The organism is Paenibacillus sp. J22R98 (assembly GCF_059383835.1).
Map to the genome: position 1 here is coordinate 1,095,759 of NZ_JBXENW010000001.1, position 57,671 is coordinate 1,153,429.

Sequence of the window (57,671 nt, forward strand, 5' to 3'; positions counted from 1 at the left end):
GTAATGGAAGGTTAGAATCGCAACATAAATAGAGGTAGCCAGAATGGAAAATGCAATTCCGAAATAACGGATGAGACGAAAGAACGAACCCGTAATCCATGGCAAATAATAGTCTTCTGGAGAAATTATAAAGCTAAAAAAGGAGGAGGGTCCCGTCATGACTAACGGAGAACCGTCGCACACAAGGGCGATTTCTCCGTTTATCAATGAATACATGATTCTGTCCAAGCGTTCGCTGGACATAAATAAAGGGAAGGGGGTGTTCGAATTGTCGGCAATAAGCTGCTCCAGAAGAGAAGTCTCAAACAACACATCAAAATCCAGATCCAAGAGCCTCTGTCTTGCCGTATTGACATGCTGAGGATTGGTGATCCCGTCCAAATAAACGATTACGATTCTCGTACTTGAAAGAGAACCGATGATGTGTTCCTCGAATATGAGTTTCTCGGATCCAAGCCCTCTGCGAAGCAAAGACAAGTTCGTATCTATATTTTCAACAAAACCGACCTTAGGTCCGATGACGCTGTATTCGTTCTCCGTTTCGTTATTTTTACGATGGCCTTGGTATAAATCCGCGATATCTACAATAAGTCCTTCATGGAGAGCCTGATCCAACTGTAGAAAAATGGCACCTCGAGCCACACAATGTAAAATTTCCTGAAGGTTAGAAGAAATTTTGATTTCTTCTATTGGAATCAACGCTTTTAATTTGTGCAAGTCATCGATTTCGCAGGTTGAGACTTGAATATAAGAGAGCACATCGTGGTGAAATTGCTCATGGCTGATTAGCGTTTTATAGTAAGAAAAATAAATGCATGTGTCGTTTATAGGTAAGGTTGTTTGCAGAAAGTCGTCGGATTTTATACTCTCTTTCAAAGCCTTATGTAAATCCGGAAGCACACAGCATTCCACCTATCCAAGAAAATAACTCATATTATTATGATGTTTCGGCAAGTAGGTTATACCCCGAACTGTGATTGATCCGCGACGGCTTTCCGAATCCGGATTCGGCCACGCATGGATTGATAGACATGAACTCTCGCACCTGCTCGTACACTATAATAATGAGCTTGTTCGATGACAAATTGTCGCGGAGGGATAACGATGAGAATAACGTCCGGCGGGTTCGAAGCCGTCTATCATGGCCGCATACTCGCCTACGATATGAATCCGATTGAAATCGTGCTGTCGGAAGAGAACGATCCGCTCACGTTCGTGTTCTGCATTGAACATGAATCGGAACGGAATGACTTCATGACGGATATCCGGTTGGTCCGTTACAACGAAGTCCGAATCGCCTGCGTCAATTTTCCGCGGGGCAAGCCGATCGGCAATGAAGATATGATCCAGCTCGGCGTATTGCACAACCGCAAACTATCGCTTCGTTACGAAGTGACCATTAATTACGATGCGACGTCCTGGGCACTGGCCTTTACGTTCTACTCGGGCGAGGGGGTCGGGCCGACATGAACAAAATCGAAATTCAAGATCCGCGGGTAGCCAGCAAAATCATAGCGGCGAACGCAGAGAATAATAAGCGAAAAGCGGAGCTCGGCTTCCTCGGCAAATTCTTCGGTTCGGGCGAGAATGTGCGTCTGTATATTGTTGGGACGATCACGCTCGGTGTTCTTCTCATCGCGCTGGTATATACGCTAATCCCCAACCAATTTCGTTCGCCCGATTTCGGCTTGAAGGAAATGTGGACGCTCGTGGTGCTTCCGGTCGAATCGACGATTATCGGTTATTTAATTGGATCGAAGTCGAAGGAAACCGGAGGTTAGAGAACATATAAAAAAACTCCGTACACCGTACGGAGTTTTTTTATGTTATTAAGTTTTTGTCCTGTCTTCTGGTCCATTCATCGAGAAAAGAACGTTCAGGAGTTTTCATAGTAATTTCTGTGACCCAATTCCTATCTTCTTCAATAAGACCATGAGCTGCTCTTTCTCTTCGTTGTTCAAAATAGAAAAATTTTGAGAGATCGTATCCACATGTTTCGGGAAAATTTCATCAAATAGAGCCTTACCTTGTTCGGTGAGTACGGCATCATTCGCTCTTCCATCTTGAGGGTTGGGCTGCCGCTCGACAAGCCCTTGCTTGACTAATTTGTTAACGACAAAAGTGATGCTTCCGCTCGGTATGGAAAATTTTTCGCTTATTTTTTGTAGGGGATGAGGACCTTTACTATAGAGCAATTCCATAATCCGAAAGGTTTCAGGACTCAGATTGTGCCTATTAACATCTTTCTCCATATTGTTAAATACAGCTTGGTAAGCTTTTGCAAAAATACGTAACAATCTTAAGTCCACTTCATGTTGTTCCTCTTTGAAATTCATAAATCTAGATCCTCCTTACACAGGCTGAATAATCTTTTGAGATCATGGATATTTGTATGCTAACAATAAGATCTATGGGTGTCAATTTTTGGACGCGATTGACAATCAAACTATTGTAATTATATTATATAAATATCCTAATAATACAATAATTTAGATTTAGGGTTACTTTTAAAGGAGAGGAGTGACTACCACGGGTCTTATAGAACGGCTGTTAAGGAGACGTCCAATTAGTCAGAACGATTCGCAGGGGAACTTAAATGCACCACAACAAATGAATACAAATGGAGGAATTACAATGTTGAAAATAGGAGTTATTCTTGGAAGCACACGCCCGGGACGCAACGGTGAAGCAGTAGCCCGTTGGGTAACTGCGATTGCAAACAAACGCACGGACGCAGCGTTTGAGCTAGTCGATCTTGCAGATTTCAATTTGCCATTGCTTGATGAACCGATCCCGGCATCAATGGGTCAATATAGCAAGCCGCATACATTGGCTTGGTCGCAAACAATCAATTCCTTTGACGGATTCGTATTCGTTACACCGGAGTATAATCATGCAACCTCGGGCGCATTAAAGAATGCCATTGATTTTCTGTTTCATGAATGGAAGGATAAAGCGGCAGGTTTTGTCGGCTATGGCGGTTCCGGCGGCGTACGTGCAATAGAAAACCTTAGACTCATCGTCGGAGAACTCCATATTGCTGATGTACGCGCTCAGGTAGGTCTTTCGCTTATGACGGATTTTGAGAACTTTAGCGTATTCAAGCCTGCTCCTTATCAAGAAACTGCACTTGGCGCAATGCTCGACCAAGTTATCGCATGGAGCGGTGCATTGAAATCATTGCGTTGAAACGATTATGTTGTGGCGAGTTTATAATATCTAAGGAGAATTCCAATGAATACACAAAAATTATTAAATCAGTTAGATGTGATTCGAGCGATAACGATTAAATCAATTGACTCTATTACAGATGAGATTGCGGATGAAATGCCGACAGGCTATAGAAATACCATCCGTTGGCATCTAGGACATATCGCAGCTTTTACCGATCTTTTTCTGAATAATTTTGTCGGTTTGTCCCACCATTTGACCGAAGAGCAGTTAGCCATGTTCAAATCCGGAACAAAACCTTCTGATTGGGAAGTGGAACCGCCAAGTTTGGAGCAGTTGGGATCTTTGCTCAAAGGGCAAATGGAGCATATCAAATCGCAACTCGGAAGCCGGAATTTTGAAGAAAAAACAGACAAGCCATTGAGCTTGTTCGGCACTGAAATGGATTCAATCGGAGAGATATTGAATTTCTGCTTGTATCATGAGGCGCTCCATCAAGGTCATATCAAATGTCGAACTCATTCAAGTTCCCTAAAACAAGCATCAAATTAACTCAACTCGACTACTTAATGTTTCACAAAGTAACGGCAGCCGGTATAATGGCTGTCGTTTTCTCTTTCTAAGCACGACATAGGGGAGGTTTGCTTTATTAATCACGCTTAAAAAGGGATTTACTTCCATGTTATCGAATTCATTATTAGCTCGAAAGAAAAATTCATTCTTGAAATGAAGATACGCTCGTACACTATAAAAATGAGCTCGTTTCGAAGACAAAATCAATCAAGATTGCAAATTGGGATCGGACGGTGATGAAGTGTGAAGCAAAACATGCGGATTGCCTTAGGTCAAATGCAAGAGCTGACACATGAAACCATGACTTTTGCCAAGCAATTAGGCGTAACGAGTGTTCAACTCAATACCCCAAATCTACCCGGAGAATATTGTTGGGCGTACGAAGATTTATCTGCGTTAAAGAAAACTTGCGACGACAATGGATTGTTCTTGGAATCCATTGAAAATGTCCCCATTCGCTTCTACGATAAAATTATGCTCGGATTGCCCGGCAGGGACGAGCAAATCGAGAACTATTGCACCATCATCCGTCATTTGGGGCGTGTAGGGATTCCAATACTCGGTCACCACTTCATGCCGAATTTTGTTTGGAGAACATCTTCAGAGCCGGGCCGTGGAGGTGCAATGTGCACGGCTTTCGATCTTGATGTTGCGGCGAGCGGCATTAACCAGGTTAAGTATGCTTCAAACCGTGAAGTGAGAATACCTGACGAAGCGGTCATGTGGGACAACTATGCTTATTTCTTAAATGCGGTGATTCCTGTAGCTGAACAATCAGGTGTGCGGCTTGCGCTCCATCCCGACGATCCGCCGGTTGCAATGCTTGATGGAACGGCTAGAATTTTCTATAAAGTGGAGAACTTCAAGAAAGCAGAGGCTTTAGCCAATAGCGATGCATGGGGATTGAATTTGTGTCTGGGCTGCTGTTCGGAAATGGTCTTCGGAGCTGCTAATGTCATGGAAATGATTCGATATTTCGGGCCGCGACATAAAATTTGTTATGTGCATTTTCGGGATGTTCAAGGCACTATGCCGAAGTTTCAAGAGTGCTTCCTGGGTGAAGGAAACTATCATCCTGCAGAAGTTTTGCGGGAGCTGAAGCAATCGGGATTTACTGGTTTCTTAATGGACGATCACGTGCCAAGCGTCATTAATGATTCGGCATGGGGTCATCGCGCGCGTGCTCATGCCGTTGGGTATATGCAAGGTCTATTGAATGCGCTCGAGCTGCTGGAAATATGAAGAATCAGCATCGTTAATTGATCTAAAGACAAAAGCTGCCACGGGATCTCCGGGCAGCTTTTGTTTATCTACAGTCGTACTAAGACCATTTAAATTTACATTTTACACAAAACCACCGAAATCGAGTTATAATTCGGTGGTTTTTCATTTTATTGGATATTTTTAGCGTTATATTTACAATTCCTTAGGCTTGGTTTAACGCAGTAGAAACATCTACTCCTTAATCTATAGGTATGGGAACGATCCCATGTGGGAACGGTCTCACAGCAGTGAAAGGGAGTGCATCGTGGATAATCCGACCATCAAAGAAATCGCCCGGCGCGCTGGAGTGTCCAAATCTACCGTTTCGAGGATTATTTCCGGAAATGGATATTCCAGTCTGGAAGCGCGCGATAAGGTGCTTGGGCTGATCGAGGAACTGCAATACAAACCAAATGCGGTTGCAAGGGCAATGGTGTCGCAAAGGACGCATAACATCGGGTTGCTCTTGTATAGACGAGATCATCCGATTGCCTCACATCCCTTCTATGGGAAAATCATCGATGCCGTCCTGTTGGAGTCAGCACGGCTGAACTATTCGATATTCGTTACAACGGATCACGATATGTCTTATCGGTCAGCTGACTTCATGATCGAGAAACGAGTGGATGGCCTCATTCTGATCAGTCGGCTGCAGCAGAATGTCATTGATCATATTACAAACTTCGGCATCCCATTTGTCATGGTGAACGGTTCGACGGACGTCGATGGCGTCATTCATATCGTGAACCAGGACGAAGAAGGCGGCAGGATGGTCGCCGAATATTTGACGCAAACCGGGCATGAGCGAGTATTCGTCATCGCTGGTCCGCAAAGCCATCGAAGTCACCATTTACGTTTGAAAGGGTTCATGACTTCAATCAGGCAGGCCGGTATGCAAGATTCCGATTCGGTAATTCAATCCGCGGCGACTTCGACCTTTGGAGAAGGATACGAGATTATGAGCCGTCAATGGAGTCAATTTCGGGAAGGCGATTATACGGCGCTCTTCGCCACAAATGACATGCTCGCAATGGGTGCGATGAAATTTCTGCTGGAGCAGTCGATACGTATTCCCGAGCAAGTCTCGGTAGTTGGATTCGATGACGTGGATTTCGCCGCTATGTTCTCGCCATCCTTGACGACGGTCAAGGTAGATACCGGAGAGATGGGCACGCAGTCCGTTCGGCTTTTAGACCAACTGATCCGACAGGAGCAAAACATTGAGTATCCCAATCAACTGCTCCCTCGGCTAATTATTAGACAGTCAACCAAACCACTATAGATCCAAATCGAAAGGAGCGATAACCCTTCATGGGCTGGTATTTCAAAGCACTTGGAACAAGGAAAATTATTGAATTTATCGTGCTTGTCATCTTCGTCATTTTCTTTCTGGGACCGCTGCTAAACTTGGCCATTCTGGCCTTCACCGGAAAATGGAACTACCCGGACGTAATGCCGCATCAATGGTCCATGAAATGGTGGAGCTTTGTCTTCAAACAGGAAGATATCCCGCAATCCATCGGTTTATCCTTCATGATCGCCTCTATTGTAACAGGACTGTCCATCGTGCTGTGCATTCCGGCAGCTTATGCGTTCGCACGCATTCGTTTCCCGTTCAGTCGTTTCTTCTTATTCTCATTCCTGCTAACCCATGCATTTCCGAAGATGGGGCTGTATGTCTCGATCGCGGTGCTATTCTACAAGCTCGGCCTGATGAATACGCTGCTCGGTGTTGTCTTGATTCATATGATCAACGTGCTTATGTTCATGACGTGGATTCCGACCGCCGCCTTCCGGAATGTACATCAAGCGCAGGAAGAATCGGCGAGAGACGTGGGAGCCGGCCCGATCCGTGTATTTCTAAAAATCACCTTGCCAATGGCATTGCCAGGCATCATCGTCGCCTCAATCTTCACATTCCTTAACTCGCTCGATGAAGCGCAGGGTACGTTCCTGGTTGGTATCCCAAATTACAAAACGATGCCGATCGTCATGTATTCCATTATCAGCGATTATCCGGCATACGCCGGCGCGGTGTTTTCCATCATTCTGACCGCACCGACGATTATTCTGCTCCTTGCAGCCAAACGTTTCGTAAGCGCGGATGTCATGTCCAGCGGGTTTACGTTGAAGTAACGAAGCAATTATTGCAAAACAAAGGAGGCCATCAAGAGTATGATTCAGGCCATTCAAGCTATTCGAGACAAGCAAGAAGTTCAACAAGTTCGAGACAGTCGAAACATACAACTCTCCGTTCAACAGCTGTCGAAACGCTACCGCACCGGCGAAGGGGTTACCTCGATTTCGCTTGATGTGCATAAGGGAGAGCTCGTTACGCTGCTTGGTCCTTCTGGCTGCGGCAAAACAACGGTGCTGCGCAGCATCGGCGGCTTTCTCGAACCGGACTCCGGCGATATTCACATAGAAGGCGTAAGTGTGCTCAAGTCTCCTCCGGAGAAACGTCCGACTTCGATGGTGTTTCAGAGCTACAATCTATGGCCGCATATGACGGTGTTCGATAACCTGGCATTCGGTCTTAAAATACGAAAGATGAAGAAGGCTGACATTCGCAAGGAGGTCAAAGATGTCCTGAAGCTCGTTCGCTTACCGGATGCCGAGAACAAATATCCCGGCCAGCTTTCGGGCGGACAACAGCAGCGCATTGCGCTTGCCAGATCTCTGCTCTTGAAGCCTGCTGTTCTTCTACTCGATGAGCCGTTCTCTGCGCTGGACGCGAAGCTGCGACATGAGATGCGGGAGGAACTGCGGGAGATTCAAGCGGAAACCGGCCTTACGATGGTATTCGTCACGCATGATCAGGAGGAAGCGTTGTCGATTTCGGACCGCATCGTCGTCATGAATCACGGCAAGATCGAGCAGATCGCATCGCCGCAAGAGATATACGACCAGCCAAGCTCGCTGTATGTCGCTCAATTTATCGGCAAAATGAACTTTTTGAAAGGGGTGATTTCGGAAGGCCAAGTCACGGTAGGGAAGTTGAGGTTTCCAAATTCGAAATCGTTGTCCGGCGGGGGATGGCTGGCAATCCGGCCTGAAGATGTCATCATGTCCAGTCAAGAGCAAGAAGGTTTGCCCGGCATCATCAAACAGATTATGGTTCTAGGCCACTATGCCGAAGTATCGATTCAATTACCGGAGCACGGTGTCATCCGGGCGTTTCAGCCGCGGGATGCCGTCAAGGAACTAAATTCCGGCGACCAGATTTATGTCAGCTTCAAGAAAGTCATAACGTATCCGGAAGTTTAAGGCAATCGAATCCAAGCGCGATCCAAAAACCCAATGCCAAGGAGGCAAATAACCATGTTTAGCAAAAAATCCACCCTTACTTTACTGACATTAACAACCGTTACCGCAGGTCTTCTCGCGGGATGTGGAAGCACGAATAATGCTGAGAATGCCAACGCGGGAGCAGCAAACACCAATACGACTAATGCGACGAATGCAGCCGGCAATACGGCCTCGACGAACACATCGGCTGAACCGGTCGAATTCAGCTTCTACTTCACAGGCTCCGAGAACGTTAAGAATTTGTGGGACACGCTTGTGCCTATGTTTGAGAAGGATCATCCGAATATCAAGGTTAAAGAAGTATATATTCCTTCCGGTACCGGCGCGCAGCCGACCTATGATCGCATCCTTGCTGCGAAACAAGCAGGCAAAGGCTCCGGCGACATCGATCTGTACGAGGACGGGCTGAGCAACGTAACCCAAGGACAGAAGGACGATTTGTGGGAAACGCTTGATCCGGCCAAAATTACCAACCTTGCTTCCGTTGATGCCAATACGATGAAGGACGTATCCAACCTGGCTGTGCCGTATCGTTCATCCGCTGTCGTGCTCGCATACAACAGCGAGAAGGTGCCGACGCCTCCGAAAACGCTTGATGAGTTGTTTGCTTGGATTAAGGCCAACCCGGAACACTTCGCTTATAACGACCCGTCCACTGGTGGCGCCGGCAGTTCGTTTGTCACAACGACACTATACGACAAGCTTCCGGAAGATGCGATTCATAACTCAGATCCGAGCATTGAGAAGCAGTGGGACAAAGGCTTCGACACGCTGAAGGATCTCGGCAAATACGTGTACGGCAAAGGCATCTATCCGAAGAAAAACCAAGGCACGCTGGATCTGCTTATCAGCGGCGAAGTGGACATGATCCCGGCTTGGTCGGACATGGCGCTTGAGCAAATCGGCAACGGCCAGCTGCCGGATACGACCAAAATCGCGCAAATCACCCCGGGCTTCAACGGTGGTCCGACGTACCTGATGGTGCCGAAGCTGTCTGAGAAGAAGGATGCGGTCAATGAGTTTCTGAACTTCGTGCTGTCGCCGGAAGCGCAATCGGTAGTCGTAACCAAAATGCACGGTTTCCCCGGCATCCAGCTGTCGAACATGCCGCAGGACATCCAGGATTCCTTCAAAGGCGTGGCTGAAGGCTTCCGTACATTCAACATCGGCGATCTGGGCAGCGAGATCAACAAACGCTGGCAAAGCGATGTAGCGGCGCAATGATGAAGAAACAAGTGAAAATGGGGATACTGGGATTGCTTCTGGTCATCCCCTCTTTTCTTCTGCTGTTCGTCACGGTCGTCATCCCAATCGCGGTATCTTTCAAGGAGAGTCTTACCAATAAAGAGGGCGGCATCGACCTGTCGAATTACAAGTTCTTGTTCACTGACAAGCTGATGCGCTCCAATATTATATTTTCGCTGGAAGTGACGGTTATATCGGTTGTGATCGTGCTTATCGTCAGTTATGCGCTGGCCGCTTACATGCGTTTCAACAAAGGCAAATTAGTCGGGTGGATTCGGAATATGTACATGATCCCGATGTTTATTCCTTCCGTCATCGCGACGTACGGCTTGATTCAGCTGCTCGGCAACCATGGCTGGATATCGCGCTTTGTGCTGCTGCTTGGCGGCAGCGGCGTTCCACGCATTATTTTCGATATGAAAGGCATTATTATTGCTAATCTTTGGTTCAACATACCTTTCACAACCATGCTGCTGGGTTCAGCCTTGGCGGGTATACCGGATTCGGTGATGGAAAGCGCGAAAGATGTAGGAGCTGGCAGACTCCGTCTATTCAGCCGGTTTATCGTGCCACTCACTTACAAAACGCTGCTTGTGGCGGTAACCTTCGTCTTCATGGGCGTTATCGGCTCGTTCACCGCACCGTTCCTCCTTGGACCCAATGCACCGCAAATGCTCGGCGTGTCGATGGAGCAAATTTTCGGCGTGTTTCAGGAGAAGGAGAAGGCTTCTGCGCTCGCGTTCTTCACCTTTCTGCTTTGCTCGTTCATGGGCTACTTCTACATTCGCAGCATGATTAAGGAAGAGGGGGCACGTTCGTGATGAAACGTCTTCTCTTGGAAGCGGAGGGTCAGGTAAGTTCCGTCTGCTCCAAGTCCCATATTGCCTATAGCTTTCATTTGGACCGACAAGGCGGCAAACTCTGGATCGATTTCGCTTACGAGCCTAAGAATCTAGAGAACCGCGAACAAGCTTATTCGTTGATCGAGGCCGGCATCGACAAGTACACGGAACCGGCGCAGCACGGTCGACTGCTGGAGAAGTGGGAATCTTATCTGCCGCTTAAAAACTTGATCACCGTATCCGTCGATGACCCCAAAGGGCATCGCGGCGCCGGTCATCGCCATGATCCGGAGCAGCTCCTGTTCATCGGTGGACTGGAAGCGTCAGCAGGCTTCGTCATCGGCGAGCTGACCAAAGGGCTGTGGCGGGTTACGTTAAGTCTGCATGAGATTGTGACGGACAACTGCCGGTACCGCTTGCGAATTCACCACGAGGAGGCGGTATAGGATGCGCTGGATGGCATGCGAACTCCATACGCATACGGATCACAGTGATGGCAGGCAATCGCTGCTGGAGCTTGCGCAAGGGGCAAGGAGACTGGGCATCGACTGCGTAGCTCTGACCGACCACAATACAATGACCGGCTTGAAGGATAGAGAGCGCGTCGAACAAGAAACTGGCCTCAACATTATTTCAGGCATGGAGTGGACAACGTTCTACGGACATATGGTGACGATCGGACTAACCGAGTTCGTGGACTGGCGTCCGGTAGGGCCAAGCGATATTCACGAGGGAATTGAACAGGTCCATGCGCATGGTGGTATTGCCGGAATGGCGCATCCCTATCGCATCGGAAATCCGATGTGCACAGGTTGTTTCTGGGAGTTTGAGATTCAAGATTGGAATCAGCTCGATTATATCGAGGTATGGTCGGGTACGTTCCCTTCGATTAAGACGGACAATGCCCGCGCGTTTCGTCTATGGACCGAGCGGTTGAACGACGGCTTCCGAATCGCGGCAACTTCAGGTCGGGATTGGCATGTACAGGAGCAGACCGATGCCCCCATCTCCGTAACGTATTTGCGGCTCGATCCAAGCGAAGGCAGCTTAACTCAACAAGCCGTGCGCGCTCTAGCCGCTGGCAGAGCATCCGTAACAATGGGACCGCTTATGACGCTGGAGCTGAACTCGAAGAATAGGGTTTATGGCATCGGCGATTGCGTGTCTGGGCAGGAACTTAGCCATAGCTATGTGGCTGTCGTGGAGATTGATTTTCAAGTTAGAGCAGGCTTATGGGAGTTTCCTGAAGCCGGGTATTTAATTACGTTAATGAGTAATCTCGGCGTGATCGGCGAACAGCTTGCAAGCACGGAGCAGGACCAATATCGCTTCGAGATTCCCGGTAATGATTTGAAATGGGTGCGAGCGGAGCTCAAAGGAACCGTGCGCGGTGCGCGCACGACGGTTGCTTTCACGAATGCGATTTACGCGGAATCCGAATAAACTTATAGTTAGCTTAAGACGGTAGTTAGGAGTGGGAGAAGAATGCTGCGAAGCTTTCCTTTGATTACGGCTCACGCCGGTTGCATGGACACGGAAGCTCATACGCTTCGTTCGGTTCAAATCGGTCTCGAGCTTGGTTCCGACGTAGTGGAAGAGGATATTCGGGTGACCAGGGACGGGATTCCGGTGCTGGCACATGACGATGAATGGATGACCTTTGAACGGTTGAATGTGAATATAGCTAGTATGACTTACGCGGAATTAAACGAATTGCAATTGGAGTCGGAGCACGGCAAAGCCGCAGGACTCCTTAAGCTGGAAGACATGCTTCAGCTCGTGCAGGCATCCGGAAAAACCGTGAATCTGGACTTGAAGGTGGATGCGGCAATTGAGCCTGCTGCGGCGCTGGTCCGCAAATTCGGCTTGTCGCAGCAGGCTTTCTTCTCGGGCTGCGAGGTGCAACGGGCACTGCTGGCCGAGCGACTGCAGCCGGAAATGCGTAAGCTTCTTAACGCCAACATCGAGCTGTTCAAGACCTTGCCTTACCGGGAGGCGATGGTTCAAACCTGTGCGGATGCCCGCGAAGCATCGTGCTTTGGTGTGAATATTTATCATGGCCTTCTGCGGCAAGAGTTTGTGGAATATGCCGAAGGACTGGGACTTCCCGTATATGCTTGGACCGTTGAGGATGAAACGTTAATGCGCCAATACGCGGAATGGGGCGTTCATTCGATCACGACACGCAATGTTGAGGCGCTGGTACGCGTGAAGCAGGGATTCGAAAAAAGTAATATTTAATATGATAAAATACCCGAAAGCCACATTGAGCCGATCAATGTGGCTTTCAGCACATTCAGTTAACTTATCAGGTACTTCCCGATCTGTTCAAATGGAACGGAGAAGATACTCATTGGATTAAATAGGAGCGACTTGCTTAAGAACACAATCGAATACATCACCGCAGCGAGTACCATTAACACCATATAGATTCTGGCCGTCCTCACTTCGTGTTTGCGAATAAGGCTGCGGACTTGACAATAAGACACGGCAGCCGCGAATGCGATGAAAAACAATACGTTCATAATCTGCATTAATCTACGTCACCTGTTTTCTCATTTCGGTATAACGGTAATTTGGCGTAACCTGTACCTACAACAGCTATCTTTGCGTCTATGGTTACATTTACATGTGGGTAAAGGCTTGTCCATGTAGATGAAAGGCGCTTCCACTCCGAAGGGTAAGCAATATGCAGACTACGACCGAACCCGAAGACGTCGGCATTGAATTGCTGCTGGCTCTTCTTCACCGAATTTCCGATGGATTGAATGAGCTCAGAGGAGAGAAGTTTATTCAAGAGCTCAACATTACTTGGCTGACTGAAGTCTAGATTAGTCTCGTTCTCAATGATCTCGCATTCACTTTGAATAGAGACCTGCATGCGTACCGTATTTCCTTCCATTAGCGGATGGAAACTGTGTTTAGACTTCAGAATTTGAACGCTGACGTTGCCTTGACCTTGCGGAACGTAGACCGTAATAAAAGAACTCGACATATTCTTTGTAGCCCAATTCATAGCGCGGGTTTCTTCTTCGTTAAAATAACCAATTAGCTTCATTTTCTTGAAAATGCCTACGCCATATAGCTTGATATGCGGTTCCGGTCCTGACGCAGGTGAGGGGGAAGATTCTTTAGACGCTTGTTTTTGAATAACCTCGAATGCCCCCATAATCGGTTCGATTCCCTCAGACGAGGCGGTTGCATTAAAGTTCAAGATCGTTGTTGCGCTGCCGGACGGCTGCTTATGCAGGTTTTGAAATTGATCCGCCGGGATCGCTTCGAGCGCTACCGGATAATTAAGAAGCGTCATAGCATCCGCTCCTTTGGCCACGAATACCATATTTCTCATCCGCATATCCATTTCACGCCCAAAGCTGTCAAATACCTTTTCCAACCCATGCCGTGCCATGCTTTCGCCAATGATAATAACTCTCCGATGAGAATAATACAGCTTAAGATGGATTTTTTGCTGCAAGCGTTGGCGCGTATCGGCCAGCGTTTTTCCTTTTGCAGCAATAACGAAGAAAGACTTTGGATCACCGCTGCTCCCGCTGGATTGCATCGGCGTCGGGATGGCAATTTGGACGCTTTGCGTTAGAGTCCCGTCCTTATTGAAATCTAACCCGCTTGCAGTAACGATCGCTAGCTCCTTCACTTCTTTCCGATCCCAGCACCCGGTTATCAGAAGCAAACTCAAGAGCATAGATGCGGAGATGGTGTTTCTAAGTCTCATGAATCGTCCTCCACCTGGATTGGATCGAGTCGATGCACAATAGGAGGGTTGGAATTAGATTTGCAGCGATGAAACTTGCAACAGGGAAGGTATAAAAGTAGAACTGCAAGCTGATATCCATGCCCGGGGTATCTTTCAGTATCCAAATCGTTCCGATAAAGACGATCAAAACCACGGGCAGTGTGATCGATCGCTGGTTCTTCACTTGGGAAATCCGACTGACACAGAGACAAGTGACAAACAGAAATGTGGCCAGCTTAAGAAATCCTACGGAGACCCATATCGGAAAAAATACAGGGTCAAGCCTTTCTAACACATCTCCTAAACTGATATAGCGGATTAAAGCTGCGTAAGGGAAGGGGAATTTTGTTACAAGCGGACCTTCAATAAGGGTGCATATAAGAACTGTTTTCAGCATGAAGAGGGTAATGATTAGCGTTGAATACAAGGAAGCCTTGCGGGCTTGTTTTTGTTGATTCATAAAAGGGATTAAGAATGCGATGAGAATGGTTTCCCCCAGCCAGCCACTGGGTACAGAAGCGCCTCGTATGATCGAGAGAAGTCCGTTATCTGCGACAGGTTGAAGATAGATCCCATTCCAATCACGAATGGATATCAACAATATCGAGGTGGCAATAACCACCAAAATCGGAAAGATAATCTCGCCGCATCGGCCGATGACGCCTATGCCGGACCAAGCAGCTATACCGCAGACGACAAACAACATGAGCAAGATTACGACATGCGGAGTAAGCTGATGTGAAATCACGGCGATGAGATCGGCAATCACTTTTGACATCATGGCTGTGTAAATAAAGAGAAAGCACAAGTAATAGGCTTCAACTAATTTACTGAACCATCCTCCTAAAATGCGTCTGCTGTACTCAATAATCGTCATATTGGGGTAACGGGAGGCTAACGCAGTAGAAACATAGATACACCAAATGCTTGTGATTGGAGCAATTAGAATGGACAACCATGCATCTTGCTTGGCAAATTGCGCAGGGAAGGCTGCGATATTAAAAATCTCAGTACCCAGAACCGAAACGCTAATAATAATAATAAATTGCCATTGGGTGAGCTTCTCTGTCTTATTCATCTGTGCCTCCTCATGTTGAACCACGGTCTTCGAATGAACACATCCTTTATACCGTTTATTGAGAGCGGTGCTACTGGATAGAGGTAAGGTACGCCAAAGGAACGTAATGCAGCTAGATGGATGAGGATTGCAATAATGCCGATCATTAAGCCGTAAAAGCCCATAAAACCGGCCAGCAACAGCAGCGGGAAGCGCAGCAGGCGGAAAGCCAATCCGAAATTGTAGCGGGGAACAATGAACGATGCGATTCCGGTCGTTGCCACTACGATGACAACTGGGGCAGAAATAAACCCGGCCTGTACAGCCGCTTGTCCGATAACGATCCCGCCGACGATGGTGACTGCGGAACCAACACCTTTTGGAAGTCGTAATCCAGCTTCGCGTAATGCTTCAAACGTAATTTCCATAATCAGCGTTTCAATGATCGCGGGGAATGGAGACATTTTTTGCGATGAAGCAATGCTCAGAAGAAGGTTGGTTGGTAACACCGGATGATCATAACTGACTAACGAAACATACAAGGAAGGTAAAAGTAAAGAAACGGCCGTAAATAAAACGCGGAGCCAACGAATGGGCGTCGCAATGATCGATCGCTCGTAATAATCTTCACTTGCTTGCAATCCGGTCCAAAATGTCATCGGTACTACCAAAGCGACAGGGGTACCATCAGTTAATATGGCTATTTTGCCTTCAAGAAGACTCCCAATTACCACATCCGGCCTTTCGGTGTTCTGAATTTGCGGAAATGGAGAGTATGCACTATCAGTAATAAGTTCCTCTATATAGCCGGACTCCAAGATTCCGTCGATTTGAATTTGGTGAAGCCGGTGACGAACATCATGGAGTAAATCCTCCTTCGCAATAGCTTTTAAGTAAACGATTACGACATCCGTTTGCGAAAGTTCTCCAATGGATAATGTTTCGATTTTTAAATCGGCGCTCCGAAGTCTTACTCGTAATAATCCTGTATTTGTTTGCAAGCACTCCACGAAGCCCTCTCGAGGTCCGCGGATTACGGGCTCTGATTGGGGATCTTCAATGGCTCTTCTTTCCGACCCTTGAACGGTTACGGCTACACCATAATCCACGCCGTCAAATAGAAAGACGACATCGCCTTTCAAGATGCTATCTACTATGTCGCAAAGGAGAGTTACCTTCTTCGTTATGCTAACTGGGATCAAGTTTGCTTGAATGGCTTGATCGATGCCATCCGACGGTTCCAATTCCCGAGAGAGGCTCGCGAACTGCTTGAGAATCATGCTCTCCAAATGGTTTCGATCGGACAAACCGGCGATATAAAGCGCGAGCATAGTGATCTGCATAGGGCTTGAGGAGGAATGGAACACGACATCTGAACAATCTTGGAAAATGGCTTTTATCATTTGTTCATTTTTCGAGATGCTAGGATCTAACGGAACTTGATAATCTTGATGTTCCGGTTCTGAGGGATTCCCGCCGGATCGATGTTTTAGGAATTTCATTACAAAGTACTCCTTAAGCCAAATTAAAAAGGAAATCAAGTTTTTAATGTGAATAAGTTGTCCGTTATTATCCTTTTTATGCAGAAAAGCGCATATGTGCTCGTCCGCACTATCCTGATGAACAACCACCATTTTACAACAATAATACATCCTTAATTAATAAAAATTTATTGCAAAACAATAAATCATAACTTAAAATCTAATTATACTTTATATAAGGAGACCAATTATGAGCAATGAACCTGTCCTCAGCTTACGTCAAGTAACCAAACGAATCGGCCGTTCCACGATTATTGATAATCTAACGTTTGATGTTCCGCAAGGGGAGATTTTCGGATTTTTAGGCCCAAACGGCGCCGGCAAGACGACCACCATTCGCATGATGGTCGGTTTAATGTCCATTACCGAGGGCGAAATTTTTATCAAAGGTAAAAATATTAAAAGCGAGTTCGAGCAAGCGATTCGTCATGTAGGAGCCATTGTGGAAAACCCGGAAATGTACAAGTATTTGAGCGGCTACCACAATCTCGTTCATTATGCGAGGATGGTGCCGGGCGTGACCAAGGAACGCATCGATGAAGTGGTTAACCTCGTTAAGCTGGACAATCGGATCCGTGACAAGGTTAAGAAGTATTCCCTGGGGATGCGTCAACGTTTAGGCGTAGCGCAAGCATTGCTGCATCGTCCGTCGCTGCTCATTCTGGACGAGCCGACCAATGGGCTCGATCCTGCGGGCATTCGCGAGCTTCGCGATTATTTGCGCCTCTTAACCCGCACGGAAGGCATTACCGTCATTGTCTCCAGCCACTTATTGTCCGAGATGGAGCTGATGTGCGATCGAGTTGCCATCCTTCAACAAGGTAAGCTGGTTGATGTGAAGCCGATTCGGGAGTTTGTTCAGTCGGCAGACCAGGCGCAAACCTACTTCATTGAAGTTAAGCCAGTGGAGCGTGCACTGGATGCAATGAAGTCGTTTGAGTATGTAAAGGAAGTGAGGGTTCTTCCTGAAGGGCTGGAGTTTATGACTGAGAAGGAACGGATTCCCGATATCCTGATGGATCTCATGAGATTGGATGTCAGAGTCTATGGTGTTCAAGCGCAGCGGCAATCCTTGGAGGATCGATTCTTGGAAATAACTGGAGGCGGGAAAATTGGGTAGTCTGTTATTGAACGAAAATATGAAGCTGTACCGTCGGATCCGTACATGGATCATGGTCGGAGTCATGATCGTTATTCTTGGCATTGTGAACTTCTCGGTCTGGTACGACTACAACAATGATTCGCATAGCGGCACTTGGCAGGAGCATGTTGCCGCAGAGAAACAATCCCTTGAGAAAGCGCTGCAGAAGCCGGATCTGAACAAGGAAAGTAAACTCTTCGATGAAGAGATGGTCGTCAAATACGATTATCAGCTTAAGCACGATATCCGACCGGTCGATGGCACGATGTGGGTAGGGATCAACGTGTCGACGAACTTTGTGATCTTGATCACGTTATTTACCGTTATTGTCGCAGGGGACAGCATGGCGGGTGAATTCTCCTCCGGCACGATTAAGCTGCTGCTGATCCGGCCAAACAGCCGTCTGAAAATTCTACTGTCTAAATATGTATCGATGATTCTGTTCGGGATCATGCTCCTCCTCATCATGGCTGTCGTATCTATCCTGATCAACGGAACGCTGTTTGGATTTGGGCACACCGACTTGCCCTTGTTACAGGTAAATGCCGACGGAGATGTTGTGGAACGGAACATGGTCGTAAACCTGTTGCAAACGTACTTGCTTAAAGGCATTTCGACGATTATGTTTGTTACCATTGCCTTTATGATTTCGACAGCGTTTCGCAGCAGTGCGATGGCCATCGGGTTCTCCCTCTTTGCGATGTTTGCGGGTTCGATCGCTACGGAGTTTTTCCGAGCTTATACCTGGAGCAAGTACATTTTGTTTGCGAATATCGATCTGACCCCGTATTTATCCGGGCACCCTTATCAAGAAGGGATGACCCTGACTTTTTCCGCTGTTGTCCTGATCATTTACTTCCTATTGATTAATTTGGTCTCTTGGCTCGTATTTACGAAAAGGGATGTTGCTGCGTGACTAAGAGTATTTGTTGCATGGGCAAAAAAGGCAGCCGAAGGGGCTGCCTTTTTTTATTGATAGAAGATTCCACTTGTGCGGGTAGTTTGCGAAGGTAAATCAAATTTTTTTGATTAATTGTTGATACGCAGAAGAATGTGTGTTAGATTTTACTCGAGTGTTAGATCAAGAAAAGTTGATCTAAGGAGAGGTGATCCCGATAAAAATAACAATCCCAGTCAATGAACGAGCAACTGCGCCGGTACCATTTGAAAAATATGAACGGAAATTTAAAGCATTAGCGGATCAAAAAAGGCTCCAGATCTTATATGAGCTTTGCCAGCGCGGGAATACCTGCGTCTGCGATTTAACCGAAGTGGTGGAAATGACGCAATCCAAGCTATCCTATCATTTGAAAATTCTGCTCGATGCCGACCTCATTACAAAAGAGACAAGAGGCACTTGGAGCTACTACGAGCTGAATCCAAACGAAATAAACGCTCTGCTTTCCGAACAGCTATGCTGTATCTTTAGACCGTCGGATCGTAATTCGGATTGCTGCTAAATTTTTATCGTTTATTAATCAAAACAAATTGATAAAAGAGGAGTGTTAAATCATGAAAATGCACGTAGCCATCAATGTCGGAAATCTAGAGCTATCACTTGAATTTTATAAAAAGCTTTTTAATGCAGAACCGACCAAAGTAAAGGAAAACTACGCCAAGTTTGAGCTTGATAATCCTTCATTGCATTTTTCGTTAAATATTCGTCCATACGAAAACCGTGGTGTGTTAAATCACTTTGGTTTTCAAGTACAGAATACCGAAGAGGTGTTGGCAACCAAAGCACGTTTGCAAGAAGCCGGTCTGGTTTCCTTTGATGAAATGAATATCACATGCTGTTACGCAGTACAGGATAAAATTTGGGTATCAGATCCGGAAGGTAATCCATGGGAAGTATTTTATACCAAAGAGGATAGTGAGTTTGAAGCAGCAGAAGAGCATGAGAATACTCAACAAGATGTTTGCTGTGTTGTTAAATCTGCCCCTCAAATAGTGGAGAAAACAGATATGCACGCGGTAAACAAATGCTGCTAATTCAATGAGCCCGCTGGATACCGGATTGATGCGAGTGATTGGGGGTACAACATGACGATAATAGCGTTTCTTATTTTTCTGGTCACTTTAACATTTGTCATTTGGCAGCCAAAGAGGCTTAATATCGGCTGGTCAGCAAGCGGTGGTGCCATTCTTGCTCTGATTTTCGGAGTGGTGGATTTCGCCGACGTTGGCACCGTCACCGGTATCGTGTGGAATGCGACACTTGCGTTTGTAGCCATCATTTTGATTTCACTTATTTTAGATGAGATTGGTTTCTTTGAGTGGGCTGCCTTGCATATGGCACGAATGGCAAAAGGCAACGGAAAGTTGATGTTTGTGTACGTTGTTCTCCTTGGCGCAGCCGTGGCAGCTTTCTTTGCTAATGATGGAGCGGCACTTATATTGACACCCATCGTGCTTGCGATGGTGAGGGCGCTTAAATTTGACCAACGAATGATTTTGCCGTTCATCATGGCGAGCGGTTTTATTGCGGATACGACTTCGTTGCCGCTAGTGGTTAGCAACCTCGTCAACATTGTGTCGGCTGATTATTTTGGTATCGGCTTTGTGGAATACGCCAGTCGGATGATCATTCCGAATCTATTCTCCCTATTGGCAAGCCTTCTGGTCTTATTCTTATTCTTCCGTAAGAGCATCCCTGACAATTATGATTTAAAGCAGCTTATCAAGCCAGTCGATGCCATAAAAGATAAGAAGATGTTTCAGCTGTCATGGATTATCTTAGCAGTGCTTCTTGTTGCCTATCTGGTAAGCCAGTTCATCCATGTTCCGGTTTCGGTCATTGCCGGCGTAGTTGCCATATGGTTTATGTTGGTTGCACGCCGCAGTCCAGCCATTCATACTTGGAAGCTCATTAAAGGGGCTCCTTGGGCTGTCGTGATCTTCTCAATTGGAATGTATGTTGTTGTCTATGGGCTGCGCAATGTTGGTCTGACAGACGAACTGGGAAGGTTAATACAAACCTTAGCCGACAAAGGACTGTTCATCTCAACGATCGGAATGGGTTTCCTTGCAGCGATACTGTCTTCAATGATGAACAATATGCCGACGGTTATGATAGATGCCCTCGCCATTAAAGGAACGGCAACAGGAGGTGTCATTCGAGAATCGTTAATCTACTCGAATGTAATCGGAAGCGATTTGGGTCCGAAAATTACACCGATTGGCTCACTTGCAACTCTTTTATGGCTGCATGTGTTATCTCGTAAGGACGTTGAAATCACATGGGGTAATTATTTTAAAACAGGCATCATACTGACAGTTCCGACGCTGTTTATTACGCTTTCCGGACTATATTTGTGGCTGCACCTGATTAACTCGACAACCATTAACGTTTGGATTTTGATTGCTTTATGTACGGTAATTATGATCGTTGTTGCGTTACTGATTAAAGTGGTATTCGGTTCCCCAAAAGAACATATTGAAGAAATAGTGATACAAGAAGTAGTACAAATCAAACAAATCGACGATAAGGGAGATCAATCATCATGAACAACAAGCCGCTCGTTTACTTTCTATGCACAGGAAACTCTTGCAGAAGCCAAATTGCTGATGGGTTTTTGAAGGCTCTTGGCAGTGATAAATATGAGGTAAGAAGCGCGGGACTCGAAGCTCACGGATTAAACCCACGCGCCGTTCAAACCATGAAAGAAGCCGGCATAGATATTTCTAATCACACATCGGATGTCATTGATCCGGAAATTTTAAAACAGGCGGATTACATCATCACGCTTTGTGGACATGCAAATGATAACTGCCCGGTTGTTCAGAATGACAAAGCGCAGAGATGGCATTGGGGCTTTGAAGATCCGGCTAAAGCAACAGGAACAGAGGAAGAAATCACAGCGAAATTCCGTGAAGTACGCGATTCGATAAAAAAACGCATGGAGCTGTTTATTGCAGAAGGTAAATAAGAAAGGGAGAACCAGCTTGAACACTGAACAAGCAAACGAGCGGCATGCGAACACATCGGATGGTAAGTTACGAACGTTGCTGGAGGTTGGCATTGTCTCAACGAAGCTAGGACTTACTTCGTTCGGAGGGCCAATTGCTCACCTTGTCTATTTTCAGAATGAATATGTCAAAAGAAGAAAGTGGATGGACGAAAGAACGTATGCAGAACTCGTAGCATTATGTCAGTTTCTACCGGGTCCATCCAGCAGCCAAGTAGGGATGGGTATCGGTATTATCCGAGCTGGTATAGCCGGAGGAGTAGTAGCTTGGCTTGGGTTTACCCTTCCATCTGTACTGGCACTCGTTCTTTTTGCATTGGCCGTACAAGGATTTGACATTGGAAATACGGGTTGGATTCATGGATTGAAAATTGTAGCCGTCGCCATTGTAGCTCAAGGTGTCTATAGTATGGGGAGAACGTTAACACCGGATCGCAGCAGAGCAAGTATTGCCATTATAACAATGGCCTTTACGTTGCTGTTGTCGACGGCATTAAGTCAGGTCATTCTGATCGTACTTGCAGCTATGATTGGCTTACTCCTCTATCGCAATAAAGAAGCACCAATTGCTTCAGAATTAGATCTATCCTTAAACAGAGGGGTAGCACTGGGATCTTTACTTTTATTTGCCGGTTTATTGATCGCTCTGCCTTTGTTGCACCGATTGACAGATAACCCTTGGCTTGCAATTGCCGACAGCTTTTATCGTTCAGGCTCCCTAGTATTTGGAGGAGGGCATGTGGTACTGCCTCTCTTAGAAAAGGAAGTTGTTTCTGCAGGTTGGATCAGCAAACAAGATTTTTTAGCAGGATACGGTGCGGCACAGGCTGTCCCTGGGCCACTATTTACGTTTGCAAGTTATTTAGGAGCTATGATTCGGGGAGTATGGGGAGCCGTACTGGCTACAATATCCATATTTCTTCCGGCGTTTCTTCTCATGGTCGGAACGTTACCGTTCTGGAATCATATAAGAAAAAGCTCTAGAATGCGTGGTGCTCTGACTGGAGTGAATGCTGCGGTTGTTGGTATTCTGCTAGCTGCATTATATAACCCGATTTGGACTTCAGCGATACTTTCGACTGAAGATTTTGTGCTTGCGGTGGTTTTATTCGGAATGTTGGTATATTGGAAATTGCCTCCATGGATGATCGTCATTGTAGGAGTCCTTGGAGGCAGTGTTATTCCTTTCATGCCGTAATGGTAGAAAGGCAGCATCGTTCTTTAAAGATTTAGTGAAAAAGATATGGATACAAGAACATTTGTTCGTGTATAATGATAATACCACGTTATAAAGGGTGATTATTATTATGGAGCACGAACAAGTGAATCAGGCAAACTTACTTTTGATTGAACGGCAGATCAAACAAGTCAGTTTAAACTTCCGAAATCGATATCGACGACCCCCAAAGCCTAATTTAGACCCATTTGAGCGTGATCAAATTATGAACGTACTGATTGCATCATTAGGACTGCGCTACACAGTCCACTTAAGGCTATATCATGAGTTTGAAGATTGTGCAGTGATTGGTGTTATCGATAGAATAGATCCCTATACAAGGAAGGTCCTGGTTGATGGGGAATGGTTTCATATCGATAACATCATTAAAGCGGATTCCGAATCGGACTAAGCCTTTATCAAAAGCCGGCACAAGCCCCTAATAGGCACTAGCAATTGGCGGAGCAGTTCATTACGATGGCTGCCTTTGTTCAACTCCATTCATTTATTTCGTTGGTGTTCCGTTCTAACTACGTCAAAAGGTCGCATCATTTCATAATCCTCATGTTCGAGCATGTGACAATGCCATACATACCTGCCTGTAAACGGGCCAAACCGGGCGATAATAGAGGTAACATAACCGAATGGAGTCTGAACGGTATCTTTAAGTCCCGTTTCGTTCGGTTCTGGCGGAACGGCAGGGCCTGTAAACTTCAAATTACCTGCTTGCTGATAATGAGTGACATCGAATGGTTGACGATCAAGTATCTCAAAGTCAATTAAGTGGATGTGGATTGGGTGCGGGTCATCATCTATTAGATTAATAAATCTCCAAATTTCAATTGCACCTAGCTCAATTACCTCCGATATACGATCGTTCCACATTTTTCCGCTAAGCAAATTCAAAGATCGATTATATTGATCTTTTATTCGAATCAGGGGCAAATCCCGTATTCTTTGCGCCATGTTTCTGGTAAGTCGGCTGATTTTCCCTAAATTCGCAGGTACCGAACTAGTATCTTTATTTTGTAAAGGTAAAATGACTCTAAATTGCATGATATCTGTAGTTTCGGGGGAAGCACTTTTGGTCGCATTTTTAAGCGTGATGATCTGACCGGATTGTTTGGAGAAATCAATTATGATGTCCGCACGTTCTGATGAACCTAAAACGATTTGATTCATTTTCACCGGTTGTTCCAGTAATCCGGCATCCGATCCGATTTGGGTAAGAGGTTCACCTGAATCAAGGGCTGCTGTAAGTATTCGACTATTACAGCCGTTTAGTATTCGAAAACGATATTTTCTAGGTTCCACTTCCAGATATGGCCAAACTTTACCATTCACCAACATGGTATTCGCATCAAAAGGAGGTACTAACGAAGGGAAAGGAGTACATACCTTCTTATCATCCGGACAACTTGGGTAGGAGAGCGAGCCATCCGGATTAAACGAGCGGTCTTGGATTAACAGAGGTATCTCATATTTTCCTTTGGGCAGATTAAGGGATTCCTCATGCTTGTCACGGATCAGATAGAATCCAGCAAGTCCCGCATAGACATTTAATCTAGTGATGCCAATCGTGTGGTCGTGATACCATAATGTCATTGCGCGGTCGATATTGGGGTATTCATAGATTTCTCTTCGGAATAATGGGCCTGTTTGTTCAAAATGACGTGTAAACCAGGCTTCGGGGTAACCATCGCTATGGGACGGTGTAGTAGAACCATGCAAATGAACAACGCTTCTGCCTTCTGGCAAGGTGATTTCAGAACCATGAATCGTCGTGTCGATTGGGAGAAAATGTTTGTTTGGAAGATCGTTCATCCATTTAACGCAAACCATTTCATGCTGCATGACTTCAAAGGTTGGGCCAGGATAGGTTTCCTGATACCCCCATAAGCGTGTAGGGGGAAGATCTCTGTGGAGTTTTTGGTAAAACTCCTTCATAGTTACTTCGTAATATGTCCAATTATTGTTTCGCTGTATCGGGGATAAAGTACTGGGAATAGGCAGTTTATCGACGAACTTCTGCAACTTAATGCTAAGAGGCATAAGGTTGGCAACCTCCCTCTGAAGATCAACTAAGTTAGTGTATGAAAGTGAATTTGATCAATATTACTGAGAAGCTCTTTTCGGATTTTGGGGTTTGAGGCCATTACCGACAAGCGAGCTGACTCGAACACTTAAGTATATAAGAGTATAGTAAGTATAATTTATATAATTTAATGATAATAATTTCACTTCTTTAAATCATATATAAACTATCATAGAATGAAGAAGTCTTCTTGGAAAGAGGATACGATATCAACTCGCGAAGCAGGAGGGAATTCTTCATGAAATACCGGAAACTGGGCGGGACAGGCCTGAAGGTGAGCGAAATCAGCCTGGGCAGTTGGCTGACATACGGCGGCTACGTCGAGCGTGAGAATGCAATCCATTCTATTAAAACGGCATACGAGCTCGGTATCAACTTCTTTGATACGGCGAATGTATACGAGCGGGGGGCAGCTGAGGAGTTGGTTGGAGAAGCGCTGAAAGCATATCCGCGCGAATCGTACGTACTGGCTACAAAAGTATACGGGCAGATGGGCGATGGGCCGAACGATCGCGGTCTTTCCAGAAAGCATATCATTGAACAGGCGAATGCTAGTCTAAAACGGCTCGGCCACGATTACGTGGATGTCTATTACTGCCACCGTTATGATCCGGAGACGCCGCTTGAAGAGACACTACGAGCTTTGGACGATTTAGTACGACAAGGCAAAGTGTTATACGTCGGCGTCAGCGAATGGCAAGCTTCGCAGATGGCAGACGCGCTCAGCTGCGCAGACCGCTTTCTGTTGGACCGCATCGTCGTGAACCAGCCCATCTACAACATGTTCGAGCGCTATATCGAGAAAGAAGTCATTCCGCTCGGCGAACGTTCCGGCATCGGCCAGGTGGTATTCTCGCCGCTGGCGCAAGGTCTGCTGACCGGTAAATATACTTCAGCCGAAGATATTCCGGTTGAAAGCCGCGCCGCTAAGCTGGACTGGGTGCGCAAAGGCATCACTGATGAGAAGATTGAGAAAGTCCGTAAGCTGGAAGGCATCGCGCAAAACCTCGACATCACTGTCGGAAACTTGGCGCTTGCCTGGATTCTCCGTCAAACCAACGTCGCCAGCGCACTTATCGGAGCAAGCCGTCCGGAGCAAGTGTCAGAGAACGCCAAAGCGTCGGGCATTGAGCTTGGCGAAGACATTATTAGCCGAATCGAAGAAGTTTTAACGAACTAAACCGAATTTCCGGTATTAGGCGATACAGCCTAGCAAATAATAGTGCAAGAAATCAGCATCAGGAGAAGACGGAGGTGGATAGTTGATGACGAAAGTAGTTGTTACCGGTGGAAGCGGTATGTTGGGAAGCTGGGTGGTACGTCATTTGGTAGAGCAGGGTTATGATGTCCTGAACGTTGATACCCGTCAACCGGTGGAATCGCTTTGCCCTACGCTCATCGTGGACCTTGAGGATCTAGGCCAAACTTACGGCGCTCTTGCAGGGTCCGATGCGGTCGTGCATCTGGCTGCAATTCCCAGAGCAGGCATGACTTCACCGGAGGTGACATTCCGCAACAATGTCATGTCAACGTACAATGTGCTGGAAGCGGCAGCCGGTCTAGGCATTCGAAAGGCGGTCATCGCATCGAGCGAATCCTCTTACGGTATTGTCTTTGCAGTCCATCCGTTCGGTCCTCACTATGTTCCGATCGATGAGGCGCATCCGCAGCTGCCGCAAGACAGCTACGGCTTGTCCAAGATCGTGAATGAAGCGACGGCCGATATGTTTCACCGCAGGACTGGCATGCAGATTATATCGCTACGCCTCGGCAACGTGATTTCACCCGAATCGTATGAACGATTCCCATCGTTCATTCATAGTCCAGAAGAGCGCGAACGCATCCTTTGGAGCTACATCGACACTAGGGATGCAGCGGAAGCCTGCCGCCTTGCTATCGAAGCGGATGGACTCGGGTCGGTAGCGCTGAACCTTGCATCAGATGAAACCAGTATGGACATACAAAGCCGCGAGTTGATGTCAGTGCGTTATCCGGAGGTTTCCGACTTCCGCGAACCGCTGGGAGGATACGAATCCCTGCTCAGCAGCGAGAAGGCGAAGCGACTGCTTAACTGGCAACCTAAATACAAATGGCGCGAACAGCTGCGCCAATAAACGTACAAGCCCGAACCCTCTAGTTCCAACTCTCATAGAATGAGTATAAACGAGAGGGGGATGAACGCCATGCTAGCTCTATTGAACCGTATGCGAGGGAAATTTGTCGTGCTTAAAACAGCTTCGGCAGAGGAAATCGGAGGTCGTGTCATCAAAGTAAACAACGGCATTGTTATTATGCGAACCTTATTGGGGACGAAAATATACGTGCCCGTGAATAAAATCATTGCAGTCATTACAAAGTGATTGTAATGTCTACGCAAAAAAACGTCCTCAGGTAGGACGTTTTTTGTTTTTTCGATTTCATCCCTTTTCAAGGGACGGACGATGTGATTGTGCGCCAAGTATACGTCGCGACAACAGCAAGGCATAAGCCAGAAATACGATAATGATAAAACCAAATAACAAGTAATAACCACCGATATGGTAGAGTGGGCTGCCTACGATCGGACTGCAAGCCATGCCCATATATCGGAAAAAGTTATAGGCACCGACGGCAGTCGCACGGTTTGTCGAGAAAGCGCCTGTCAATAGCGTCGTCTGCACAGGAAGCGAGATCCCGAGTGATAACCCGAAGAAGATGATTCCGGCTAGCAACCAAGCTAAAGAAACCGAATAGAAGATGAGGAAGAACAACACCGATATGACATTTATATAAGTCGTCAGAATGAGCAGCCTTTCTCCATCTGTCCGTGCTTGGAGCTTACCGCCTATATAACTGCCAACCACGATTCCAAGCGACATCGGCAGAAAGACTAATCCCTTCTGCTCAGCAGTCAATCCATAACGGTCACTTAAGATGCTTGGCAGAAAGACTAGAAAATCGTAAAACACATAGTACTGGATAAACCCAAGATATATAATGGACGATCCGATCCGATTCTGAAGAATGGCTGCAAAATCTCGCGGTTGAAAGCGGCCTGCTTCGACGTTGTCCGGCTTCGTTTCCTTCAAATAGAGATAGTTGATAATCAGCACAAGCATGCCTGTTGCCGCAAGAGCGAGAAACACGGAATGGAAGTTGAATATCCCGCTAAGAAAGCCGCCGATGACCGGTCCGAGTACAGGTCCTAACGAAACCAACATTTGAAAGGTTCCCATCGCTTGGCCGCGTTCTTTGCCATCGAACAAATCGCTGATCACCGTTACGGCAACGACTGATCCCGCAGCGATTCCGATAGCCTGCAACGCTCGGAAGACGATAAGCAGCTCTATGTTTCCGGAGAAATAACACCCGACCGACGCGATAACATACAGTGTTATTCCGAAGAGAAGGACTTTACGGCGCCCCTTCGAATCCGTGAGCGGACCATAAATCATCTGCATGATGGCAAGAAATAAGGTGAACACTGAAATCGTCAAGTTTACGACGAATGAGGTGGAGTGGAGTTGACTGGCAACCTCAGGCAATACCGGGGTGTAAATCGTTTGCGTGAACGGCCCAAGAAAGGCAGCAAACGCAACTACATAAACAATGAATTTACGATTCATGATGTTCATTCCTTTCTATCAAATCTTACTGTCATCGTACTTGATTTCGATTATTTATTCCAACGCATTGCATGCTATAATCTCATTGACTAGAAGGAATGAAATGGAGTGTGCGATTGTGGAACTTCTTCAACTGCACTATTTTCTCGCGGTAGCTCGAGCTGAGCATGTGACCGAAGCTGCACGGACGCTGCACGTTACGCAATCCTCGTTAAGCAAAACCATTCAACGCCTGGAGGAAGACCTAGGAGTTTCGCTGTTTGATCGAATAGGCAGGAGACTGCAATTGAACGAGTTCGGAAGAAGATTTCTTCGACGTGCTGAAAGAGCTTTGTTCGAATTGGAACAGGGAAAGCTGGAGCTTAGCGATTTATCCAGTCCCGATCATGGCACACTTGAATTAGGGGTAACCAGCGCAAGCGTGTTACCGAGCATTCTGCGAGAATTTCGGAAAAAGCGGCCCAATATTCAATTCCATGTGCAAATGCTGACCACACAGGAGATGATTATGCTTCTGGAAAGAGGGGAGGTAGACTATTGTTTGTCTTCGCCTCCTGTCGAACGGGATGACATCGAATGTCAAATCGTGTTCATCGATCCCATCCTTGTCGCCGTTTCGATTGGGCATCGGCTTGCGGGTCGAAGCAGCGTATCTTTGATTGAACTGAAGGATGAATGGTTTGTCGGGGTAAAGGTCGGCTTCGGTACGCGGGATTTAATGGATGCCGTATGCAGAACGGTTGGATTTGCACCTCATTATGTGTACGAGGGGGATGAACCCGCAAGGCTGGTCAATCTGGTGGAAGCCGAAATCGGCATTGCTTTCATCCCAAGCACGGCTAGGAATGAACGAGCACAAATCAAATATCTTCAAGTAGAGACGCACGAAGTGGTGAGGGAAATCGCCTTACTGTGGCACAAGAGCCGCTATATCTCGCCGGCTGCTCTGGAGTTTCGTGATGTCGTGATCGACTATTTCGAGGCCAGAGACAGCAACGCTGTTAAACTGAACAGAGATTAGTTTGGATCACTCATTTGCTTTATCGGGTAATCTGTAGGGGGAGCCGTGTTAGCGCACGGCTCCTTTTTCGTTTCCTCGGGGTCTAAAAAGTCCGGGAACACAAAAATGGCAGTGAAGTGGTAGTGAACATGGAAGCGATTAACGGCTAAGATTTGAAAGGATCGAACTTATGATTGGGGAGGAACGAGGATGAAATTCATTCGTATTATGCTTCTCGTCACAATACTGGCGTTGACGGGGGTAACAAGCGCTTTCGCGGAGGGCGACAGTGCGCCGCAAACTTGGGACGTATCCGTAGGTAAAATGATGTCGTCGGATACGGAAATGTTTTCCATGCAGCCAGGCGTTATCTACATTCATGAAGGGGATACGGTAAAATTTACGAACCACGACATGGCTGCACCGCACTTACTCGGCTTCTTGATTGGCAACCCGCCTCCGGCTGATGATTTCGATATTACGAAATTTTCGCCTGCAAGCGGTTCTGCTTGGGCAGGGGATACCATGCTATTCTCGCCTGAATTCCATCCGATGGAATCGTATTCCATTACGTTCACGAAAGCAGGCGCTTATGCCTATTATTGCTTGATTCACCCGGTGATGAAAGGGACGGTCGTCGTCGTTCCGAAGGGCGGCCTCATTCCGACCAAGGCAGAACAGGCTGCAATGAACAATGCGCTGCTTGACGATCAATCGAAAGTTGCCGCGGATTGGAAAACCTTCTACGGCAAAGTGAATTACGACAAGAACAAGGATGCAACGCTGACGTATAAAGTGTTCGCAGGCTTTGGCAATTCGCAAGTCATGGTCAACGCTTACTTACCGGGCGAAGTATACATTAATGCGGGGGATACAATCGAATTCCTGGCCGGGGCGCCCGGTGAAGCACATACGGCTGTCGTGAATGCGCCGAAAGGAATGCAGGTATTTACCGAGAAAGGCGTTAATCCCGACGTTGTGACACCGCATGGCCCGGTATATGACGGCACCGGTTTCGCGTCTGCCGGCGTATTGATGCCGAATGCTCCGGGTTTCGGTCAACCGAGCTTCAAGCTCACCTTCACGAAGCCTGGCACTTACACGGTGACGGATGTGTTATGGGGCTACTCCGGCAAAATCGTCGTCGCTCCGAAAGGCGCTGTTAAATTAACGGTGAATGACAAAGCGCTCGTCACGACGGCTCTAGTGAAGAACGGACACGTCTTTGCACCGCTTTCCAGCGTTGCAAAAGCGCTTGGAGCCTCGTATCAGGTTTCCGGCAAAACGATTATGATCGGAGGCAAGAAGCTTGCTGCTACAGCCGATTCGGCTCCATATGTGACAAAAGGCGTTACCTACGTCGCCGTGGACTCCGTGGCGCAGCTGCTTGGCAAAACCTATACTTGGGATCCGACAGCGAAGCTGTTGTCTGTTCGAACGAAATGAGAATGCCATTCCTTGTGAAGAACGTTCGGGAGCAAGCGCTGCTGTTGTCGGCAGCGCTGCTCCTTAGCGCTTTGGCATTGTGGCTCGCAAGACCGGAGCCCGCCGCGGGAGCAGCGGAGGGAGCGAATCAGACCGCAGCACCGGCATTGACCGAGAACGTGCAGGTCAAACGCTTCCATCTCTATGCAACCGATGGAGAAATTAAGCTGGCGGATGGCAAGAAGCTGTACATTTGGGGCTACAGTTTGAAGAACGAACCCGGAACAGCGACGCTGCCTTCTCCGACGCTTACGGTGAACGAAGGCGATCATGTCGAAGTGACGCTGACGAACATCGGTCCATCCAATCAACGGGTCAAGAAGCTTGCCCATACGATCCATTTTCACGGACTGGACACCGACCAGGCGAATGACGGCGTTCCCCATACGTCGCACGCTATCTTGCCCGGCGAAAGCTACACGTATCGCTTCGCAGCAACGCATGCAGGCACTTATTTCTATCATTGCCATGTGGATACGATTGAGCACTTGCAGATGGGGATGCATGGAGCTTTCGTCGTTCGGGCGAAAGGCGGCATTCCGGAAGCTTGGACAGGTGGTCCCCGCTATGACAAGGATTACGTGTTCCTGCTCAATGAGATCGACCCGGAATGGCACGAAGCCGTCGAGAAGGGGGAAACGTATGATAGAACGGACTACCATCCGCGCTATTGGACGATCAACGGCAAATCATATCCCGACACGGAAAACGATCCAACGTCCATGGTGGAAGGGCGCGTAGGGGATACCATTCTGATCCGGCTCATCAATTCCGGTTACGATACGCATTCCATCCATATGCACGGCGAGCACTTTAAAGTGATCGCTTCGGATGGCAGGCCGCTTCCCGCGCCTCTTACGAAAGATACGATTGAGATCGCTCCGGGGGAAAGGTACGATATTCTTGTCCAGCTAAGCCAAACCGGACATTTTCCGATCCATAGCCACAATATTAAAGACAATACGAATGACGGCGAGTATCCGGGCGGCATGCATACGATGATGATGAGCTCCCCGGCATTGCCGAACGTTTCCGTTACATTGACAAACGGGAAAAAAGCTGCGCTCATCGATGGCAATAGCATGCCTCTTGCTGCGGCACCTTTCCTTCAGGATAAGCAACTTTACGTGCCGATAAGGCTGTTACAGGACGCAGCTCGTTTCGGTATGCGAAAAGACGCGCAAACAGGCTCGTACGTTCTGACGCTGAAGGCGAACGAACTTAAGCTGACAGCCGGCAGTAAGGAAACGGTCTATAACGGTAAAAAGGCGGTATTAACCGCCCCGGTCGTACTATCGAAAGGAACGACATTCGTTCCGCTCAGCTTAGCCGAGAAGTTCATGGGAGCCAAGCTCCTCGTTTCAGGCGATGGTGAATGGGTTCTGAAGCTGCCCCAATTACCGCCTTCCCCTTCAACGCTAACGGTAGCAGCGCCGACGGTTGCGGACCCTGTTCCGGAAATGCCTTCCGCGTTGCCGATTCCCCCGGCCGAGGATCATATGTCGCATGAAGAGGATGGCATGACCGTCACGATCAGCGCATCAGGCTTTTCCGTTAAAGAGCTTCATGTGAAGCCGGGAACGACCGTGATATGGGTGAATAGGGATAAACAAGCGCATACGGTCACTGATTTGGATAATCACTTCGACAGCAAGAGTATTCCTGCTTCAGGCTCTTGGCGTTACACGTTCAAGGATGCGGGCACGTATTTGTACTACTGTTCCGTGCATCCGACAATGCAAGCGACAGTGGTTGTAGAATCTAACTAACCTAGCAGAACGTCGGAAAGCAGACCGATCCCTTTTTTCAAATAGCGGTAATAGGTAGTCGTTGGAAGACCGAGTCTAGCGGCGACTGCCTCGTGGGATCCAATTTCTTCGATGTAAAATAACTGCAAGATCCGCGCCTGCATGCGTTCCTGATTTTTTCCGCCGGCTAAGCGTTCAAGAATATCCGTGATTTGCTGCGAAATGCTGGCAGCGGCCGATTCGTTCCGGTTTTTGAACAGAGCTCCTGGCAGTAAACTGCTGATCGCATCCAGAAGCGAGGCTTCCCGAGCCAGCGAGTGGAAATGTTCAAGCGTTTGCTTGACGAGTTGAAACCGAGCGTCTTTCGAGGGTGGGATCGACTTTACGAAGCCGGGAGTCGGGATCCGTTGAAAGAAATCATCGTTTCTTAGGTCAATTCGCGCCGCTTTCCAATGAAGCCCTCCCGCAGAGACGTAATCAGCCCAAGGCATCCGTTCGAAACCGAGCCGGCAAAGCGACTCCACCGGTCCTTCAATCGGAATGAGTATGGATACCCGCTTGCCCGTAATTCCGTGAGAGAAATGCTCCTGTACAATGACCGAGCTTAGCTCAGGCTCGTATTCGCGTCTCACGCCAAGCATCCAAATCAAATAATCGTTATCTTGCAGCGCCGTTCCCTGAATGAATGTGACGTAAACGGGGTTTTGCGCAAATATAAGACGCGTTTTCTCGTTGAGCGGCATAAAGGTGTATACGCCTGCGACTTCATTTTCATGGAAAACAACTTGAAAAGAGGATGGTTCTGCTTCCCAAACGGCGTCTAGGAAGGTATGCTGCAAGGTATCATCGCTTAAAAACGGAGGGAACGCGAGAAAAAACTGCTGAACCCATTCCCGGAGCAGCGGAACGTGTTCTTCACTTGCGGCACGAATTTTGAACCCCGCCCTGTCGCTGGCAAAATAAAAGCTCCTCATGAATTCGTCGGACATTAGAAATGCTTTCTCAAGCCGCAGCAGCATTTTGCGTTCTTCATCTCGTGCAGGCGTATTCATCCATCGCCGTTCAATTGCGGTCAGAGCCCGCTGCTTGTATACGGCATGCGTCTCGGGGGCGCGATGCTCCAGCTCGGCGTTGATCCATTTGCGAACGGCATCCAGAATACAATAGCCGCCTTGCGAGAACAGCTTGATATAAGGCATATTGCAAAAGTCATTGAACTGTTCTTGCGTAATTGCTTCGCCTAGAATCCACTGAAGCAAGTCTTGGTCGAACCGCCATGGAATCGATGCGGCCGCGAGCAACCGTTTGAATTGCTGGGGATCTACGTCCCGGAATAAGGCGCGATCCATCGATGCGATAATTGCTTGGGTTTGTCCTCCGCCCAGAAACCAAGCAGCTCCGTGCTTCAAGACCGTTTCGCATGCCAGCGAGAGTGCCAGAGGAATGCCGCCCGAGAACTGTTCGATCGCATATCGAAGTTCCGGGTCGGTGATGTCGCAAGCGATTAAATAACGTTCCATTTCTTTGCGGTTTAGCGGCGATAATCGTATGTTTCGAAACATGCCGCTCCACTCGGATGCGGACAGCGTCCCTTCATCAAGCGGCTGTCTGCCGGCCGAGCAAACTTTGACGCGCACGTTCAGGAGAGGCAACCACTTGTCCCAAAGCCACTCTTGGGCGTCTCCCCAGCGTTCCATGCTATCGAGGAGCAAGACGATTCCGCCGCATTTCTGCGCGATTTGGTTGAGCAGCTCGGCTTCCGATTCCCCTGGCGGCCCGTTCGTTGCTTGCTCCACGGGGAATCCGGCTTTAGCGAGCTTAATTCGAACGGTTTCCGCGAAATGTGCCGGGCGATCAAAAGAACGGCCATCAATATAGAAGACGAGACCTTCTCTTACCGTCCATTGGAAGGCACGCAGCAAAGCGCTTTTGCCGATTCCTCCAGGGCCGCAAATATGAATGAAACACCAGTCGTCGGTGCTGTCGCTCAATTCCTGCCGCATGACGCCAAGTTCTCTATCCCGGCCGACAAACCTTTTTTGCTCTAAATCGTTCAGCATCTGACGAACCAACTTCATCGTGGACTCATCGCTCCCGTTATGCGCTATGTAAAATTAATTTGATATGATTTTAACCGCTCTGGAAATAAAAAGCTGTCGAAATATAATACGGTTTGGGAAATATTTACTAATTTATACAAATGGTGCTTATGGACATTAATTTGGTATATTTTTAAACCGAAACAACATGATTTAATTAGGACAAATGTCCTATATTGAAGCAAAGGTGGAATTATACATGGCAATTGCAGTCGTCGTTGATAACCCAGGGTTTACCCAAGAACAATATGAACATGTTTTACAACAGCTTGCGCTACAAAACGGGATACCGGATGGTTGTTCCGTTCATTTTGCCGGACCTAACGATGGAGGATGGCAAGTTCAAGTCATTCCCGTTCACAGAATGATAAAGAATTAACGGACGTTGCCCAAAGCCATTTAGCTTGAGAGAGGGCAGTGCTTATATATAACCTTGCAACCTAAAAAAGGTGAATTCAAACGCAGCGTTTGAGTTCACCTTTTTACATGCTTGGCGGTCTTTGAAAGGATTCCTCGTCATCGGCACAATCGATTTTACCTTGAATAGAATAGTGATAAATCACCAACTACGAGGGATAACATGGCATTATTACGAAAGTATATAATCGTTAATCTGTTGATCTTCATGGTGTGCGATCTCTTATTAACGGCGGATGGCACTTTTCGCCCTTCGCTCGGTTCCATACTCTTCTTTGTTGCAGTTGTATATTTACTAAATATGTCGAAGTTTGAGAAGGCTTTATTTGGATAGGCTGAGTCTGCAAGTTCATATTATAAGTGAAGAAAAGCCGCCTAAAACGCGGCTTTTTTGATATTATTTCAACTTATCCCACTTGAAATGCCCAGGTTAAACCAAGCATAAAGGAGATGTGCTCCAGATTAAACAACAGAATAAAGACGAAAATCGCTCCTATTGATGGAATAACTACATGGGCGAGGAAGCTGGTTACGGATGAATACATTTTCCTTTTCCATGCATAGTGTACAATCACCGACAGATTAACGAATGTAAAAGCAATCAGCGCGCCAAAGCTTATGAAAGAAGACGCTGTCTCCAAATTGAAGAAAATGGCGGTCATGGAGATCAGTCGCTTCTTTTTTATTGTCAATACTTTGTCCCCGTTTGAATAGGAATAAACATGTACCTATTGTGAGGGGTGAGCGCATGTATTCAGCTGAAATCAGCCGATCGAATCCATCGTGTATTTTGTTTATTATCGACCAGTCCGGGTCCATGTCTGATCCGTTCGGGGCAAGCACCAAGGCCGAGAGCGTTTCAGACGCCATCAACCGGTTATTGCAAAATCTCGTTATCAAGTGCGCGAAGTCGGAAGGGATACGCGATTACTATCATGTTGGCGTAATTGGCTATGGCGCCGGTGTCGGTCCGGCGTTCGGAGGTGTTTTAGCGGGAAAAGAAGTGGTACCGATCAGCGAAATTGCCGATAACCCGTCAAAGCTGGATAAACGTCTGAAAAAAGTGCCGGATGGGGCAGGAGGGCTGGTTGATCAACTCGTCAAGTTTCCGGTCTGGTTTGAGCCGATCGCAAACGGAGGAACGCCCATGTGCGAGGCCGTGAGAACGGCTCAAACCGTTCTGACACAATGGATCAATGAGTACACGCACTGTTTTCCGCCGGTTGTCATTCATATCACGGATGGGGAATCGACCGACGGCGATCCGACACTTGAAATGGAACAACTAAGAGCACTATCCACGGATGATGGAAATGTACTGTTATTTAACCTGCACATTTCCGACAGTCCGAGCGCGGTGGAGCTTCGTTTTCCGGAAACCGCGGATTCGCTGCCTGACGCTTATTCCAGAGTGCTATATGAAGGGTCAAGTCCGCTAACGCCTTTTATGATCCAAGTTGCCAATCAGGAATACGACTTGAATCTCTCGGACGGAGCGAGAGGGTTTGTGCTCAATGCGGATTTGACTCTTGTGATCCAGGCGCTTGATATCGGAACGCGTCCGGCCAATCTGCGGTAGGGCTTCAGGTATGCGAATCGAAAGCGAATGTTTTTTATTGCAGAAGGCAGGGAATCGCAGCGATGAATACGAAGATGCCTCCCATAGCAGCACACATGTTCACAAGGAGACGACAATCTGTAGATTCGCCATAGCGGATGGGGCCAGCGAGTCCTCCTATGCTGAACTGTGGGCGAATTTACTCGCAAGCGGATATTGCTTTGGCAGATTCGGCGATATGCAGATTCACAAGTCAATCTCTCCTTTATCGAAAGCTTGGCAGAAAAAAACCAGTGGCAAAAGTCTCCCCTGGTATGCGCAAGAGAAGCTCAGCAGCGGGGCATTTTCCACATTAGCGGGGATTACATTCCGTTTTGCGATAGATGCCGAGTCTGCTGTGTTTGACGCGATAGCAGTCGGCGACAGCTGCATTTTTCATGTTCGAGGGGATACGATGATCGCCTCATTTCCTTTAAGCTCTGCGGATGATTTTAGGCGCCGACCTGTTCTCATCTCGAGTAACGCGGCTAGCAACGTCCAGCTTAAAGCGTTTGTTCACAGCTGGAACGGCAACGCCAAAGCAGGAGACGAGTTCTGGTTGATGACCGATGCCCTAGCCTGCTGGCTGTTGACTTGTTACAAGGAAGATCGCAGCGTGATAAGGCTTATCGGTAATCTGGCTGGCGAGCGTGACTTTATTCATCTCGTACATGAACAAAGACGGCGGCCTCACCGTGATGGCAATTTCTATCTTAAGAACGATGACGTTACATTCTTTCGTCTAAAACTGGTTAAGGGGAAGTGAGGCGATGTTCTGGCCCACCCCGCAGGATTATAGGGAAGCCATCCAAAATCCGCGTATCTGCTTCAAGGACCCGGAGCTGCAGGCAGGCCTCCCGGAATTGGATAAGCTCGGTTTGCCCCGTCCGATATCGGGAAGCTTCGCCACCGTGTACAAACTGAAGTGTGGCGCGCGAGAGTGGGCGGTCAGGTGCTTCACCAACAATGTAAAAGATCAGAAGATCCGTTACGATGCCATCAGCTTGCATTTACGCTCGAATCCACTCCCTTATCTCGTCCCTTTCGAATATCTATCCGAAGGCATCAACATTAACGGTCAGTGGTTCCCGGTCGTGAAAATGCAGTGGGTGGAAGGAGAGTCGCTGCTTGATTACATAGGGCGGAATTTGCATCGTTCCGAGCTGTTGCAACAGCTCTCGGATAAATGGATAACAATGACCCGCGAGCTGCTCTCGGCCAATATTGGGCATGGTGACTTTCAGCATGGAAATATATTGATCCACAAGGATGAAATCATTCTGATCGACTACGACGGGATGTATGTTCCCGCTTTAAACGGCATGCCGAGCAATGAGCTCGGTCATCGAAACTATCAACATCCGGGGAGGAATGAAAGGCATTTCGGCCCCTATATCGATCACTTCTCGGCTTGGGTAGTTTGGATATCGATCGCAGCTGTTTGTGCCGATCCTTCATTATGGCATTCGCTTGAAGCTGGAGAGGCGGAGGAAAGCCTCCTTTTTCGACGGAAGGACTTTGTAAGTCCGGATACATCACGGGCATTCGAATTGCTGGCGCATATTGAAGACGAAGAGGTACGATTGTCAGCAAACTCCTTACGCGCATTCGTGATAATGGAAGTACCGGAGGTGCTTAGACTCCCCGTTCCCGATTCAGAGGAGGAGCGATCTAAGCATCCTTCAAGCCTCCATATCTCGGCCTTGTCAAAAAAAATGGCCCTTATAACTTCGCTAACCGTCTTGTATGATCGGCTTTTTAAGCAGAAGCCGATGAAGGCTGAAGCTATATCGCCGACAGAAACTTCGTATTCCGGTGGAGCGTCGTGGGTTCTGGACCATATTACGTTGGAAGAGACGCCTCGCATGCAACGATTAACGAATCTGTCCTTGCAGGAGAGTTTTGTTTCCTACCTGATCTTACTTTCAACAGCGTTAGCCGCGGCAACTTTGCACAGTAGCGCCCCGGTCGCAGCGCCAGTCTTCTGTTCGATGATAGGTTTTGGAACGGAGATGGTCTATTTAAGCTGGCGATATGGGAAGATTCCAGTTGTTCAGGAAAAGAGAGCCACGTCCAAGAATAGGAGGAGGCTGGAGCTTATCCTATCGGATTTGAGAAACGAAATGAACGAATTGAACGCAATCAAGCAAAATTTTAGTCAAATTGAAGAGGAATTGATAAACGATTGCGTACAAAGGTTCGAGGAAGCGGCTTATCGGGAAAGGCATGAATCAGAAGCGGTGGAGAAGGACCTTCATAATCGTTTAAACGGATTAGTTGGCGAAAGACGTACCATTGACCAAGAGGAAAAAACGGAGCTTTCCAGCAAACTGGCCTCGTTCCAAAAAAATTGGCTGGAAGAACAAATAATCAAACATAAGATTAGCCAGGAACATATTCCGGATATCGACGATGAGACAAAACGACGTTTAAGAAAGAGCGGCATTCGTACGCCGGCCGATTATATGGACATTACGATCAATCAGTCCTATGGCCGCAAACAAATCGACAAGGCTTATTTGATTTTACAAAACGGCGGTTCGGTTCATGTAGTCATGAGCCGCGCTCAAGCGAAAGCGCTGATCGACTGGAAAAGAAAAATCGAACGCAGGTACCGCACTAAAATTCCTTCAGTCCTTCCTCGCAGTGAAATTTCCGCGATAGCGTTAAAGTATAAGGAGCGGAAGTCAACATTAACCGATGCGGAACAAACGTTTATAACCGCTGCTCAGGAAAGGTTGAATGTGATCAAGCAGGCTCACCAACCTGAATTGGAATCCTTAATGAAGGAAGTGGAGGCTGCAAGAACCCGGCTTGCGAACGAGCTTCATCACTTTGATAGGCAAATCGATGAAAGAAGTAAACGCCATTCAGACAAACTGGAGGAATACCATGATCTAAATAAACGAATGGCATCCTACATGGATGTGCAGCTTGTAAGGTACGTAATGCAAGTATTCCTGTTTCGAAGGTAACCAACCACCATCCTAAGATAAAATCCCCTTCCGGTAGCCGGGAGGGGATTTTTAGGTTGCCATAGATCAACCTAATCGGTGAGTTGAGAAACTAATGTACCGCTCGTGCGTTTAAGGTGTAAAGACCACGAAAGGAAGCGTGTTTCATGAAGCGTTTGACCCTTACTGTACACAATCATTCGGAGATGGTAGACAGCGCCGGGCGTTCAATCACCTTTGACGATTTGAAGGTTAAGGTCAAAGTGCGAGTATGGATTAACGGCGGAGTAGAGGATTCCTTCCCGGCGCAGGCTGGAACCCGCAGACTCGAGCTCGTTGCCTCGGATTAAGTTCGACGGGGCATTTCTATGATTCGCGTTTAAACGCTTTGATACGCGGCAAGCATGAAGAAGTAATAGCGGAGGACGAAGGAGGAAAGAAGATGCAACACATCGACAAAACGAAAGTCCAGCAATTTATCGATATCCTTATCAATGAGGATTTATATATCCATCTTGAGATGACTACGGGAGCTTACGCTGCGCATCTGGACCGTACGAAACATCCGGCCGCGACCTTTATTTCGAACGCCGTTATTCGTTATACGCACGGCTCGATTTCCGGGGACGGCCCTTATCGTGTCGGCTTTAAAACGGAGCAAGGGTGGGTTTATTCCGAGGGGCTTACCCACTATGAAGAGTCGGATTCCGAAAGGCTTATTCTTGCGGGGCACGATGCTGCGGGAAAACTGATTGTGGCGTTGCAATTGAGCCGCGAACCATTCTAGGGGAAAGGGAGGTTGGAACAATTATGGAACGTCACATCCTAGTTATACTTCCGCATCCGGACGACGAAGCATTCAGCGTATCAGGGACGCTCGCCATGCATCTCGATCAAGGATCGTCGGAAGTCACTTACGCTTGTTTGACTTTAGGAGAAATGGGCCGCAACATGGGTATACCGCCTTTCGCTAACCGAGTCACGTTACCCGCAATTCGCAAGCAGGAACTGGAAGCTTCTTGCCGTGCCATTGGCATCCGGGATGTCAGAATGCTTGGATTTCATGATAAAATGATCGAATTCGAGGATAAAGCGATGTTAGACGGAAGCATCGAAGCGCTTATGAAAGAGCTGAATCCTTCGTTGGTCATTACTTTCCATCCGACGTTGAGCGTTCACCCCGATCACAATGCATGCGGGGCAGCGGTAATCCGTACGATCGGCAGAATGCCCGCCGAGCGTAGGCCGACCGTGCACTGCATGGCATTCGCCAATAATCATGAACAGGAAATCGGCAAACCTGATATCATTAATGACGTTAAAAGGTACCTGAAGCAGAAGATGGCGTCTATTCAAGCCCATAAGTCCCAGTTCCAAGCCGCCGAATTGTTAGGCAACAAGAAATTATCGGATGTTGAAATCCAGGCACGCTTCGGAACGGAACGGTTTTGGACGTATCGCTTCTCATAAAACTCTATTCAATTTCATGAAGGTTCATGGAGTAAAAGCTTGAGAAATCAGGCTTTTTATTTTTTGGCCTATATTAATCTTTGTTGTTGAGAATTGATATATACGAACTAATGTTCTATGATTAGGATAATATCACTGTCATGAACTGAGACAAGATGTTTAATCGTTTGGAAGGAGATAAAACTATGGCAGAAAACAGATTACTAAGAATGGACAATGTTGGCATCGTTGTAGAGTCCCTTGATGACGCAATCACTTTCTTCGAGGAGATTGGCTTGAAGCTCGAAGGGCGGGCTACTGTCGAAGGTGAATGGGCGGGTCGCGTAACCGGGCTGGGTTCACAGTGTGTAGAGATTGCTATGATGGTTACTCCAGATGGCCACAGCCGTATTGAACTTTCGCGATTTCTCACCCCACTTACGATATCAGATCACCGAACTGCTCCTGTAAATACCCTCGGTTATCTACGCGTCATGTTCACCGTTGAAAACATTGACGAAATGGTAGCCAGACTCACTAAGTATGGTGCTTCACTCGTTGGCGAAGTGGTTCAGTACGGGGACTCGTATCGGCTCTGCTACATTCGTGGACATGAAGGACTTCTAATCGGTTTGGCGGAACAACTCCGTAAAAAATAAGTGAAACAGCGTCAGTATAGGACTTGAATGTCCGTACTGGCGCTGTTTTACATTTAGTCTATGGTGATGTTGGAAATAGGGTCGTTGGAGCCTTCATAGGCATTTAGAATGGAACTGAGCAAGCCGGGGAATCTATCTTCCAGATCAGCCGATCGAATGGACAAGTAACGCTGCGTTCCCTGCACGCGAACCTGTAAGACCCCTGCTTCGCGCATCGTACGAACATGGTGGGACAAGGTCGATTTCACGACGTTGGCATCGATGCCGCCGCAAGTGCTTTCTCCTATTCTGCTGATTTCCGCAACAATGGATAACCGGACGGGATCACTGAGCGCATAGAGGACGGACGAAAGATGAATATCGGCTTTGTCCGGGTGATATAGTATCTTCAGGATGCTTCCTCCTTGTCGAAAGGTAGTGATTGCATTCTACCACACCCCATGCTATATTTCTATTGTTCGATAACAATCGAATTATAAAACAATCAAGTTTTGGAAAAGCATATTAAAAATGAAGTCTTTATAGAAAAATAAGCGGTGTGGAGGAATAACCATGACAAATCAAAATACCAATCAAGCAACGAGCTCGCATTCCGTAGAAGTTTTGTTCAGGCCTATTTCCCTAGGGAGTCTGAGCTTAGCTAACCGGATCGTGATGGCTCCGATGACGCGTGCTTTCTCGCCTGGAGGTGTACCTGGGCAAGACGTAGTGGATTATTACCGTAGACGCGCGGAAAACGGCGTTGGCTTGATTATTACGGAAGGCACGCTGATTAATCATCCGGCAGCAACCGATAATCCCAATATCCCTAACTTCCACGGAGAAGAAGCGCTTGCAGGCTGGAAACGTGTCGCTGACGCAGTGCACGAAGCGGGAGGGCGGATCGTACCGCAGCTCTGGCATGTCGGGATGACCCGTAAGAACGGGTCGCTTCCTCATCCGGAAGTGCCATCGATCGGACCTTCAGGACTTAATCTACAGGGTGAACAAGTGAATGAACCGATGAAGCAGTCGGAAATCGATCAAGTCGTACAAGCTTACGCGCAAGCAGCCGCCGATGCGAAACGGATCGGCTTCGACGGTATCGAACTCCACGGCGCCCATGGTTACCTGATCGATCAATTCCTCTGGGAGAAAACGAATCAACGCACGGATAAATACGGTGGCGATTTAATAGCACGTACTCGTTTTGCCGTCGAGATCATCGAAGCTTGTCGCCGAGCAGTAGGTCCTGACTTCCCGATCATCATTCGATTGTCGCAGTGGAAATCGTCCGAATATACGGCCAAACTCGCTGCTACGCCTGAACTGCTCGGTCAATTACTCGCTCCTCTCGTGGAAGCGGGTGTGGATATATTCCACTGCTCGACCCGCAGGTTCTGGGAACCCGAGTTCGAGGGATCTAGCCTGAATTTCGCAGGATGGGTGAAAGAGTTAACGGGCAAACCTACGATCACTGTAGGGTCCGTCGGTCTTGATGATGAATTCCTGGGATCCTTCAGAGGCAAAAGCGCAGGAACATCCGACATCAACGAGCTGCTGGTCCGGTTAGAGCAGAACGAATTCGATCTCGTTGCTATTGGACGCGCCTTGTTGGTGGATCCTGCTTGGTCGGAGAAGGTTCGGGGCGAACGGTTCAATGAACTGCTTCCATTTTCCCCTGACGCATTAAGACGGTTGTACTAATTCGGCTAATGGGTACAAAGAACAAAAAGAGATGACACTTGTGTCATCTCTTTTTGCTTTGCGGCAGGCTGTAGAAGCTTACGATAGATGTCAGTTATTAAAATGGACATTCTCCCATATATTTGTGAGTGTAGTGAAAATACAGGCTCTTAATGGAGGGATGTCAACTAATGACACAGGAAGTTAAAGTAAACCAATCGATTGAAAATCGACTCAAGCAGCCGCAGCTCCTATTCATTGATGGTCAATTTGTGCCTTCGGTAGAAGGCCAAACATTCGTAAGTTACAACCCGGCAACCGGAGAACCGCTTGCACTGGTGCACGAAGGCAAAGAAGAGGATATCAACCTCGCCGTTGCTGCGGCAAGAAGAGCTTTTGAGAACGGTCCTTGGCGTACGATGAGCGCCTCTGAGCGCGGTCGCTACTTGTTTAAGCTTGCCGATTTAATTGAAACAAACCGCGAAGAGATTGCGCAGCTCGAGTCGCTAGACAACGGAAAACCAATCCGCGAAACGCGAGCAGCCGATCTTCCGCTTGCGATAGATCATTTCCGATATTACGGTGGATGGGCAACCAAAATTACCGGACAAACGATACCTGTTGCCGGCGAGTATTTCAACTATACCCGCCATGAGCCTGTCGGCGTTGTCGGACAAATCATACCGTGGAATTTCCCGCTGTTAATGGCGGCATGGAAACTGGGTCCAGCCCTTGCTGCAGGCTGCACTGTCGTATTAAAGCCAGCAGAGCAAACTCCGCTTTCTGCGCTTTATTTGGCAAGGCTTATTCAAGAGGCCGGTTTTCCGGATGGTGTCGTTAACATTGTGACGGGCTTTGGCGAAACGGCAGGTCAGGCTCTGGTTAATCACCCTGACGTGAATAAAATCGCCTTCACCGGATCTACCGAGGTCGGCAAACTCATCGCGCGTCAAGCGGCGGACCGTGTCAAACGTGTCACTCTGGAGCTTGGCGGTAAATCACCGAACATTATTTTGCCGGATGCCGATCTCTCCCGAGCCATTCCAGGCGCGCTTTCTGGCGTAATGTTTAACCAAGGACAGGTGTGCTGCGCAGGCAGCCGCGTGTTTGTACAGAAGAAAACTTATGACAATGTGGTTGCTGACATGGCGTCCTATGCGGCAAAAATCAAGCAGGGACCCGGCATTTCCGCAGACACGGAAATGGGTCCGCTTGTGTCGCTGGAGCAACAGCAGAAGGTCCTCGGCTATATTCGCCAAGGACGTGTAGAAGGTGCGGAGCTTGTTTGCGGTGGGGAGGATCGCTTTGATGCAGGCTACTATGTCAAACCGACGATCTTTGCTGCCGTTGACGAGTCGATGACCATTGCCCGCGAAGAGATCTTTGGTCCGGTTATATGTGCGATTCCATTCGAATCCATCGATGATGTAATCGAAAGTGCCAATAACAGTGAATACGGACTTGCCGCCGGACTATGGACCGAGAACCTCAAAAATGCGCACTACGTTGCTAACCGGCTTCGGGCAGGCACGGTGTGGGTCAACTGTTATAACGTGTTTGACGCAGCGTCTCCGTTTGGCGGGTATAAACAATCAGGCATCGGACGCGAAATGGGCGATTACGCGCTTCGCAATTATACCGAAGTCAAAAGCGTTTGGATTAATATGCAATAACACGGAGAGCTTTGGCGATGCCGCCAAAGCTCTTTTCTGTTCCTTTCTTTTCATCGAACTGGACAGCTTAAGCGATGTTGATCGCCCGCGCTGCCAATACAGCGACAATCACGAGCGAAATGCAGGATTGGAGCATCATAAGGAGTTTTGCTCTTCTCGACAAAACCATCGTATCCGTCGGGCTGAAGGCGGTGTTCGTGTTAAAAGCAAGATATAAGTAGTCCAGGAACATGGGTATCCATGGCGTCCATCCTGTGAGTTCAAAGGTCATCTGCGGGAATAAAAAATCGGGACGATCACTTGTTCCACTATGCCTCTTTAACGGACCGCCGCGGTCGATTTCCCAATACCAGACGGAGAATACGCCAATGTTGCATATCCATAGCAAAGCGGCGCTTCCGAACAAATCAGCCGCGGTAGTCGTATGATTGAACAAGGCATATAGCAGAAACACCAAGCTGGTAACCAGTCCCAGTGTTATTACACCAGCCATTCCAAGTCCAAGAATCCGTGTCCAGCCATGATGACCTCTCATCACACTGACGGTCAACGGAACCAGCAGCATAGAGAGGATGAGAATTATGATCCAACTCGGGATTGCGTTTAATTTCTCGGCGATGAGACTAAGCAGCAGCCCGATGATGACAACCGCCGCGAAAAAGGCGGAACGGGGTATGCGGATATGGTGGCGCTGTTCCGTTGAGCGGGTTTGCTTATCCGGCAAGGGATACACCTCGTTTTCGAAATCGGTCTTAATCTGATTACTTCTATAATATCGCAGAATATCAAACAAAACTCCACCTTGTGCGTACAAAAACAACACTTCGATTGCTGCTGCTCCATGCTAAAATGGTTCCAGCGTAATGGAGGGTTACCAATGAATAAGCAGGAGTGATAGGAAATGGCGCAGCAACTGTATAAACCAGTCATAACGAGTGAATGGAAGGTCTTATTCAAACCGGAAAAAACGGGTTGTTATGTGAATGATCATACTCTGGTTCGAGCTCGTGATGGAGCATGGCACGTGATTGGAATAACGGCACCGACAGCCCATATCAATCCAGAACATGAACGATACTTTACGCATGGTTGGGGCAACAAGCTAGACCAACCTTTTACTTCCGAAATGAAGACGATCGATCATGGAACTCGGGCATGGGCGCCTGGCGCGATTGCCTATAAGAATCGATATTATATGTATTACGGACCTGCTCCAACCAAGATGGCAGTCTCCCCGGATCTTGATCATTGGATCAACCATGAGGTGCAGCTAATCGGGACTCCGATTGATTCTTGCCATCGCGACCATATGCTCATCCAGATTAACGATTACACTTGGGCTATGTATGTTACAGGAATAGACGAAGAGGGTTACGGCTGCATATCGGTATTAGTATCTAACGATCTGATCAGCTGGAGATTTGTGCAGTATGCATTGACAACCTCCGGCGATGCAGCATTAAAGCCGGGTTGGGGGGCAACAGAGTCTCCGTTCGTTGTGAGATATCATGATTCCTATTATCTGTTTATTACCTATACGGATTGCAGTGATGACACGTACAATCAAACCCTTGTGTTTCGTTCCCCGAACCCGTATGACTTCGGGGATTACAATGGTCAACCTGACAATCCCATGGTCGTTGCTAGGTTGTTTGGACATGCCTCTGAGGTTGTGTACGACGCGGATACGGAATCTTGGTATATCACGACGTGCGGCTGGCCTGGTAAAGGGATTCCGCACGAAGGAGCGGTTTCAATTGCAAAGTTGGAGTGGCGGTTGGAGTGAAGGTTATAACTCATAAGAACAAAAAGGAACGAGAGAATTTTAAAATGTAACACGATTGACATCCAATTTTCATCTCGGTTTAAGGTAGGATATCTATAATCAAACATGACCCCCTTTTAAAATATACACTTTAGATCCGCAGCCCGTTGCTGCGGCTCTCTTTTTGTTATTTGAGGTAATCGGCATGTTTGTTTTACTTCACTGCATAAATATATTGCAATTTTTCGAGGAAATGGTATGTTTACTAGATTGACTATTATCGCATGTTATCAGATATATAATAGCTATACTAATGCTTGGAGGGATTACCCATTAATAACGAATTCTTGATTGATGCAATGGCCATGCTGAAAAAAACGAGTCGAACCTTTTATATTCCGATCAGCCGCTTGGATTTAGGGTTGAGGGAGGCTGTTACATCCGCCTATCTGTGTATGCGGGCAATAGATGAAATAGAGGATCATGATGAACTTACCGATAAATTGAAAGTGGAACTATTAGTTGGGATACATGATGCATTCCAATCGCCACATATTACTGAAGCCATTCAACAAGTACTATCGCCGTTTCGAGAGGTATTACCAGCAGTTACAATGCGACTCGATGAGTGGGTAGTCCTTTGTCCTTCCACGGGAGCCCCAATCGTAAATCGTTACATCGCAAAGATGGCTTTACAAATGTCCGAGTGGGTTCAAAGCGGGTGGCATATTCATACGGAAGAAGATTTGGATCGTTATACTTATAGCGTGGCTGGCATGGTAGGAGAAATGCTTTCAGAACTATGGTTATGGCATGACGGAACTGAGTCCGATTTAACGAAGGCGGTTGCTTTCGGAAGAGGATTGCAGGCCGTAAATATTCTCCGAAATAGAACGGAGGATATTAAACGCGGCGTTGACTTCTTTCCTACCGGATGGGGATTCAAGGAGATGCAGCAGTATACACGCCGCAATTTACAAGATGCCGACTCTTATATCGCAGACTTGAAAGATGGTCCGGCGTTGAAATTTTGCAAGGTGCCTCTTGCATTAGCCCATGCTACGGTAAACCTCATCGCTATTGGCGGCAGTAAATTAACAAGAGATTCTGTTCTGAAAATTGTGAGTCGTGTGACCGGATAATAGCATTAACTTTATAAAGTAGTTAACAAGAAGCCGTTGCGTGTAACGGCTTCTTTTCTGTTTTGTTGTTGTGAAAGACCTATTAATTCGGCGTCATTAGGATAAAATAGAATGAGATGTCAATATGCGAAAGAAAAGGGACTGAACGATGACGATTAGACTGTATTATAATTCTTCCTATATAACCGAATGGGAAACAACGATTACGAAATCGCTTAAGAGAGAGGATGGATGGTACATCCTCTTGGAGGAAAGCGCCTTTTATCCTCATGGAGGGGGCCAACCTTGCGATACGGGAACGATTAACGGCGTCGCCGTATTGGATGTTATAAGCGAGGAAGATGAAGTGCTGCATAAAGTAGAACGATTGCCGGAGGGTAAGACGGCGTCATGCCGGATCGATTGGCAGCGAAGGTTCGATCATATGCAGCAGCATAGCGGTCAGCATCTGTTGTCAGCGGTTTGCCTAAAGTTATTTGATGCGATGACGCTAAGCTTTCATCTGGGGATTGAATCCGCAACAATCGATGTTGAAAAGACCGAACTAACCCCGGAGCAGTTATCCCTTCTGGAATGGGACGTGAACCAGGCCATCTACGATAATCACCGAATTGCTAGTTATATGGTTTCCGAGGAGGAGGCTAGCCGTTTGCCGCTTGCAAAGCCGCCAAAAGTGTCTGGGAACGTACGGATTGTCGAGATTGAGAACGTGGAACACAATGCGTGCGGCGGGACGCATGTCTCGTCTACGGGTGGAATTGGGCTGATCAAGCTGCTGAGAACGGAGAAGATGAAAGGGAATACGCGAATTTCTTTCAAATGCGGTAACCGTGCCTTAACGGAATTTAACGATTGCTTGGGGATTATAGGGAAGCTATCTCATCAATTCAATACCGGGAAAGATGATATTGTCGCTCGCGTTGAGAAGTTGGAGCAAGAGCAGAAGCAGCTTCAAACGGAAATGGCCGCTCTCAAGGAGCAGAATGATGCTTTTGTCGCACGGGAGCTCTTGGAACGACATGAAAGCTGCATGATCGCGCATCAGTTTGAGAACAAGCCTTTGAAAGATTTGCAAAACCTGGCGATAAAACTGACGTCAATGAGCAACGATCCCGTGCTGCTCGCCGATCTTGCGGATTTCAAAGTGGTGCTGTCGCATAGCGGGGAATTCGAGCGATCTTGCGGCGCATTTTTCAAAGAACATCTAGGGGCGTACGGCGGCAAAGGCGGAGGCAGCAGCACCATGGCACAGGCTGGCTTCGGGACATTGAATGAAGCGCTGGCGTTCTACGATTTCGCAAGAGTTATGTTCAAGAGCAGTGTCGGTCGTTACGCTAACGGAGAACAATAGATGCACCACTCGATTCATTTTTAGTTCGTATGGTTAAATTTCTCAGTAAGATCGAACAAAATGATCGAGACGGGTTTTGATGCTATCATCTCGAATAATCGTCCCGAAATAAAGAAGTGTCTAAGGAGGTCTCTTATGTTGAAAAACTATCGGCTGACCAAAGGTGTCAAGCACGGTCTGAGTCACTTCGATCCGAACGATACAGGCGGCTTTGTAAGCAAAGAAGAGATTCAAGAAGAATTCGAACACATGGAACGGAAGCTTCGCAATCTGCAGGACAAGCTGTTTGCCTCGAAGACGAATGGTGTGCTCGTTTTGTTCCAAGGGATGGATTGCAGCGGGAAGGACGGCGTCATCAAGAAGGTACTGTCCAACCTGAATCCTCAGGGCTTTCGAGCGGAAAGTTTTAAGAAACCGACTCTTGAAGAGTCTGCTCATGACTTCTTATGGAGAGCGCATAAGGTTGTCCCCGCCAAAGGCTATATTACCGCATTTAATCGTTCTTATTATGAGGAAGTGCTCATTACCCGTGTGCACGGTGTGATACAGGACGAGGAAGCAGCAACTCGGATGAAGCATATACGGCATTTCGAGAAGCTTCTAACGAACAATGGCGTGCTGCTGATTAAAATTTTCCTGCATATTTCGCCCGAATTTCAGCTCGAGAAAATCCGCGAACGGCTGAGCAACCCGGAGAAGTTATGGAAATTTGACCCAAGCGATCTCAACGAGCGGCATTACTGGGATTCATACATTGATGCATACGAAGATGCATTTCGATATACGGCAACCAATCACGCTCCGTGGCATATCGTCCCAGCCAATGAACGATGGTTCCGCGACTACTTGGTGCTCCGGACTATTTTACATTCCCTGGAGAAGTTGGACCTTTCTTATCCAGAACCGGATATCGAGACACAAAAGCTTCTGGAGCAACTCCAATCCAGTGGAATAAAATAAAATAGTTGGGAATAAGGAGGAGTGACCCAATCGGCGTTGCTCCTTTTTACTATTGCGAACACACATTGAATATATGCACATAGAATAATGAAAATCATGTTAGGCGAATTCGTTAAAAGAAACGGCTTCATTTGAAATGGAGTGGCTTCATCATGTATGACTCGTTAAGAAGCGTCAAAATCATTTCACTCATTCTTATTGCACTCGGCATCTTTTTTTTCTTGTTAGAATTAGCGGCTGCAGGAAGCGTATCTATAGTTGGCCTAGTTTTGTTCATGATCGGATTCGGACTGAATTCTTTGATGCGCGCAGTTAGAAGCGAACTCGAGAAACTGCGGTTAGAGAATGCCGAATTGAGAAGACAAATGAAGGAAAAATGGAAATGAACATACTTAAGTCGGCTGATTATAAAGCCGGCTTTTTTCATGAATATTTCCTGGGTAACCGCAGAAATGTGGCATTTTCGACAATAAACAACTGGCAGCGCTTCACTACGATCGGGCAGGTTAGTTAAAATAGTAGTATACTAAGATAATCAACAACTTGTCTTCGAAGAAATTTCAGATTTCCACTTGAAACATTCACTATCGGAGGAGAAGCAAACATGAGAAAACTCGTATTGTTCATGCATGTGTCGCTGGACGGGTATGCGTCGGATTCGAAAGGTGGACTCGATTGGATTCCGTACAACGAGGAATTAGAGAAATACGCCGAGGAGGTCGTAGCCGAAGTCGGCTCTCCCGTATACGGACGCACGACGTATCGATTGATGGAGAGCTACTGGCCCACGGTGCTGGATGATCCGAATGCGTCGAAACACGGTATCGAGCATGCCACATGGCTGCAGGATGTTAAGAAGATCGTCATTTCCGGCTCGATGGACGTTGTCGAATGGAACAATACGATGCTGATCAAGGACAATATCGCAGAGGAAATCAAGACACTTAAGGAGCAGCCTGGCAAAAATCTCGTGATCTTCGGCAGTCCGGGGGCGGCGAAGACGTTGCTTGAGCTCGGGCTGATCGACGAATTCCTGCTGACGATCTGTCCGGTCATCCTGGGCGGCGGAAAATCGATATTCCACGGCGCCGGTGAGAAAATCAGGCTCAAGCTGCTGTCCAGCCGAACGTTCAATTCGGGCATTATCGCAACCCGCTATGAGTTGGAGAAATAACCGATAGTTCAATACATAAGGCTGCCGGCGCGAACCGGCAGCCAGGTAGCAAGAGCTGTTCGATCAGTTCGAGTACTTTCTTTAATGCCGAATTTGGACTCCTTGACATTTAAAACTGTAACTAATATAATTACAGTAATAAAGGAAAAGAAGGACGGCTAGCCGGGAAAACTGCTTATGCAACGTCCTTTTTTTTTTAGACTAACTGTAACCGAATTAGTTTCAGTTTGGTTGTCCATTCTAATGACAGGTGGTGCTGACGATGAGCTTTGCGATCAGTGATTGGGTACAAGGCAGAACGAAGGACGGGGAACTTATTCAAGGATTTATTACGTCGACGAACGAAAAACAAAACACCGCAAGCGTATATGTCGTTCAATCCGATCACGATGCGGCGGTCGGCACTACGGTCGCTGTGTTGAGCAGCTGGATCAAGGAGCAGCCTGCAGTGCAGGTGCTGGATTACAAGGAGCCGATCCTAGACTTTATCGAACTGGCGCTGGCCACGCGTGATGAAGAATGGTTCGCGGAGCTGACGGAGCGGCTGCACGAGTTGGTGGTGCAAAATAAAGCGAGCAGCAACAACAACGCTCCGATTCTGTATCACCGAAATAGTTTAGGCCGCATCATCGGATGAGGCTAATGTCGATTGACATTGTCTGAACGAAGTCCGCGTAAATCGCGGGCTTCTTTATTTATCGGAACAAGTTTCATGACATTATTAAACACACAGACTATATTATGCGAGAAGAGTTAGTTTGGAAATCGGTATGAACTGGCTAAGCATACTCGACCTTGAAGAACTGGTTATTAAGTTATTGAATTTGGTAGAAGTGATTAAGCTAACAGAGAACGATAGCTCAATAAACAAGTTGAAGGCTGCCGAACTATTGATTCGGCAGCCTTCAAGCTTTGCTAATCACTATGCCCCAGTCAGCAATGATTATCGGCAATTGCATTGCCGGTATGTCCAAAATAGAAATGTGCATGAGGTGTCAAACCATCAACCGTAGTGCAACCTTCGAAATAATGATAATGACCGCCGCCGGATAGCGGCAGGGCAGGGCCTGTCGTACCTTTAATCGTGTGCTTATGTCCGTTGTTTACTGAAGTTACCGTGCAGTAAAAGTGGCAGTGCTGTACGCCTGAAGGCGCAGGTTCCGTTGTACCGGCATATTGATGGTGATGACCTATTTCCACAGAAGTGACACCTGAGAAATCATGTACATGCATCGGTTTTCCATCCCAGCTGGTCAAGTAGAGAATGTGAGTATGGTCCTCATCGGAAAAGCCGTTATGCACAATGAATCCGGTAATCGGGATATCCATCGTTTCTCCATCTCCTTTCAACTTATCATTCTATATCTATATGATAGACAGAGGGTGAACTCTTCAAGGCACATGCGGGATTTCGATATAATTAGAGATTCACCTGAGAATGCTTGTCTGTCTTTTCCCAACTAACGTAATAGGCTTAGGCAATACAGCCACTTAAGAGTTTTACAAGGTGAAGCGATATCGCTATAAAAACACAAAAGGCCCAAAAGACGGGCCTTTTGTTGTTGAATGATAATTTCAATCATTTAGTTCCCACGCGAACCGCGAGAACCATTGGAGCCCCTAGTACCACGGGATCCATTGGAACCACGGGTACCGCGGGATCCATTGGAACCACGCGAACCGCGAGAACCATTGGAGCCACGCGAGCCTTGGGTACCGCGGGATCCGTTGGAACCGCGCGAACCACGGGACCCATTGGAACCGCGCGTACCTTGGGATCCGTTGGAGCCACGCGAACCACGGGACCCATTGGAGCCACGCGTCCCGCGCGAACCATTGCTGCCTCTTGTATCTGCCATAAGAAATTACCTCCTAACTTTTAGAATTCTTATATGTTATGTAGCGAATCTATTAATTGTCATCGGTGGACACCTATTTACTAGAGAATGGGCAACATGGTTGAACATTCATTACATGCAAGAAAGAGCCCCTCCTGAAGAATGGAGAGGGCTCTTATTTCTTGCGAAACAGCAGCTCGAGAAGCGCGTCGACATGCTTCCTTTTTTTCGCATCGTTTCTCGAACTTTCCGTTATTCCGAGGTACACCTTTTCTTGCCGGTTATGTTTAGCCTGAATGGAATTGGCATGATATCTATGTTCGTCAGTGACAACATCAACGGGATGAAAATCCCAGTGAGCGGCTAATTGCTGAAAAAAAACGGCATCGGCCCAAGCCCAAATCGAAGGGTCGTCATTCCATCCAGGAACGAGTTGGAAGCACGAGACTCTGTGCATGATGGAGTTGTGATCGATTTTCTCAACAGGCTCTCTTGTAATCCCTACTAGCGGTCTAATCCCGCTTTTATGGATTTGATCACCTACTATTACGGCAAAGCATTGCATGCCATAGACGATATGAATGTGCTCATTCGCTTCGAACGCCTCAACCATCTTCTCGAATCTTTCGGGATAATAGATATCGTCATCAGTCAGGTACGTAACCAAATCTCCCGTTATGCGAGGGATGGCCATATTAATGCAAGTCGCATAGCGGGTCGTTTTTCGTCTGTCTTGTTGGCTGACTCCTGATTGAATGATTTGAATTCTGGAATCCGTACTTGCAAAAGCGCGGATCACATCTTGCGTTTCTTGGTCAGAATGATCATCCACAATGATCAACTCCCAATGCGGATACGACTGATCCAATACGCTCGAAATAGCATCCCTGATCATTACGGGACGGTTATAGCTAGTTAAAATACAGCTAATTTTCAGCATTACGAAACTCCTCCCGGTTTTAGCTAAAGATCCAGCCGCACGATAGATCCATACGTAAATCTTTCGTATTCACCGCACGTTCGCGATACATCTCTTCCAGCCTGCGCCTGTCTACATAGTGCTGCCAGCCCAGCCCATTATCTCTGTACTTCTGTGGGATCCTTGTTTGTATGAACAGTTTTCGCTTGATCATCTCTTCATTCCAGGGACTAAATTGAAAATGCAATGTATAGGCATCCTCCAAATAGATGTCATGACCGTTTGTATGGGTGGAACGATGCCTCCCAATCTCGTAAGCACCATCTGAATACTTATGGATGAATCGATCCCTATGGAACGTTTCCAGTTGAATAATGCCATGGTGTCTTTGCTTTACAAGAGGCACGTCAGTATCCGGTTCCGGATAGCAGTTCTTTAGCGGGTCCAGCATCGTAATCCCGGTCGTTCTATACATGGATAAACCATTGAGATCCAATTGCTTCGCGAACGCAGCTTTATCTTGTACGCATAGAAATTCGGTCGTATTCAAAACCATTTTCCAGCCTTGACATTCACGTTCAAATTCCATTACTTCTTGATCGCAGCCAACCAGATCGAAATCTTTGTTTCGCGACTTGCGTATTTCCCACTTTGGAGCTAGCTTGCGAATGAGGTCATTGGAACGATCCGTAGATCCATAATCGATCATGACACCGTGATCAAACAACCTGTAGTGATGTTCTAGCCACCACCTCAGCATATAACTCTCGTTATAATAATGACAAAGTACGGTCAGCCCAGATGACATAAGTCCACCTCTTTTCTCTAGCAGCTCTTAAATCCGTTTATTTACTTTACTCACTAGAATAGGAAACGGATTGGGTAAAGGACACCTGCAGTAGATTATCTTCACATCGGATATTGAAAGTTGCGCAAGTGTCCAAGCACTAAGAGGGGAATGGAATACTATGAAAATAAATCATTGGAAATCAATGGGAGTCTTTGTTTTCCAGGATTTAATTTATGAAAGAAGAGAGTGATGAGATTGCCGATTAACAAATTAGCAACATTGGTGAGCAATTCCGCTTCAACCTGGTACTCGACGAATAGCAGGTTAGATGCGATAACGGGGGCGATTACAGGCATCGCAACCGCAACAAGAGACACGGTGGAAAGCTTTCCTAGACAATACCCGTTTTGGCCAGAGCTAAAGTTTTATCCCGCCGATAACTCAACCAACCCCAATTATGTATGGAACGTTTCACAGCCGCCCGATGCGCCGTCGAATGCCCCCGGTACGTTATTTTTCGCTCAAGTATTTGAAATAGGAGGGTCGTTGATACCCAACTTGGCTCTTAACCATCTAGCTACTGCTGAGGTTTTTAGCGATAACGCCGCCACACTGTATATTGACGAGATCTTTTTCGTCGATTTATTGAACGTCATAACGATTACTTTCGTGAAAAATGTGGTAAGCGGTACTATTAATGGCACGTTGAGCGATGCTGGTCAAACGACTACCGCTCCATTTCCATGGCAAACGATTTCCAAATTCTCCGAAACGTACACGACTATTCTTCCAACTACGATTCCACTTTTGACCGACTACTTCTTTGTCGTATCCTTCGAAGCCGTAAACTATTCACCCAATGGCGGTACGATTAATCCAGCAGGCCTTCAATATATCGTTGAGCTGTATGACGATATCGGAATCGGCTAGCTCCAGGCCGAAGAAACGGTTGCCAAATGGCAGCCGTTTTTTCGTGCGCTTTCGGTGCGGGCATAAGCCAATTTTGTACGGGGATGGTAATCGTCCATAAGTCATCCGATGAGGATGCATATCATAGCAGCATGGCATTTGTCTGAGATTGTATTCCTAGAAGAAAGGAGTCACGCCATGAAAGGCATTATTCTAGCCGGCGGTACCGGTTCTCGGCTGAGGCCAATGACGAGTATTGTCAATAAACATCTATTGCCCGTTGGCAATTATCCAATGATTCACTATGCGCTCGATAAAATGGCTGAAGCGGGCATCCAAGATATTCTGCTGGTCATCGGCAAGTCGTCCGCCGGTCTATACGTCGATTATATTGGGAGCGGGGCATCCTGGAACGTTCAAGTCTGCTACAAAATCCAGGAGTGTGCAGGGGGCATCGCTCAAGCGCTGGGGTTGGCAGAATCATTCGTGAGGCCTGGAGAAAAGCTGTTAGTCCTGCTCGGCGACAATCTGTTTGAGGAGTCGCTGAAAACCTTTGTGAAAGACTTCGAAACAAGCGAAAAAGGCGCAGAGGTGTTCTTGAAAAAAGTGGCAGATCCTCGAAGGTATGGAGTGCCCGATCTGCAGAACGGCCAGATTTCTCAAATTCTGGAGAAACCGGAACAGCCGCCTTCCGACTATGCCGTGACAGGCATTTATCTGTACGAATCCGATGTTTTTGAAATTATTCGCGGCATGAGGCCTTCCGCTAGAGGCGAACTGGAGATTACAGATGTAAATAATGTTTACGCAGGCGAAGGTCGGCTGGGATACAGGCTTTTGTCCGGATGGTGGACCGACGCTGGAACGCAACAGTCGCTGTTGGAAGCCGGACTTCGGCTGTCAGGGAATAAGGAACCATGACTGAATAGCTCCGATAGGGGGAGGAAAAGGACGTATGAACATCTTGATTACCGGTGCCGGCGGGCAGCTTGGACGAGACCTGCTGCGTGTACTTAGGCAAGAGAATACGTTTATGTCTTTTACACGGCAGGAGTTGGATATATGTGACCTGCGAGCTGTGCAGAAGACAGTGGGTGACGCAAAGCCCGACGTTGTTATCAATGCGGCAGCCTACCCAAAGGTAGATCAGGCAGAGGAGGCTTACCGGATCAATGCGATCGGAGTTAGCCATTTAGCCATTGCTGCAGAGGCAGCCGGTGCAAAGCTGGTACATGTCAATACGGATTATGTGTTTGACGGTACCAAAGGTGAGCCTTGCGACGAATTGGATCGGACC

The 57,671-nt window shown here is 47.3% G+C and carries 61 protein-coding genes (2 of these 61 cut by a window edge); 46 read left to right on the top strand and 15 right to left on the bottom strand.

Annotation, left to right across the window (positions count from 1 at the left end; all coding sequences use genetic code 11):
- Positions 1-900 carry the 5' portion of a spore germination protein gene (locus tag AC50Y3_RS05085; RefSeq protein ID WP_494817644.1) on the bottom strand. The gene continues 573 nt to the left of window position 1, outside the view, so only the first 900 of its 1,473 coding nucleotides appear in the window; the start codon lies at positions 898-900; its stop codon lies beyond the left edge, outside the window.
- A 204-nt stretch (positions 901-1,104) separates the two neighbouring features.
- Between AC50Y3_RS05085 and AC50Y3_RS05090 the strand changes: the two genes are divergently transcribed.
- Both AC50Y3_RS05090 and AC50Y3_RS05095 read left to right on the top strand, forming a co-directional pair.
- Positions 1,105-1,470: a DUF6864 domain-containing function gene (locus tag AC50Y3_RS05090; protein WP_494817645.1), complete on the top strand. Its 366-nt coding sequence runs from the start codon at positions 1,105-1,107 to the stop codon at positions 1,468-1,470.
- The gene (locus AC50Y3_RS05095; protein ID WP_494817646.1) at positions 1,467-1,781 is read left to right on the top strand and encodes a hypothetical protein; all 315 of its coding nucleotides are present in this window, start codon (positions 1,467-1,469) and stop codon (positions 1,779-1,781) included. Before AC50Y3_RS05090 ends, AC50Y3_RS05095 begins: the two co-directional genes overlap by 4 nt.
- A gap of 105 nt (positions 1,782-1,886) precedes the next feature.
- Here the strand turns inward: AC50Y3_RS05095 and AC50Y3_RS05100 are convergent, their stop codons facing one another.
- On the bottom strand, positions 1,887-2,336 hold the full coding sequence (locus AC50Y3_RS05100; protein ID WP_494817647.1) for a MarR family winged helix-turn-helix transcriptional regulator: 450 nt from the start codon (positions 2,334-2,336) through the stop codon (positions 1,887-1,889).
- 298 nt (positions 2,337-2,634) lie between these two features.
- On the opposite strand from AC50Y3_RS05100, the gene AC50Y3_RS05105 reads away from it, so the two are divergent.
- The 11 genes from AC50Y3_RS05105 to AC50Y3_RS05155 all read left to right on the top strand — a co-directional run bounded on the left by AC50Y3_RS05105 (position 2,635) and on the right by AC50Y3_RS05155 (position 12,644).
- Entirely contained in the window at positions 2,635-3,189 is a 555-nt protein-coding gene (locus tag AC50Y3_RS05105) for an NADPH-dependent FMN reductase (RefSeq protein WP_494817648.1), read from the top strand.
- A 45-nt stretch (positions 3,190-3,234) separates the two neighbouring features.
- The gene (locus AC50Y3_RS05110; protein WP_494817649.1) at positions 3,235-3,723 is read left to right on the top strand and encodes a DinB family protein; all 489 of its coding nucleotides are present in this window, start codon (positions 3,235-3,237) and stop codon (positions 3,721-3,723) included.
- Between the two features lie 264 nt (positions 3,724-3,987).
- On the top strand, positions 3,988-4,986 hold the full coding sequence (locus tag AC50Y3_RS05115) for a mannonate dehydratase (protein WP_494817650.1): 999 nt from the start codon (positions 3,988-3,990) through the stop codon (positions 4,984-4,986).
- A gap of 286 nt (positions 4,987-5,272) precedes the next feature.
- The gene (locus tag AC50Y3_RS05120) at positions 5,273-6,289 is read left to right on the top strand and encodes a LacI family DNA-binding transcriptional regulator (RefSeq protein WP_494817651.1); all 1,017 of its coding nucleotides are present in this window, start codon (positions 5,273-5,275) and stop codon (positions 6,287-6,289) included.
- A 29-nt stretch (positions 6,290-6,318) separates the two neighbouring features.
- Positions 6,319-7,143, top strand: coding sequence for an ABC transporter permease (locus tag AC50Y3_RS05125; RefSeq protein WP_494817652.1), 825 nt, complete (start codon positions 6,319-6,321; stop codon positions 7,141-7,143).
- Between the two features lie 105 nt (positions 7,144-7,248).
- On the top strand, positions 7,249-8,274 hold the full coding sequence (locus tag AC50Y3_RS05130) for an ABC transporter ATP-binding protein (RefSeq protein WP_494817802.1): 1,026 nt from the start codon (positions 7,249-7,251) through the stop codon (positions 8,272-8,274).
- 54 nt (positions 8,275-8,328) lie between these two features.
- A complete protein-coding gene (locus AC50Y3_RS05135; RefSeq protein ID WP_494817653.1) occupies positions 8,329-9,540 on the top strand; it encodes an extracellular solute-binding protein in 1,212 nt (403 codons plus the stop codon).
- Positions 9,540-10,382, top strand: coding sequence for an ABC transporter permease (locus AC50Y3_RS05140; protein ID WP_494817803.1), 843 nt, complete (start codon positions 9,540-9,542; stop codon positions 10,380-10,382). Before AC50Y3_RS05135 ends, AC50Y3_RS05140 begins: the two co-directional genes overlap by 1 nt.
- Positions 10,382-10,849, top strand: a complete 468-nt coding sequence (locus AC50Y3_RS05145) for a hypothetical protein (RefSeq protein WP_494817804.1) — start codon at positions 10,382-10,384, stop codon at positions 10,847-10,849. The genes AC50Y3_RS05140 and AC50Y3_RS05145 overlap by 1 nt, the downstream gene beginning before the upstream one ends.
- Before the next feature lies 1 nt (position 10,850).
- A complete protein-coding gene (locus AC50Y3_RS05150) occupies positions 10,851-11,846 on the top strand; it encodes a CehA/McbA family metallohydrolase (protein ID WP_494817654.1) in 996 nt (331 codons plus the stop codon).
- Positions 11,847-11,888: 42 nt separating this feature from the next.
- On the top strand, positions 11,889-12,644 hold the full coding sequence (locus AC50Y3_RS05155; RefSeq protein ID WP_494817655.1) for a glycerophosphodiester phosphodiesterase: 756 nt from the start codon (positions 11,889-11,891) through the stop codon (positions 12,642-12,644).
- A gap of 59 nt (positions 12,645-12,703) precedes the next feature.
- On the opposite strand, the gene AC50Y3_RS05160 is transcribed toward AC50Y3_RS05155, so the two are convergent.
- Genes AC50Y3_RS05160 through AC50Y3_RS05175 form a run of 4 tightly spaced genes read right to left on the bottom strand, consistent with a single transcriptional unit; the run spans position 12,704 to position 16,716 of the window.
- Positions 12,704-12,937 carry a hypothetical protein gene (locus AC50Y3_RS05160; RefSeq protein ID WP_494817656.1) on the bottom strand — a complete coding sequence of 78 codons (234 nt, stop codon included), beginning with the start codon at positions 12,935-12,937 and terminating at the stop codon, positions 12,704-12,706.
- Positions 12,937-14,136: a Ger(x)C family spore germination protein gene (locus AC50Y3_RS05165; protein WP_494817657.1), complete on the bottom strand. Its 1,200-nt coding sequence runs from the start codon at positions 14,134-14,136 to the stop codon at positions 12,937-12,939. Before AC50Y3_RS05165 ends, AC50Y3_RS05160 begins: the two co-directional genes overlap by 1 nt.
- Positions 14,126-15,235: a GerAB/ArcD/ProY family transporter gene (locus tag AC50Y3_RS05170; protein ID WP_494817658.1), complete on the bottom strand. Its 1,110-nt coding sequence runs from the start codon at positions 15,233-15,235 to the stop codon at positions 14,126-14,128. The genes AC50Y3_RS05165 and AC50Y3_RS05170 overlap by 11 nt, the downstream gene beginning before the upstream one ends.
- Positions 15,232-16,716: a spore germination protein gene (locus AC50Y3_RS05175; RefSeq protein ID WP_494817659.1), complete on the bottom strand. Its 1,485-nt coding sequence runs from the start codon at positions 16,714-16,716 to the stop codon at positions 15,232-15,234. Before AC50Y3_RS05175 ends, AC50Y3_RS05170 begins: the two co-directional genes overlap by 4 nt.
- Positions 16,717-16,945: 229 nt before the next feature.
- Here AC50Y3_RS05175 and AC50Y3_RS05180 point away from each other — a divergent pair, with 229 nt between their 5' ends.
- From AC50Y3_RS05180 to AC50Y3_RS05215, 8 genes are all read left to right on the top strand, one after another.
- Positions 16,946-17,875 (top strand): ABC transporter ATP-binding protein, encoded by a 930-nt coding sequence (locus tag AC50Y3_RS05180; protein WP_494817660.1) that lies wholly within the window; start codon positions 16,946-16,948, stop codon positions 17,873-17,875.
- A complete protein-coding gene (locus tag AC50Y3_RS05185; RefSeq protein WP_494817661.1) occupies positions 17,868-18,812 on the top strand; it encodes an ABC transporter permease in 945 nt (314 codons plus the stop codon). Before AC50Y3_RS05180 ends, AC50Y3_RS05185 begins: the two co-directional genes overlap by 8 nt.
- 211 nt (positions 18,813-19,023) lie before the next feature.
- Positions 19,024-19,356 carry an ArsR/SmtB family transcription factor gene (locus AC50Y3_RS05190; protein ID WP_494817805.1) on the top strand — a complete coding sequence of 111 codons (333 nt, stop codon included), beginning with the start codon at positions 19,024-19,026 and terminating at the stop codon, positions 19,354-19,356.
- A 49-nt stretch (positions 19,357-19,405) separates the two neighbouring features.
- A complete protein-coding gene (locus AC50Y3_RS05195) occupies positions 19,406-19,888 on the top strand; it encodes an ArsI/CadI family heavy metal resistance metalloenzyme (RefSeq protein ID WP_494817806.1) in 483 nt (160 codons plus the stop codon).
- Between the two features lie 51 nt (positions 19,889-19,939).
- Positions 19,940-21,403, top strand: a complete 1,464-nt coding sequence (locus tag AC50Y3_RS05200) for an arsenic transporter (protein WP_494817662.1) — start codon at positions 19,940-19,942, stop codon at positions 21,401-21,403.
- Positions 21,400-21,825: an arsenate reductase (thioredoxin) gene (gene arsC, locus AC50Y3_RS05205; protein WP_494817663.1), complete on the top strand. Its 426-nt coding sequence runs from the start codon at positions 21,400-21,402 to the stop codon at positions 21,823-21,825. Before AC50Y3_RS05200 ends, arsC begins: the two co-directional genes overlap by 4 nt.
- Positions 21,826-21,841: 16 nt before the next feature.
- Complete coding sequence (locus tag AC50Y3_RS05210) at positions 21,842-23,062, top strand: chromate transporter (protein WP_494817664.1); 1,221 nt, start codon at positions 21,842-21,844, stop codon at positions 23,060-23,062.
- 109 nt (positions 23,063-23,171) lie between these two features.
- A complete protein-coding gene (locus tag AC50Y3_RS05215; protein WP_494817665.1) occupies positions 23,172-23,492 on the top strand; it encodes a YolD-like family protein in 321 nt (106 codons plus the stop codon).
- Positions 23,493-23,581: 89 nt separating this feature from the next.
- Here the strand turns inward: AC50Y3_RS05215 and AC50Y3_RS05220 are convergent, their stop codons facing one another.
- The gene (locus AC50Y3_RS05220; RefSeq protein WP_494817666.1) at positions 23,582-25,132 is read right to left on the bottom strand and encodes a multicopper oxidase family protein; all 1,551 of its coding nucleotides are present in this window, start codon (positions 25,130-25,132) and stop codon (positions 23,582-23,584) included.
- 281 nt (positions 25,133-25,413) lie between these two features.
- Here AC50Y3_RS05220 and AC50Y3_RS05225 point away from each other — a divergent pair, with 281 nt between their 5' ends.
- The 3 genes from AC50Y3_RS05225 to AC50Y3_RS05235 all read left to right on the top strand — a co-directional run bounded on the left by AC50Y3_RS05225 (position 25,414) and on the right by AC50Y3_RS05235 (position 27,535).
- Positions 25,414-26,355, top strand: a complete 942-nt coding sequence (locus tag AC50Y3_RS05225; protein ID WP_494817667.1) for an aldo/keto reductase family protein — start codon at positions 25,414-25,416, stop codon at positions 26,353-26,355.
- Between the two features lie 85 nt (positions 26,356-26,440).
- Complete coding sequence (locus AC50Y3_RS05230; RefSeq protein WP_494817668.1) at positions 26,441-27,289, top strand: NAD-dependent epimerase/dehydratase family protein; 849 nt, start codon at positions 26,441-26,443, stop codon at positions 27,287-27,289.
- A gap of 69 nt (positions 27,290-27,358) precedes the next feature.
- On the top strand, positions 27,359-27,535 hold the full coding sequence (locus AC50Y3_RS05235) for a hypothetical protein (RefSeq protein WP_494817669.1): 177 nt from the start codon (positions 27,359-27,361) through the stop codon (positions 27,533-27,535).
- A gap of 57 nt (positions 27,536-27,592) precedes the next feature.
- Here AC50Y3_RS05235 and AC50Y3_RS05240 read toward each other — a convergent pair whose 3' ends face one another.
- Complete coding sequence (locus tag AC50Y3_RS05240; protein WP_494817670.1) at positions 27,593-28,780, bottom strand: MFS transporter; 1,188 nt, start codon at positions 28,778-28,780, stop codon at positions 27,593-27,595.
- Positions 28,781-28,898: 118 nt separating this feature from the next.
- Here AC50Y3_RS05240 and AC50Y3_RS05245 point away from each other — a divergent pair, with 118 nt between their 5' ends.
- The 3 genes from AC50Y3_RS05245 to AC50Y3_RS05255 all read left to right on the top strand — a co-directional run bounded on the left by AC50Y3_RS05245 (position 28,899) and on the right by AC50Y3_RS05255 (position 33,034).
- Positions 28,899-29,801 (top strand): LysR family transcriptional regulator, encoded by a 903-nt coding sequence (locus AC50Y3_RS05245; RefSeq protein WP_494817671.1) that lies wholly within the window; start codon positions 28,899-28,901, stop codon positions 29,799-29,801.
- A gap of 189 nt (positions 29,802-29,990) precedes the next feature.
- On the top strand, positions 29,991-31,226 hold the full coding sequence (locus AC50Y3_RS05250; protein ID WP_494817672.1) for a plastocyanin/azurin family copper-binding protein: 1,236 nt from the start codon (positions 29,991-29,993) through the stop codon (positions 31,224-31,226).
- A gap of 14 nt (positions 31,227-31,240) precedes the next feature.
- Positions 31,241-33,034, top strand: coding sequence for a multicopper oxidase domain-containing protein (locus tag AC50Y3_RS05255; RefSeq protein WP_494817673.1), 1,794 nt, complete (start codon positions 31,241-31,243; stop codon positions 33,032-33,034).
- Here AC50Y3_RS05255 and AC50Y3_RS05260 read toward each other — a convergent pair.
- The gene (locus AC50Y3_RS05260; protein ID WP_494817674.1) at positions 33,031-35,091 is read right to left on the bottom strand and encodes an ATP-binding protein; all 2,061 of its coding nucleotides are present in this window, start codon (positions 35,089-35,091) and stop codon (positions 33,031-33,033) included. The genes AC50Y3_RS05255 and AC50Y3_RS05260 overlap by 4 nt on opposite strands.
- Before the next feature lie 220 nt (positions 35,092-35,311).
- Here AC50Y3_RS05260 and AC50Y3_RS05265 point away from each other — a divergent pair, with 220 nt between their 5' ends.
- Positions 35,312-35,491: a hypothetical protein gene (locus AC50Y3_RS05265; protein ID WP_494817675.1), complete on the top strand. Its 180-nt coding sequence runs from the start codon at positions 35,312-35,314 to the stop codon at positions 35,489-35,491.
- Positions 35,492-35,936: 445 nt separating this feature from the next.
- Here the strand turns inward: AC50Y3_RS05265 and AC50Y3_RS05270 are convergent, their stop codons facing one another.
- Positions 35,937-36,221, bottom strand: a complete 285-nt coding sequence (locus AC50Y3_RS05270) for a hypothetical protein (RefSeq protein ID WP_494817676.1) — start codon at positions 36,219-36,221, stop codon at positions 35,937-35,939.
- Positions 36,222-36,277: 56 nt separating this feature from the next.
- On the opposite strand from AC50Y3_RS05270, the gene AC50Y3_RS05275 reads away from it, so the two are divergent.
- The 7 genes from AC50Y3_RS05275 (at position 36,278) to AC50Y3_RS05305 (ending at position 42,188) form a co-directional block, all read left to right on the top strand.
- Entirely contained in the window at positions 36,278-37,108 is an 831-nt protein-coding gene (locus AC50Y3_RS05275; RefSeq protein ID WP_494817677.1) for a vWA domain-containing protein, read from the top strand.
- 10 nt (positions 37,109-37,118) lie between these two features.
- On the top strand, positions 37,119-37,892 hold the full coding sequence (locus tag AC50Y3_RS05280) for a hypothetical protein (protein WP_494817678.1): 774 nt from the start codon (positions 37,119-37,121) through the stop codon (positions 37,890-37,892).
- Between the two features lie 4 nt (positions 37,893-37,896).
- Positions 37,897-40,101, top strand: a complete 2,205-nt coding sequence (locus AC50Y3_RS05285) for a hypothetical protein (RefSeq protein WP_494817679.1) — start codon at positions 37,897-37,899, stop codon at positions 40,099-40,101.
- Positions 40,102-40,247: 146 nt separating this feature from the next.
- The gene (locus tag AC50Y3_RS05290) at positions 40,248-40,430 is read left to right on the top strand and encodes a DUF3221 domain-containing protein (RefSeq protein ID WP_494817680.1); all 183 of its coding nucleotides are present in this window, start codon (positions 40,248-40,250) and stop codon (positions 40,428-40,430) included.
- Positions 40,431-40,522: 92 nt separating this feature from the next.
- Positions 40,523-40,867 carry a YojF family protein gene (locus AC50Y3_RS05295; protein ID WP_494817681.1) on the top strand — a complete coding sequence of 115 codons (345 nt, stop codon included), beginning with the start codon at positions 40,523-40,525 and terminating at the stop codon, positions 40,865-40,867.
- 23 nt (positions 40,868-40,890) lie between these two features.
- The gene (gene bshB2 / locus AC50Y3_RS05300) at positions 40,891-41,550 is read left to right on the top strand and encodes a bacillithiol biosynthesis deacetylase BshB2 (protein WP_494817682.1); all 660 of its coding nucleotides are present in this window, start codon (positions 40,891-40,893) and stop codon (positions 41,548-41,550) included.
- Positions 41,551-41,735: 185 nt separating this feature from the next.
- The gene (locus tag AC50Y3_RS05305) at positions 41,736-42,188 is read left to right on the top strand and encodes a VOC family protein (RefSeq protein WP_494817683.1); all 453 of its coding nucleotides are present in this window, start codon (positions 41,736-41,738) and stop codon (positions 42,186-42,188) included.
- A gap of 53 nt (positions 42,189-42,241) precedes the next feature.
- Here AC50Y3_RS05305 and AC50Y3_RS05310 read toward each other — a convergent pair whose 3' ends face one another.
- Entirely contained in the window at positions 42,242-42,610 is a 369-nt protein-coding gene (locus AC50Y3_RS05310) for an ArsR/SmtB family transcription factor (RefSeq protein WP_494817807.1), read from the bottom strand.
- Between the two features lie 130 nt (positions 42,611-42,740).
- On the opposite strand from AC50Y3_RS05310, the gene AC50Y3_RS05315 reads away from it, so the two are divergent.
- Complete coding sequence (locus AC50Y3_RS05315; RefSeq protein WP_494817684.1) at positions 42,741-43,874, top strand: NADH:flavin oxidoreductase; 1,134 nt, start codon at positions 42,741-42,743, stop codon at positions 43,872-43,874.
- A gap of 170 nt (positions 43,875-44,044) precedes the next feature.
- Positions 44,045-45,526, top strand: coding sequence for an aldehyde dehydrogenase family protein (locus tag AC50Y3_RS05320; RefSeq protein ID WP_494817685.1), 1,482 nt, complete (start codon positions 44,045-44,047; stop codon positions 45,524-45,526).
- A 67-nt stretch (positions 45,527-45,593) separates the two neighbouring features.
- Here AC50Y3_RS05320 and AC50Y3_RS05325 read toward each other — a convergent pair whose 3' ends face one another.
- A complete protein-coding gene (locus AC50Y3_RS05325; protein WP_494817808.1) occupies positions 45,594-46,259 on the bottom strand; it encodes a DUF1345 domain-containing protein in 666 nt (221 codons plus the stop codon).
- 168 nt (positions 46,260-46,427) lie between these two features.
- Between AC50Y3_RS05325 and AC50Y3_RS05330 the strand changes: the two genes are divergently transcribed.
- The 6 genes from AC50Y3_RS05330 (at position 46,428) to AC50Y3_RS05355 (ending at position 52,555) form a co-directional block, all read left to right on the top strand.
- Positions 46,428-47,312, top strand: a complete 885-nt coding sequence (locus tag AC50Y3_RS05330; RefSeq protein ID WP_494817686.1) for a glycoside hydrolase family protein — start codon at positions 46,428-46,430, stop codon at positions 47,310-47,312.
- Between the two features lie 338 nt (positions 47,313-47,650).
- Entirely contained in the window at positions 47,651-48,433 is a 783-nt protein-coding gene (locus AC50Y3_RS05335) for a squalene/phytoene synthase family protein (RefSeq protein ID WP_494817687.1), read from the top strand.
- 148 nt (positions 48,434-48,581) lie between these two features.
- On the top strand, positions 48,582-49,784 hold the full coding sequence (locus AC50Y3_RS05340; protein WP_494817688.1) for an alanyl-tRNA editing protein: 1,203 nt from the start codon (positions 48,582-48,584) through the stop codon (positions 49,782-49,784).
- 135 nt (positions 49,785-49,919) lie between these two features.
- Positions 49,920-50,744 carry a PPK2 family polyphosphate kinase gene (locus tag AC50Y3_RS05345; protein ID WP_494817689.1) on the top strand — a complete coding sequence of 275 codons (825 nt, stop codon included), beginning with the start codon at positions 49,920-49,922 and terminating at the stop codon, positions 50,742-50,744.
- A 604-nt stretch (positions 50,745-51,348) separates the two neighbouring features.
- On the top strand, positions 51,349-51,918 hold the full coding sequence (locus tag AC50Y3_RS05350; protein WP_494817690.1) for a dihydrofolate reductase family protein: 570 nt from the start codon (positions 51,349-51,351) through the stop codon (positions 51,916-51,918).
- A gap of 262 nt (positions 51,919-52,180) precedes the next feature.
- Entirely contained in the window at positions 52,181-52,555 is a 375-nt protein-coding gene (locus tag AC50Y3_RS05355; protein ID WP_494817691.1) for a hypothetical protein, read from the top strand.
- A 296-nt stretch (positions 52,556-52,851) separates the two neighbouring features.
- Here AC50Y3_RS05355 and AC50Y3_RS05360 read toward each other — a convergent pair whose 3' ends face one another.
- From AC50Y3_RS05360 to AC50Y3_RS05370, 3 genes are all read right to left on the bottom strand, one after another.
- On the bottom strand, positions 52,852-53,247 hold the full coding sequence (locus tag AC50Y3_RS05360; protein WP_494817692.1) for a YmaF family protein: 396 nt from the start codon (positions 53,245-53,247) through the stop codon (positions 52,852-52,854).
- Positions 53,248-53,931: 684 nt separating this feature from the next.
- Positions 53,932-54,696, bottom strand: coding sequence for a glycosyltransferase family 2 protein (locus tag AC50Y3_RS05365; protein ID WP_494817693.1), 765 nt, complete (start codon positions 54,694-54,696; stop codon positions 53,932-53,934).
- A gap of 19 nt (positions 54,697-54,715) precedes the next feature.
- Positions 54,716-55,483: a glycosyltransferase family 2 protein gene (locus AC50Y3_RS05370; protein WP_494817694.1), complete on the bottom strand. Its 768-nt coding sequence runs from the start codon at positions 55,481-55,483 to the stop codon at positions 54,716-54,718.
- Between the two features lie 237 nt (positions 55,484-55,720).
- On the opposite strand from AC50Y3_RS05370, the gene AC50Y3_RS05375 reads away from it, so the two are divergent.
- From AC50Y3_RS05375 to rfbD, 3 genes are all read left to right on the top strand, one after another.
- A complete protein-coding gene (locus AC50Y3_RS05375) occupies positions 55,721-56,395 on the top strand; it encodes a hypothetical protein (protein WP_494817695.1) in 675 nt (224 codons plus the stop codon).
- A gap of 177 nt (positions 56,396-56,572) precedes the next feature.
- Positions 56,573-57,295 carry a sugar phosphate nucleotidyltransferase gene (locus tag AC50Y3_RS05380; protein ID WP_494817696.1) on the top strand — a complete coding sequence of 241 codons (723 nt, stop codon included), beginning with the start codon at positions 56,573-56,575 and terminating at the stop codon, positions 57,293-57,295.
- Between the two features lie 34 nt (positions 57,296-57,329).
- Positions 57,330-57,671, top strand: the 5' portion of a protein-coding gene (gene rfbD, locus AC50Y3_RS05385) for a dTDP-4-dehydrorhamnose reductase (protein ID WP_494817697.1). Its footprint extends 327 nt past the window's final position; the window shows 342 of its 669 coding nt (coding positions 1-342); its start codon is at positions 57,330-57,332; its stop codon lies off the right edge, out of view.

Coding starts and splice junctions, on each gene's coding strand:
- arsC (WP_494817663.1), top strand. CDS start 21,400: ATGAACAACAAGCCGCTCGTTTACTTTCTATGCACAGGAAACTCTTGC.
- AC50Y3_RS05340 (WP_494817688.1), top strand. CDS start 48,582: ATGACGATTAGACTGTATTATAATTCTTCCTATATAACCGAATGGGAA.
- AC50Y3_RS05280 (WP_494817678.1), top strand. CDS start 37,119: ATGCGAATCGAAAGCGAATGTTTTTTATTGCAGAAGGCAGGGAATCGC.
- AC50Y3_RS05175 (WP_494817659.1), bottom strand. CDS start 16,716: ATGAAATTCCTAAAACATCGATCCGGCGGGAATCCCTCAGAACCGGAA.
- AC50Y3_RS05345 (WP_494817689.1), top strand. CDS start 49,920: ATGTTGAAAAACTATCGGCTGACCAAAGGTGTCAAGCACGGTCTGAGT.
- AC50Y3_RS05155 (WP_494817655.1), top strand. CDS start 11,889: ATGCTGCGAAGCTTTCCTTTGATTACGGCTCACGCCGGTTGCATGGAC.
- AC50Y3_RS05315 (WP_494817684.1), top strand. CDS start 42,741: ATGACAAATCAAAATACCAATCAAGCAACGAGCTCGCATTCCGTAGAA.
- AC50Y3_RS05265 (WP_494817675.1), top strand. CDS start 35,312: ATGGCAATTGCAGTCGTCGTTGATAACCCAGGGTTTACCCAAGAACAA.
- AC50Y3_RS05125 (WP_494817652.1), top strand. CDS start 6,319: ATGGGCTGGTATTTCAAAGCACTTGGAACAAGGAAAATTATTGAATTT.
- AC50Y3_RS05180 (WP_494817660.1), top strand. CDS start 16,946: ATGAGCAATGAACCTGTCCTCAGCTTACGTCAAGTAACCAAACGAATC.
- AC50Y3_RS05160 (WP_494817656.1), bottom strand. CDS start 12,937: ATGCAGATTATGAACGTATTGTTTTTCATCGCATTCGCGGCTGCCGTG.
- AC50Y3_RS05305 (WP_494817683.1), top strand. CDS start 41,736: ATGGCAGAAAACAGATTACTAAGAATGGACAATGTTGGCATCGTTGTA.
- AC50Y3_RS05220 (WP_494817666.1), bottom strand. CDS start 25,132: ATGCCTCTTAGCATTAAGTTGCAGAAGTTCGTCGATAAACTGCCTATT.
- AC50Y3_RS05350 (WP_494817690.1), top strand. CDS start 51,349: ATGAGAAAACTCGTATTGTTCATGCATGTGTCGCTGGACGGGTATGCG.
- AC50Y3_RS05250 (WP_494817672.1), top strand. CDS start 29,991: ATGAAATTCATTCGTATTATGCTTCTCGTCACAATACTGGCGTTGACG.
- AC50Y3_RS05235 (WP_494817669.1), top strand. CDS start 27,359: ATGCTAGCTCTATTGAACCGTATGCGAGGGAAATTTGTCGTGCTTAAA.
- AC50Y3_RS05165 (WP_494817657.1), bottom strand. CDS start 14,136: ATGAGACTTAGAAACACCATCTCCGCATCTATGCTCTTGAGTTTGCTT.
- AC50Y3_RS05240 (WP_494817670.1), bottom strand. CDS start 28,780: ATGAATCGTAAATTCATTGTTTATGTAGTTGCGTTTGCTGCCTTTCTT.
- AC50Y3_RS05225 (WP_494817667.1), top strand. CDS start 25,414: ATGAAATACCGGAAACTGGGCGGGACAGGCCTGAAGGTGAGCGAAATC.
- AC50Y3_RS05260 (WP_494817674.1), bottom strand. CDS start 35,091: ATGAAGTTGGTTCGTCAGATGCTGAACGATTTAGAGCAAAAAAGGTTT.
- AC50Y3_RS05095 (WP_494817646.1), top strand. CDS start 1,467: ATGAACAAAATCGAAATTCAAGATCCGCGGGTAGCCAGCAAAATCATA.
- AC50Y3_RS05335 (WP_494817687.1), top strand. CDS start 47,651: ATGGCCATGCTGAAAAAAACGAGTCGAACCTTTTATATTCCGATCAGC.
- AC50Y3_RS05135 (WP_494817653.1), top strand. CDS start 8,329: ATGTTTAGCAAAAAATCCACCCTTACTTTACTGACATTAACAACCGTT.
- AC50Y3_RS05290 (WP_494817680.1), top strand. CDS start 40,248: ATGAAGCGTTTGACCCTTACTGTACACAATCATTCGGAGATGGTAGAC.
- AC50Y3_RS05360 (WP_494817692.1), bottom strand. CDS start 53,247: ATGGATATCCCGATTACCGGATTCATTGTGCATAACGGCTTTTCCGAT.
- AC50Y3_RS05145 (WP_494817804.1), top strand. CDS start 10,382: ATGAAACGTCTTCTCTTGGAAGCGGAGGGTCAGGTAAGTTCCGTCTGC.
- AC50Y3_RS05285 (WP_494817679.1), top strand. CDS start 37,897: ATGTTCTGGCCCACCCCGCAGGATTATAGGGAAGCCATCCAAAATCCG.
- AC50Y3_RS05090 (WP_494817645.1), top strand. CDS start 1,105: ATGAGAATAACGTCCGGCGGGTTCGAAGCCGTCTATCATGGCCGCATA.
- AC50Y3_RS05230 (WP_494817668.1), top strand. CDS start 26,441: ATGACGAAAGTAGTTGTTACCGGTGGAAGCGGTATGTTGGGAAGCTGG.
- AC50Y3_RS05320 (WP_494817685.1), top strand. CDS start 44,045: ATGACACAGGAAGTTAAAGTAAACCAATCGATTGAAAATCGACTCAAG.
- AC50Y3_RS05105 (WP_494817648.1), top strand. CDS start 2,635: ATGTTGAAAATAGGAGTTATTCTTGGAAGCACACGCCCGGGACGCAAC.
- AC50Y3_RS05150 (WP_494817654.1), top strand. CDS start 10,851: ATGCGCTGGATGGCATGCGAACTCCATACGCATACGGATCACAGTGAT.
- AC50Y3_RS05110 (WP_494817649.1), top strand. CDS start 3,235: ATGAATACACAAAAATTATTAAATCAGTTAGATGTGATTCGAGCGATA.
- AC50Y3_RS05365 (WP_494817693.1), bottom strand. CDS start 54,696: ATGCTGAAAATTAGCTGTATTTTAACTAGCTATAACCGTCCCGTAATG.
- AC50Y3_RS05275 (WP_494817677.1), top strand. CDS start 36,278: ATGTATTCAGCTGAAATCAGCCGATCGAATCCATCGTGTATTTTGTTT.
- AC50Y3_RS05215 (WP_494817665.1), top strand. CDS start 23,172: ATGGAGCACGAACAAGTGAATCAGGCAAACTTACTTTTGATTGAACGG.
- AC50Y3_RS05140 (WP_494817803.1), top strand. CDS start 9,540: ATGAAGAAACAAGTGAAAATGGGGATACTGGGATTGCTTCTGGTCATC.
- AC50Y3_RS05380 (WP_494817696.1), top strand. CDS start 56,573: ATGAAAGGCATTATTCTAGCCGGCGGTACCGGTTCTCGGCTGAGGCCA.
- AC50Y3_RS05355 (WP_494817691.1), top strand. CDS start 52,181: ATGAGCTTTGCGATCAGTGATTGGGTACAAGGCAGAACGAAGGACGGG.
- bshB2 (WP_494817682.1), top strand. CDS start 40,891: ATGGAACGTCACATCCTAGTTATACTTCCGCATCCGGACGACGAAGCA.
- AC50Y3_RS05330 (WP_494817686.1), top strand. CDS start 46,428: ATGGCGCAGCAACTGTATAAACCAGTCATAACGAGTGAATGGAAGGTC.
- AC50Y3_RS05295 (WP_494817681.1), top strand. CDS start 40,523: ATGCAACACATCGACAAAACGAAAGTCCAGCAATTTATCGATATCCTT.
- AC50Y3_RS05370 (WP_494817694.1), bottom strand. CDS start 55,483: ATGTCATCTGGGCTGACCGTACTTTGTCATTATTATAACGAGAGTTAT.
- AC50Y3_RS05200 (WP_494817662.1), top strand. CDS start 19,940: ATGACGATAATAGCGTTTCTTATTTTTCTGGTCACTTTAACATTTGTC.
- AC50Y3_RS05170 (WP_494817658.1), bottom strand. CDS start 15,235: ATGAATAAGACAGAGAAGCTCACCCAATGGCAATTTATTATTATTATT.
- AC50Y3_RS05100 (WP_494817647.1), bottom strand. CDS start 2,336: ATGAATTTCAAAGAGGAACAACATGAAGTGGACTTAAGATTGTTACGT.